53 protein-coding genes, 4 tRNA genes and 2 pseudogenes (2 of these 59 running past the window's edge) are annotated in these 57,671 nt (G+C 29.2%); 47 read left to right on the plus strand and 12 right to left on the minus strand.

Annotated features, from left to right (window positions below):
* A protein-coding gene (murJ, locus tag HV819_RS02390) for a murein biosynthesis integral membrane protein MurJ (protein WP_154539394.1) crosses the window boundary here: on the plus strand, positions 1 to 522 show its final stretch. The gene continues 1,005 nt to the left of window position 1, outside the view; 522 of the gene's 1,527 nt are visible here — the last part of the coding sequence; its start codon lies off the left edge, out of view; it ends in the stop codon at positions 520 to 522.
* Positions 523 to 641: 119 nt separating this feature from the next.
* On the opposite strand, the pseudogene HV819_RS11830 reads toward murJ, so the two are convergent.
* The 4 genes and pseudogenes from HV819_RS11830 to HV819_RS02415 form a co-directional block, all read right to left on the minus strand.
* A pseudogene (locus HV819_RS11830) lies at positions 642 to 902 on the minus strand (transposase); the annotation flags it as partial.
* A 286-nt stretch (positions 903 to 1,188) separates the two neighbouring features.
* A pseudogene (locus tag HV819_RS11930) lies at positions 1,189 to 1,281 on the minus strand (IS3 family transposase); the annotation flags it as partial.
* Positions 1,282 to 1,614: 333 nt separating this feature from the next.
* Positions 1,615 to 3,339, minus strand: a complete 1,725-nt coding sequence (locus tag HV819_RS02410; protein ID WP_154539390.1) for a VWA domain-containing protein — start codon at positions 3,337 to 3,339, stop codon at positions 1,615 to 1,617.
* Positions 3,332 to 4,243 carry an AAA family ATPase gene (locus tag HV819_RS02415; protein ID WP_176269427.1) on the minus strand — a complete coding sequence of 304 codons (912 nt, stop codon included), beginning with the start codon at positions 4,241 to 4,243 and terminating at the stop codon, positions 3,332 to 3,334. The genes HV819_RS02410 and HV819_RS02415 overlap by 8 nt, the downstream gene beginning before the upstream one ends.
* 101 nt (positions 4,244 to 4,344) lie before the next feature.
* Here HV819_RS02415 and HV819_RS02420 point away from each other — a divergent pair, with 101 nt between their 5' ends.
* Genes HV819_RS02420 through HV819_RS02430 form a run of 3 tightly spaced genes read left to right on the plus strand, consistent with a single transcriptional unit; the run spans position 4,345 to position 8,400 of the window.
* Entirely contained in the window at positions 4,345 to 4,788 is a 444-nt protein-coding gene (locus HV819_RS02420; RefSeq protein WP_154539386.1) for a MarR family winged helix-turn-helix transcriptional regulator, read from the plus strand.
* Positions 4,785 to 6,548, plus strand: coding sequence for an ABC transporter ATP-binding protein (locus tag HV819_RS02425; RefSeq protein ID WP_176269428.1), 1,764 nt, complete (start codon positions 4,785 to 4,787; stop codon positions 6,546 to 6,548). Before HV819_RS02420 ends, HV819_RS02425 begins: the two co-directional genes overlap by 4 nt.
* Complete coding sequence (locus HV819_RS02430; RefSeq protein ID WP_154539382.1) at positions 6,541 to 8,400, plus strand: ABC transporter ATP-binding protein; 1,860 nt, start codon at positions 6,541 to 6,543, stop codon at positions 8,398 to 8,400. Before HV819_RS02425 ends, HV819_RS02430 begins: the two co-directional genes overlap by 8 nt.
* A 44-nt stretch (positions 8,401 to 8,444) precedes the next feature.
* On the opposite strand, the gene HV819_RS02435 is transcribed toward HV819_RS02430, so the two are convergent.
* Positions 8,445 to 10,277: an acyltransferase family protein gene (locus HV819_RS02435; protein ID WP_176269429.1), complete on the minus strand. Its 1,833-nt coding sequence runs from the start codon at positions 10,275 to 10,277 to the stop codon at positions 8,445 to 8,447.
* Between the two features lie 352 nt (positions 10,278 to 10,629).
* Here HV819_RS02435 and HV819_RS02440 point away from each other — a divergent pair, with 352 nt between their 5' ends.
* The 8 genes from HV819_RS02440 to rlmH all read left to right on the plus strand — a co-directional run bounded on the left by HV819_RS02440 (position 10,630) and on the right by rlmH (position 18,816).
* A complete protein-coding gene (locus tag HV819_RS02440) occupies positions 10,630 to 11,799 on the plus strand; it encodes an ABC transporter substrate-binding protein (RefSeq protein ID WP_154539378.1) in 1,170 nt (389 codons plus the stop codon).
* A 54-nt stretch (positions 11,800 to 11,853) separates the two neighbouring features.
* Entirely contained in the window at positions 11,854 to 12,741 is an 888-nt protein-coding gene (locus HV819_RS02445; RefSeq protein WP_154539376.1) for a branched-chain amino acid ABC transporter permease, read from the plus strand.
* A gap of 1 nt (position 12,742) precedes the next feature.
* Positions 12,743 to 13,729 carry a branched-chain amino acid ABC transporter permease gene (locus tag HV819_RS02450; RefSeq protein WP_154539374.1) on the plus strand — a complete coding sequence of 329 codons (987 nt, stop codon included), beginning with the start codon at positions 12,743 to 12,745 and terminating at the stop codon, positions 13,727 to 13,729.
* Positions 13,719 to 14,510, plus strand: coding sequence for an ABC transporter ATP-binding protein (locus HV819_RS02455; protein WP_154539372.1), 792 nt, complete (start codon positions 13,719 to 13,721; stop codon positions 14,508 to 14,510). Before HV819_RS02450 ends, HV819_RS02455 begins: the two co-directional genes overlap by 11 nt.
* Entirely contained in the window at positions 14,503 to 15,210 is a 708-nt protein-coding gene (locus HV819_RS02460) for an ABC transporter ATP-binding protein (RefSeq protein WP_154539370.1), read from the plus strand. Before HV819_RS02455 ends, HV819_RS02460 begins: the two co-directional genes overlap by 8 nt.
* A gap of 149 nt (positions 15,211 to 15,359) precedes the next feature.
* Positions 15,360 to 17,612 carry a metallophosphoesterase family protein gene (locus HV819_RS02465; RefSeq protein ID WP_154539368.1) on the plus strand — a complete coding sequence of 751 codons (2,253 nt, stop codon included), beginning with the start codon at positions 15,360 to 15,362 and terminating at the stop codon, positions 17,610 to 17,612.
* 92 nt (positions 17,613 to 17,704) lie between these two features.
* Positions 17,705 to 18,337 carry a tRNA (guanosine(46)-N7)-methyltransferase TrmB gene (gene trmB / locus HV819_RS02470; protein ID WP_154539366.1) on the plus strand — a complete coding sequence of 211 codons (633 nt, stop codon included), beginning with the start codon at positions 17,705 to 17,707 and terminating at the stop codon, positions 18,335 to 18,337.
* Positions 18,334 to 18,816 carry a 23S rRNA (pseudouridine(1915)-N(3))-methyltransferase RlmH gene (gene rlmH / locus HV819_RS02475; protein WP_154539364.1) on the plus strand — a complete coding sequence of 161 codons (483 nt, stop codon included), beginning with the start codon at positions 18,334 to 18,336 and terminating at the stop codon, positions 18,814 to 18,816. Before trmB ends, rlmH begins: the two co-directional genes overlap by 4 nt.
* 51 nt (positions 18,817 to 18,867) lie before the next feature.
* On the opposite strand, the gene HV819_RS02480 is transcribed toward rlmH, so the two are convergent.
* On the minus strand, positions 18,868 to 19,248 hold the full coding sequence (locus HV819_RS02480; RefSeq protein ID WP_176269430.1) for a VOC family protein: 381 nt from the start codon (positions 19,246 to 19,248) through the stop codon (positions 18,868 to 18,870).
* A gap of 315 nt (positions 19,249 to 19,563) precedes the next feature.
* On the opposite strand from HV819_RS02480, the gene HV819_RS02485 reads away from it, so the two are divergent.
* The 7 genes from HV819_RS02485 (at position 19,564) to HV819_RS02515 (ending at position 23,638) form a co-directional block, all read left to right on the plus strand.
* A tRNA-Phe gene (locus HV819_RS02485) sits at positions 19,564 to 19,639 on the plus strand.
* 6 nt (positions 19,640 to 19,645) lie between these two features.
* Positions 19,646 to 19,720, plus strand: a tRNA-Gly gene (locus HV819_RS02490).
* Between the two features lie 3 nt (positions 19,721 to 19,723).
* A tRNA-Cys gene (locus HV819_RS02495) sits at positions 19,724 to 19,797 on the plus strand.
* Positions 19,798 to 19,850: 53 nt separating this feature from the next.
* Positions 19,851 to 20,522, plus strand: a complete 672-nt coding sequence (locus HV819_RS02500) for a DUF6873 family GME fold protein (RefSeq protein WP_154539360.1) — start codon at positions 19,851 to 19,853, stop codon at positions 20,520 to 20,522.
* 13 nt (positions 20,523 to 20,535) lie between these two features.
* Positions 20,536 to 21,837 carry a histidine--tRNA ligase gene (gene hisS / locus HV819_RS02505; protein ID WP_154539358.1) on the plus strand — a complete coding sequence of 434 codons (1,302 nt, stop codon included), beginning with the start codon at positions 20,536 to 20,538 and terminating at the stop codon, positions 21,835 to 21,837.
* A gap of 9 nt (positions 21,838 to 21,846) precedes the next feature.
* Positions 21,847 to 22,713, plus strand: a complete 867-nt coding sequence (locus tag HV819_RS02510) for a DegV family protein (RefSeq protein WP_154539356.1) — start codon at positions 21,847 to 21,849, stop codon at positions 22,711 to 22,713.
* 7 nt (positions 22,714 to 22,720) lie between these two features.
* Positions 22,721 to 23,638: a DMT family transporter gene (locus HV819_RS02515; protein ID WP_154539354.1), complete on the plus strand. Its 918-nt coding sequence runs from the start codon at positions 22,721 to 22,723 to the stop codon at positions 23,636 to 23,638.
* Positions 23,639 to 23,737: 99 nt separating this feature from the next.
* Here the strand turns inward: HV819_RS02515 and HV819_RS02520 are convergent, their stop codons facing one another.
* The gene (locus HV819_RS02520) at positions 23,738 to 24,442 is read right to left on the minus strand and encodes a hypothetical protein (protein WP_154539352.1); all 705 of its coding nucleotides are present in this window, start codon (positions 24,440 to 24,442) and stop codon (positions 23,738 to 23,740) included.
* A complete protein-coding gene (locus tag HV819_RS02525) occupies positions 24,439 to 24,915 on the minus strand; it encodes an aminoacyl-tRNA deacylase (protein ID WP_154539350.1) in 477 nt (158 codons plus the stop codon). Before HV819_RS02525 ends, HV819_RS02520 begins: the two co-directional genes overlap by 4 nt.
* 102 nt (positions 24,916 to 25,017) lie before the next feature.
* On the opposite strand from HV819_RS02525, the gene HV819_RS02530 reads away from it, so the two are divergent.
* Both HV819_RS02530 and HV819_RS02535 read left to right on the plus strand, forming a co-directional pair.
* Positions 25,018 to 25,791 (plus strand): MBL fold metallo-hydrolase, encoded by a 774-nt coding sequence (locus HV819_RS02530; RefSeq protein ID WP_154539348.1) that lies wholly within the window; start codon positions 25,018 to 25,020, stop codon positions 25,789 to 25,791.
* Positions 25,792 to 25,800: 9 nt separating this feature from the next.
* Positions 25,801 to 26,655, plus strand: coding sequence for a DegV family protein (locus tag HV819_RS02535; protein ID WP_154539346.1), 855 nt, complete (start codon positions 25,801 to 25,803; stop codon positions 26,653 to 26,655).
* Between the two features lie 52 nt (positions 26,656 to 26,707).
* On the opposite strand, the gene HV819_RS02540 is transcribed toward HV819_RS02535, so the two are convergent.
* Positions 26,708 to 27,067, minus strand: a complete 360-nt coding sequence (locus tag HV819_RS02540; RefSeq protein ID WP_154539344.1) for a desulfoferrodoxin family protein — start codon at positions 27,065 to 27,067, stop codon at positions 26,708 to 26,710.
* A gap of 115 nt (positions 27,068 to 27,182) precedes the next feature.
* Between HV819_RS02540 and HV819_RS02545 the strand changes: the two genes are divergently transcribed.
* The 8 genes from HV819_RS02545 to recQ all read left to right on the plus strand — a co-directional run bounded on the left by HV819_RS02545 (position 27,183) and on the right by recQ (position 36,007).
* On the plus strand, positions 27,183 to 28,307 hold the full coding sequence (locus tag HV819_RS02545; protein WP_154539343.1) for a THUMP domain-containing class I SAM-dependent RNA methyltransferase: 1,125 nt from the start codon (positions 27,183 to 27,185) through the stop codon (positions 28,305 to 28,307).
* Between the two features lie 49 nt (positions 28,308 to 28,356).
* The gene (locus HV819_RS02550; RefSeq protein WP_176269431.1) at positions 28,357 to 29,775 is read left to right on the plus strand and encodes a L,D-transpeptidase family protein; all 1,419 of its coding nucleotides are present in this window, start codon (positions 28,357 to 28,359) and stop codon (positions 29,773 to 29,775) included.
* Between the two features lie 76 nt (positions 29,776 to 29,851).
* Positions 29,852 to 30,679, plus strand: coding sequence for an energy-coupling factor transporter ATPase (locus tag HV819_RS02555; protein WP_154539341.1), 828 nt, complete (start codon positions 29,852 to 29,854; stop codon positions 30,677 to 30,679).
* A complete protein-coding gene (locus HV819_RS02560) occupies positions 30,676 to 31,533 on the plus strand; it encodes an energy-coupling factor transporter ATPase (RefSeq protein WP_154539340.1) in 858 nt (285 codons plus the stop codon). The genes HV819_RS02555 and HV819_RS02560 overlap by 4 nt, the downstream gene beginning before the upstream one ends.
* Positions 31,526 to 32,320, plus strand: a complete 795-nt coding sequence (locus HV819_RS02565) for an energy-coupling factor transporter transmembrane component T family protein (RefSeq protein ID WP_154539339.1) — start codon at positions 31,526 to 31,528, stop codon at positions 32,318 to 32,320. Before HV819_RS02560 ends, HV819_RS02565 begins: the two co-directional genes overlap by 8 nt.
* 1 nt (position 32,321) lies before the next feature.
* Entirely contained in the window at positions 32,322 to 33,092 is a 771-nt protein-coding gene (gene truA / locus HV819_RS02570; RefSeq protein ID WP_154539338.1) for a tRNA pseudouridine(38-40) synthase TruA, read from the plus strand.
* Positions 33,085 to 34,131 carry a DUF4097 family beta strand repeat-containing protein gene (locus HV819_RS02575; protein WP_154539337.1) on the plus strand — a complete coding sequence of 349 codons (1,047 nt, stop codon included), beginning with the start codon at positions 33,085 to 33,087 and terminating at the stop codon, positions 34,129 to 34,131. Before truA ends, HV819_RS02575 begins: the two co-directional genes overlap by 8 nt.
* 43 nt (positions 34,132 to 34,174) lie before the next feature.
* Positions 34,175 to 36,007, plus strand: a complete 1,833-nt coding sequence (gene recQ, locus HV819_RS02580) for a DNA helicase RecQ (protein WP_154539335.1) — start codon at positions 34,175 to 34,177, stop codon at positions 36,005 to 36,007.
* A gap of 281 nt (positions 36,008 to 36,288) precedes the next feature.
* Here recQ and asnA read toward each other — a convergent pair whose 3' ends face one another.
* On the minus strand, positions 36,289 to 37,302 hold the full coding sequence (gene asnA / locus HV819_RS02585; protein ID WP_154539333.1) for an aspartate--ammonia ligase: 1,014 nt from the start codon (positions 37,300 to 37,302) through the stop codon (positions 36,289 to 36,291).
* Between the two features lie 163 nt (positions 37,303 to 37,465).
* On the opposite strand from asnA, the gene HV819_RS02590 reads away from it, so the two are divergent.
* The 10 genes from HV819_RS02590 (at position 37,466) to HV819_RS02635 (ending at position 46,779) form a co-directional block, all read left to right on the plus strand.
* Positions 37,466 to 38,428: a substrate-binding domain-containing protein gene (locus HV819_RS02590; RefSeq protein WP_176269432.1), complete on the plus strand. Its 963-nt coding sequence runs from the start codon at positions 37,466 to 37,468 to the stop codon at positions 38,426 to 38,428.
* A 167-nt stretch (positions 38,429 to 38,595) separates the two neighbouring features.
* Positions 38,596 to 39,459 carry a substrate-binding domain-containing protein gene (locus HV819_RS02595; protein WP_176269433.1) on the plus strand — a complete coding sequence of 288 codons (864 nt, stop codon included), beginning with the start codon at positions 38,596 to 38,598 and terminating at the stop codon, positions 39,457 to 39,459.
* A complete protein-coding gene (pstC, locus tag HV819_RS02600; protein WP_154539327.1) occupies positions 39,456 to 40,316 on the plus strand; it encodes a phosphate ABC transporter permease subunit PstC in 861 nt (286 codons plus the stop codon). The genes HV819_RS02595 and pstC overlap by 4 nt, the downstream gene beginning before the upstream one ends.
* 9 nt (positions 40,317 to 40,325) lie before the next feature.
* A complete protein-coding gene (pstA, locus tag HV819_RS02605) occupies positions 40,326 to 41,126 on the plus strand; it encodes a phosphate ABC transporter permease PstA (RefSeq protein ID WP_176269434.1) in 801 nt (266 codons plus the stop codon).
* Positions 41,127 to 41,136: 10 nt separating this feature from the next.
* Entirely contained in the window at positions 41,137 to 41,994 is an 858-nt protein-coding gene (gene pstB, locus HV819_RS02610) for a phosphate ABC transporter ATP-binding protein PstB (RefSeq protein WP_176269435.1), read from the plus strand.
* Between the two features lies 1 nt (position 41,995).
* Positions 41,996 to 42,613: a phosphate signaling complex PhoU family protein gene (locus HV819_RS02615; RefSeq protein WP_176269436.1), complete on the plus strand. Its 618-nt coding sequence runs from the start codon at positions 41,996 to 41,998 to the stop codon at positions 42,611 to 42,613.
* The gene (locus HV819_RS02620; protein WP_176269437.1) at positions 42,610 to 43,269 is read left to right on the plus strand and encodes a response regulator transcription factor; all 660 of its coding nucleotides are present in this window, start codon (positions 42,610 to 42,612) and stop codon (positions 43,267 to 43,269) included. The genes HV819_RS02615 and HV819_RS02620 overlap by 4 nt, the downstream gene beginning before the upstream one ends.
* Entirely contained in the window at positions 43,266 to 44,888 is a 1,623-nt protein-coding gene (locus HV819_RS02625; RefSeq protein WP_176269438.1) for a sensor histidine kinase, read from the plus strand. Before HV819_RS02620 ends, HV819_RS02625 begins: the two co-directional genes overlap by 4 nt.
* A 63-nt stretch (positions 44,889 to 44,951) precedes the next feature.
* Positions 44,952 to 45,242, plus strand: coding sequence for a (2Fe-2S) ferredoxin domain-containing protein (locus tag HV819_RS02630; RefSeq protein ID WP_176269439.1), 291 nt, complete (start codon positions 44,952 to 44,954; stop codon positions 45,240 to 45,242).
* Positions 45,243 to 45,270: 28 nt separating this feature from the next.
* Positions 45,271 to 46,779 carry a 4Fe-4S dicluster domain-containing protein gene (locus HV819_RS02635; RefSeq protein ID WP_176269440.1) on the plus strand — a complete coding sequence of 503 codons (1,509 nt, stop codon included), beginning with the start codon at positions 45,271 to 45,273 and terminating at the stop codon, positions 46,777 to 46,779.
* A 171-nt stretch (positions 46,780 to 46,950) separates the two neighbouring features.
* Here the strand turns inward: HV819_RS02635 and HV819_RS02640 are convergent, their stop codons facing one another.
* On the minus strand, positions 46,951 to 48,174 hold the full coding sequence (locus tag HV819_RS02640) for an FprA family A-type flavoprotein (RefSeq protein WP_154539311.1): 1,224 nt from the start codon (positions 48,172 to 48,174) through the stop codon (positions 46,951 to 46,953).
* Between the two features lie 373 nt (positions 48,175 to 48,547).
* Here HV819_RS02640 and HV819_RS02645 point away from each other — a divergent pair, with 373 nt between their 5' ends.
* From HV819_RS02645 to HV819_RS02680, 8 genes are all read left to right on the plus strand, one after another.
* The gene (locus tag HV819_RS02645) at positions 48,548 to 50,473 is read left to right on the plus strand and encodes an acyl-CoA dehydrogenase family protein (protein ID WP_154539309.1); all 1,926 of its coding nucleotides are present in this window, start codon (positions 48,548 to 48,550) and stop codon (positions 50,471 to 50,473) included.
* 12 nt (positions 50,474 to 50,485) lie between these two features.
* Positions 50,486 to 51,727 (plus strand): FprA family A-type flavoprotein, encoded by a 1,242-nt coding sequence (locus tag HV819_RS02650; protein ID WP_154539307.1) that lies wholly within the window; start codon positions 50,486 to 50,488, stop codon positions 51,725 to 51,727.
* Positions 51,728 to 51,820: 93 nt separating this feature from the next.
* On the plus strand, positions 51,821 to 53,632 hold the full coding sequence (gene nadE, locus HV819_RS02655) for an NAD(+) synthase (protein ID WP_328700330.1): 1,812 nt from the start codon (positions 51,821 to 51,823) through the stop codon (positions 53,630 to 53,632).
* On the plus strand, positions 53,632 to 54,432 hold the full coding sequence (locus tag HV819_RS02660; protein ID WP_176269442.1) for a metallophosphoesterase: 801 nt from the start codon (positions 53,632 to 53,634) through the stop codon (positions 54,430 to 54,432). The genes nadE and HV819_RS02660 overlap by 1 nt, the downstream gene beginning before the upstream one ends.
* Positions 54,423 to 54,496 (plus strand) — tRNA-Arg (locus tag HV819_RS02665). The genes HV819_RS02660 and HV819_RS02665 overlap by 10 nt, the downstream gene beginning before the upstream one ends.
* A 651-nt stretch (positions 54,497 to 55,147) precedes the next feature.
* Positions 55,148 to 55,714: a minor capsid protein gene (locus HV819_RS02670; protein ID WP_328700335.1), complete on the plus strand. Its 567-nt coding sequence runs from the start codon at positions 55,148 to 55,150 to the stop codon at positions 55,712 to 55,714.
* Between the two features lie 432 nt (positions 55,715 to 56,146).
* Positions 56,147 to 56,281 carry a toxin-antitoxin system HicB family antitoxin gene (locus HV819_RS02675; RefSeq protein WP_154539297.1) on the plus strand — a complete coding sequence of 45 codons (135 nt, stop codon included), beginning with the start codon at positions 56,147 to 56,149 and terminating at the stop codon, positions 56,279 to 56,281.
* Positions 56,282 to 56,486: 205 nt separating this feature from the next.
* Positions 56,487 to 56,753 (plus strand): DUF6275 family protein, encoded by a 267-nt coding sequence (locus HV819_RS02680; protein ID WP_154539295.1) that lies wholly within the window; start codon positions 56,487 to 56,489, stop codon positions 56,751 to 56,753.
* 369 nt (positions 56,754 to 57,122) lie between these two features.
* On the opposite strand, the gene HV819_RS02685 is transcribed toward HV819_RS02680, so the two are convergent.
* On the minus strand, positions 57,123 to 57,671 hold the 3' portion of the coding sequence (locus HV819_RS02685) for a DUF542 domain-containing protein (RefSeq protein WP_154539293.1). 147 nt of this gene lie beyond the right edge of the window; only the last 549 of its 696 coding nucleotides appear in the window; its start codon lies beyond the right edge, outside the window; its stop codon occupies positions 57,123 to 57,125.

Consider the following 57,671-nt stretch of genomic DNA (forward strand, 5'->3'; position numbering starts at 1 on the left):
TTTGATGATGATTCAGTTATAAAAACAGCATCAATGCTTGTAATGTATGCACCATTTGTAATATTTCAGTCCTTATCTGATGTAATAGATAAGGGATTTTATGCAGTAGGAGATTCCAAGACTCCAGTTATAATTGTGGTTATTCAACAAATAATAAATGTTATATTTAACTACATTTTACTTAAGGTGTTTGGATTAGAAGGTCTTGCACTAGCTACAACATTTTCTGCAGGTCTTGGAGCCTTGATGATATTTTATAAGTTTAGAGATAATTTTGGGTCTATGAATTTTAAAACCAGCCTAAGATCATTAATAAAAATTGCAATATTATCTATAATGATGGGTCTTATTGCTCACTTTTTATATAAAAGCTTGAACCCTAAATTAGGCTATGTAATTAGTTTATTTATATCCATAATTATAGCTGGTATTTTTTATTTATTTACCATACTCTTGGCGAGAATTCCAGAGGTAATGAAGCTTGTAAACCATATTTACCATAGATTTTTAAAAAAGAAATAATAAAAAAAGACTGAAAAAAGGATTAAGGCGACCCAAAAAAGTTGTACTAAATACCAGATTGAGTTTTTACTTACTCTGGTATTTATTTACCTTTTCTACCCCTATGGGTAGAAAAATTTTCATGCTACATTCTTTTTTCTAAATTCTACTGGACTTAAATATCCTAATTTTTCTTTTATTCTTTTTTCGTTGTAATATTTAATATATTTTTCTATTGTTTCTTTTAATTGTTCATATGAATAGAATTTTCTACCATAATATATTTCTTGTTTTAAAATTCCAAAGAAGTTTTCCATTGGTGAGTTGTCTAAGCAATTGCCTTTTCTTGACATTGATTGAGTTATTCCATTTGACTCTAATTTGGTTGTGTATTGCTTTATCTAGAGCCTTTAATATTGGTTCTAGATTTGGATTTTTTGATATTTCGTAGATTAATATCTCGCTGTTGTACATGTCTAGATATGGATTTAGATAAAGTTTCTTTATTTGATATGTGCCTGATTTATCCTTTTCTAAATACTTGAATTCTGTTGTATCTGTTATTATTTGTGTATATGGTTTATTTGTTTTAAAAGATCTTTTTATTTTGTTTTCTGCTATCTTGCCTACAGTTCCTCTGTATAATGAATATTTTCTTGTTTTTTTGGAAAAGCTCTTTACTTGTATTTTTAGTTTTTGTACTAGTCTTTGTACTTTCTTTTTGTTTATGATTAATCCTAATCTTTTTAACATTGCTGTTATTCTTCTATATCCATAGTTTGGATTTTTTTCTGATTTCTAATATCTTTTTTTCTTCGTTCTTAGTTTGATTTTTTTAGGCATATTTGAAGGTCTTCCTCGTTTTTTGATTTTAGTCCTTCATAGCCTTGAGATTTGTACGCATTTACCCATTTCCTTACTATGCATTCTTGTGGTATTTTATATTTTTAGCTAATTGACTGTATCCTATTGTGTTTTTTAGATACTCTTTTACGACCATCACTTTAAATTCTGTACTGTATTTTGCCATTAAAAAACTGACCTCCTCTAGTTAGTTTTTTGGTCTAACTTTTGGGGGTCAGTTCAGATTAAATAATCCGTCTTTTCAGTCTTTTAATTTGTCATTATATTTTTCATATATATTGATACAACTTTTGAAAAATTTTCAAGTTTAGTAATTCTACAAAAATCAGTTCCATATATTAGTTTGGCATTTTCTATATCTTCATCTTCACCTGTAAAAACACCAAGGACACTTATCCTATCACTTTTAAGCTTTCTAATTTCTTTTGCAGTATCATCTACAGCCTTTTTTTCTATATATTGATCTTTTATCTTGGCATTTACATTATTTATATTGTGTTTTTCATCATTTGGTCTACCGTCTGAAAGAATTATAAGAATTTTTCTTACATTTTCATCCATATTTTCATTAATAAGTTTATGAATAGTCTTAAAGGCTAAACCATCTCTATTAGAACCTGATGCAAAAAAGTTAAATATTTTGTCATTTTTCCCTTTATCCTTATAGTCCCTATAAAGATTAAATACTGTGTAGTCTCTTAGGGTTGAAAAAGACATGATTCTTATAGGAATGTTGACTTTGTCCATAGCACTTGCAATTATATAAGCTTGATCTGCCACAACTTCTTGTCTTTTTATTTGGCTAGCTGATCCATCTATTAATAAATCAATTTGAAATTTAGGCTTAGGATCTTTATTATTTGAAAAAAAGATTTTAGAGTCATTTAAAATTTCTGCTTTCCAAACATTTATTGAATCAAGAAGTCCATAGTTTTTCCTATAAAGCTCATCTTCTTCATAGTTAGAAAGTGAATTTTCTATAGTTCTTTTAAGCTCATTTATAGCTCTATTATTTATAGATAGGTTTATTTCTATATATTTTTTATTTTTATCACTTTGTTTTTTTCTAATCTTTTGATTAAATCTAGCATTTGGACTGTCTGTGTATTCTCCATTTGTAAAGTATAGTTTTTTACCTTTATGGATTCCTTTAGCAAGTTCTCTTTCTAGAAGTTCTTGTCTTTTCTTACTTATAGAAAGTTTTCCATAAAAATCTTCTATGAAATTATCTTCTCTTTTATTTTTCTTATCATCCCCTTCAAATATAAAGATATCCTTATTAGTATCTTTCTTTTTTTCTTCAAAATATATATATCCATTAAATTCTGCAGATTGGATTTCAAATTGGTCATTTATATTTTTTTCAATCTCAGAATCATCTAAATCCTCTTTATCAAAATTTTTGGGTTTTTCTTCTTCAATCATTTGATCAAAGAGTTCATTATATTGTTCAAATCTTTCAAACAAAAAGTATTTTTTAAAAAGCACATCCAAATCTTTTATAATCTCAGGACTTTTGTAAGTATTTATTGAAAAAAGCTCTTTATAAAAATCTCTTACAATTTTTCCCTCTTTTATAGTCCTACCAAATACTTTTTCATAGTAGGCTTTTTCAATCTGTTCAAATACATTTTCAGTTTCTTTTTTATATCTATATTTATTGAGGATAAAATTAGCATAAGATTTTCTCAAATCTTCTATCACTAAATTTCTTTCTTTAAGCTTTCTAAAAGCTAAGTCATCTAATAAAAGTAGGCTAATATTTTTAAATTCTTCAAAAAATGGATTATCATTTTTAAGATAAGAGAAAAAGGATGAAAATAGGTCAAGTCTAAAATTTTTAAATTTGAAACCTTCTATTATATTTTTATAATTTTCATCCATTGGATAGTAATTTTTTGGAAAGATTGAATAATCACCAGCATAATCCCAAATAACGTTCATAGCCCTTAATTTTTCAAAAGTATCAGTCATTAAAGACGCTCTCATATATATTTTTTGGTAGTTTATTATCAATTGTATCTCTTACAATTTCTCTTTCAAATTCATCAAATGACTTGTTGATAAGCCCCATCTCTATGGCATCATAAGGGTTAAGACCAATTCTCATTGTTTCTATTGCTGAAATAAGGCCTCTTAAATCTACAGACTTAGTAGAAATTTCAGAATTTTCGCTTTTTTCTTGTAGAGATTCAAATATATCTATAAAAGTATTAAGGTATTTTTCTTTAAGTTTTGGGAATTTGTCTAATAGTAGAGATTTTAAATTCTCCCTAGTAATATTAGGCATATTTATTACCATAAATCTTGAAGCAAGAGCTTCATTTATCTCGCGTGTTCCAACATAACCATAGTTCATTGTTGCAATAAACCTTGTCTTGTCATGAAGTTGAATCTTATCATAACCAGGAATATCTATAATTCTCCTGTGATCAAGTGTTGCATGAAGAAGCGATATAGCTTCATTTTTTGCCATATTTATCTCATCTAAGACTCCAAAGCCGCCTTTCATTGCACATTCATATACTGGTCCTTTTCTAAACACTACTTTTCCATCTTTAAATGTATCAGCACCAATAAGAGAATTATAATCGGTATTTACATGAAAGGAAATATCCCGTGAAGGTCTGTTAAAAATATAGGAAAGATTTTGGGCAAGGATATTTTTACCTGTTGCTTTTGGACCTGATAAAAGAATATTTTCACCAGATAAGATTGCAGTTATTGCCTTATTTAATATATTTTTACCATAATATTTAAATTCAGGTTTTCTTATCCTTTCTTGATCTTTATCCTCTATATCATTGCTATCTCTAAAATCCATAATTTTTTCTATTAATTTATCATCTATATTTAATTCTTTTAAATAATTTATCATATTTCACCTCAAGTGCTATTATACAACAAAAATTCAACATGGCTATTGACAAAGTCCATTTTAGGACTATAGTAATATATATGATTATAGAAAGGATATAGATGGAAAATCAAAAATCACTTTATATTTTTAAGTTGTTTTCTCTAATTAGGAAAGTGCAGGGATTAAAAAGCCAAAGCTTCAAAGATATGAATGCTAATGGCATAAAGACTGCTATTTTTTTAACCCTAATTTATGAGAAAGGTGTAAGCCAATCTATGATTGTAGAAAAAATGGCTGTTGCCAAACAAACTATAAATAATATAATTATGGAATTATGTGAAAAAGAATATGTAAAAACAGTCACTGATGAAAGTGACAAGAGACTTAAAATTTTAGTTTTGACAGAAAAAGGAAAACAATATGCCAGAAATTATCTTAATCCACTTATCGAATTTAATGCAAAACTTTATGATAGGTTGGGGGAAGAAAAGATAAAGAAGATGGCAGATGACTTTTCTGAACTTGCTGAAATTTTAATGGAAGTAAATAGGGAGGTAATTTGAATAGTTTAAAGGAATTTTTTGTCAATTTCAAATATTTGATGCCTGCTGTTGGAGAGTATAAGAAAAATGCCAAGATCTCTATGGTTGCAACAACAATAGAGACAATTCTAGAGCTTATTGTACCTACCATAATGGCATTTATAATTGATATGGCAGTAAGTAAGTCGGATATAAAGATGACATTTATCTTAGGTGCAGTTATGATTTTAGTTTCACTATTTTGTATGTATGCAGGTATGGTTGCTACAAAACATGCTTCTGCAATATCTTCAGGGTTTGGTGCAAACCTAAGAAAGCTCGCATTTGGTAAAATCCAAGAATATGGTTTTGAGGATTTAGAAGAGTTCCAAACTTCATCTTTAATAACAAGGCTTACAAGTGATATACAACAAATTATATTTTCAGTATTTTTAGGAACAAGATTTATAATTAAGACTGTAGTTACAGGTATCGTTGCCGTAATTTTATCTGTAAATGTATCAGCTAAGCTATCATTATTATTCTTAGTTACCATGCCACTTTTAGTAATAGCCATATTTTTCACTATGTCGAAGGCTATACCTGGATTTAAACAATTTAGAAAAGAATTTGATAAGCTAAACCTTATTGTTCAAGAATCTTTAGCAAATATAAGAGTGGTAAAGTCATTTGTTAGAGATGATTTTGAGATTAAAAAACTTGCAAAACAAAACTTTACCATGTATAAGCTAATAGACAAGGCAAGTGGTGCAATGAGTTATGTTGGTCCAATTGCAAATATAATAATGTTTGGAACAATGGCATCTCTTGTGTGGTTTGGTGGTAATGAAATTATTAGTGGCAAAATCCAAGTAGGAGAGTTAATGAGTTTTATTATGTATGCTATGATGCTTTTAGCTGCCTTTATAGGAATCTCTATGGTTTTAATGCAAATGATGGCATCAAGTCCAGGAGTTGTCCGTGTAGCAGAGGTAATAGAACATGAGCCATATATGAAAAATCACGAAAAAATTGATGGACTTGAAGTTGAAAACGGCTCAATTGATTTTTCTAATGTATCATTTAAATATAAAGAAGATTCTGACAATTATGCCTTAGAAAATATAAATCTCCATATAAAAGAGGGAGAGTCCATAGGTATTTTAGGACCAACTGGTTCTGCAAAATCAAGTCTTGTCCAACTTATACCGAGACTTTATGATGTTAGTGAAGGGGTTGTTAAAGTTGGTGGAGTTAATGTTAAAAATTACGATATCAAAAAGCTTAGGAATGATGTAAATATAGTTTTACAAAAAAACACCCTATTCTCAGGAACGATTGAAGATAACATTAGGTGGGGCGATACTGAAGCTAGTTTTGAAGAAGTAGAAAAGGTTGCTAGAATTGCTTGCGCCCATGACTTTATAAAAGAAAGAGCTGATGGATATCAGTCAGTTTTAGGTCAAGGTGGAACAGGTGTTTCGGGTGGACAAAAACAAAGAATTTGTATAGCACGTGGACTTTTAAAAAAGCCAAAAGTTTTAATCTTAGATAACTCTACAAGTGCAGTAGACACAAAGACTGAAAGTCAAATAGTTGAAGGAATAAATTCTTATTCTGATAAACTTACAAAAATCATAATCTCTCAAAGAGTATCTTCATTTAGACACTGTGACAGGATTATGGTTATGAGAGAAGGTAGAATTGAGGCTATAGGTAGCCACGACGAACTTTATAAGGAAAGTGAATTTTATAGAAAAACCTACGATATGCAACAGAAGGGAAGTGATATAAATGAGTAATAAATTAAATTCCTCAAGAAATCAGAATTCTTTCAATGGTGGTATTGTAAGATTATTAAAATATCTTTTCAACTATAAGTGGCAAATGATAGTGGTAATTATATCTGTAATAATTTCTACCCTAACTCAAATTTTGGGTATGTCTTTACTTCAACCGACAATTGACGAGATGATTTTAAATTCAAATATTGATGGACTTAAGAAAAATGTTTTGATGATGGTTGGGCTATTCATAATATCTGCTATAACATCTCTTATTTTTTCAAGGTTAATGGTTAGGGTAAGTGAAAAAGCTATAAAAGATATAAGAAATGAACTTTTTGAGAAAATTCAAAGTCTTGAATTAGAATTTTTCGACCAAAATACTCATGGGGAAATAATGTCAAGGTTTACAAATGATACAGATATGTTAGGTCAATCTCTATCATCATCTATCCCAAATCTTCTTCAATCACTACTTTTATTTATAGGAACTTTTGCTATAATGTTTGTTATAAACTTTAAGCTTACAATCCTTACACTTTTGACCATAGGTCTTATGCTTTTTATATTAAAAAAGATAATAACAAAATCAACAAGACTATTTTCAAGAAATCAAGTTGAACTTGGAAAGATGAATGGTTTTATAGAAGAGACTCTTTCAGGTCAGAAAGTTGTAAAAGTGTTTAACTTTGAAGAAAATTTAAAAGATAGGTTCAATAAAACGGCTGATAGAGTAAGAGAGCTTATTTGGCAAGCTAATACTATAACGGGGAAGATAATGCCTTTTCTTAAAAATGGTATCAACATATCTTATGCCATAATATGTATGGTTGGAGCTGTTTTAACAATTCTTGGACAAATGACAGTAGGCACACTTGCTACATATCTAACATATGTAAGGCAATTACAAAATCCAATTGCAACAGTAAGTCAACAAGCGAATGTTATGGCTCAAGCTATTGCAGGAGCTAATCGTATATTTGAAATACTTGATATGGAAGCTGAAAGTGATGATGGAGATATAGACCTTGTTCATGCAACTATTGATAAAGATGGAAACTTTCATGAAGAAAATACCCTTACAGGAATCTACGCTTGGAAGAGGATAGTTAATGGAGAAATAAAATATAAAAGGCTTGAAGGAAAAATTGACTTTGAGCATGTAGACTTTTCATATGATGGTAAAAATAAGATATTAAAGGATGTAACTTTTTATGCAAATCCAGGTGAAAAAATAGCCTTTGTTGGTTCAACTGGTGCTGGAAAGACAACTATAACCAATGTTATAACAAGATTTTATGACATAGATAAGGGTTCTATAAAGGTAGATGATATAGATATTTATCAAATTAAAAAATCCGCCTTAAGAAAAGCTTTTGGGATGGTACTCCAAGATGTAAGCTTGTTTACAGATACTATTTATGAAAATATAAGGTATGGTAGACTTGATGCAAACGATGATGAGATAAAGGCTGCAGCTAGGATGAGTAAAGCTGATTCATTTATTTGTAGGCTTCCTCATGGTTATGATACAAAAATCCATGGAAATGGGTCATCCTTATCGGATGGTCAAAATCAACTAGTATCCATATCTAGAGCAGCTGTAGATGAGCCATCTATGTTAATTTTAGATGAGGCTACTTCATCAATAGACTCAGCAACAGAGCTTATAGTAACAGATGCCATGGATAATCTTATGACAGGTTCTACATCAATAGTTATAGCTCATAGGCTTTCAACAATAAAAAACTCTGATGTAATAATGGTAATGGATAATGGTAGAATTATAGAAAGAGGAAACCATGATTCTTTAATGGCTAAAAAAGGCACATATTATCAATTATACACAGGAAAGCTTGAACTTGATTAAAGATAATAAAAAATACACTTGTTTTCAAAAACAAGTGTATTTTTTTATTTACTATAAGCATTTAAAATTGCTCTTTCTATTAAGTTTCTGTATGCAATAGAACCTTCTACATTTGGATGAACAAAGTCTTTTGCAAACAATTCAGGTCTTTGTTTAGCATACTTATACCAATCAACCAAATATACATTATCATTTTCCTTACAAAATTTTTCAATATCTTTATTAATTGAACTTTCCCAAGATTGACTATGTACAGTATTTACAAAAAATAATTTTTTTTGCTCAGATATTTTCTTTAAATCAACCAAATTTTGATATTCAAGTTGACCATTAGAACCAAGCGCTATTAAAACTATATCGCCAAGACCAGTGCTGTTTTTTATATTGGTCAAAATTTTAGGACAATCTATCATATCTCTTCCAACTTCACCATCAAGGTAGAGATTTGGGTTAAATTCTCTTAGATATTTATCTATATTTATTAAAACAGAATCTCCTACTGCTGTTACAGACTTACTTTTTAGGAAAGATTTTTCATAATCAGTAAAATTAAAGTCATCGTATGATTTATTTTTTATTTTTTCATTATTAAGTTTATTATCAGTACTTAAATTAGATATATCATTAGAATTTACCTTAGACTTGTTTTTATTATAGTCCTTATTTTTTTTGCTAATTTCTTTTTTGTTTTTACTTATATTCTCCTCTAATTGTTTTATATCATTATCTTTAGGATTGTCTATAAAAAATGCAGATATATTTAAAAGAGCAAGTATTATTAAACTTACAAAAAAATAGGATTTTTTATTTTTTAGCTTTTCATAAATCTGATAAGTAAGCTCAGACAATACTATTACTATAATTACTTGCAAAATATAAAAATATATGACATTGACTCTTGAGGATGCAAGAAAATATGTTATAAAGGTATTTATTACATATTGCCATATATAGATATAATAAGATCTTAGTCCTATATAATATAGAAAACTTCTAAAAAAACCAAACTTTCTTTTGTTTATTACAATAATATTTGATGTTTCAAAGGAGAACAAGGTTCCAATTAAAATAGCCTGCAAAATTGTATAAGCTGGCATTATTAGCCTATAAGTATAGATGGAATTTCCATCTACTAGAAAATAAGCTATAAAGGTAAAAAATAGAATTGGACCTATAAAATAATAGAGGGTTTCTTTTTTATCTTTTAACAAAAGACTTAAGTTTATAAATTTATCTTTAAGAAGGTATACTATAGCACCTAAGAGAAACGCATAAATTCTAGTGTCTGTTCCATAATAAACCCTTGATATATTACCTTTATCATAAGAAAAATAAATCATTAAAAGCATACTACAAAGACTTAAAAATGAGAGTATGCATAATCTTTTGTTTTTACTAAACTTTCTAATCAAATAGCTTACCAAGGTAAAAATCACTATAAATTGAATTTGCATAGATATATACCAAAAGTGAGTAAACATTGAAAAGTATCCATTTTGCTTAAAATAGGATCCTCCTACTAGTATTTGATATATATTTTGGAATGAAAGAGCACTCGGTATGCTTGATTTTATAGAATCATGAAAAACAGTTTTCGAAAAAATTAAGGAAACTAATAATGATACTATCAAAACAAAGTACAAGGCTGGCATTAAGGATTTTAATCTTTTTTTGATATATCTTATGTAATCTTTTAACTCATTTCCTCTCAAACTTTCCAACTTAAGCATTATTAAAAATCCACTCAATACAAAAAAGCTATTCACTGCAATAAAACCGCCACTTAGTGAATGAACTCTGGTGTGGAAAATTGAAATTGCAATAATAAAAATAGCTCTTAGAAAAGTGAATGAATCAATATATTTAATTTTATTCATTATTTCCCCCATGTGTATCATTATAATATTTAGTTAGATAAATAGCAAGATATAGAGAGATATTGTAACACTTGTAACAAATTAGAATCAAATATTCAGTTTAAGTATAAATAATCAAAAAAACAAAAGTATATTCTATAATATATTATAAAAATTCATTGAATATAAGCTGTATATATTTAAATATTGAAACAAGAAGATAATATAAGTTATAAAATCCTAAAAATAAATGATTTATAGGAAAATATAAAAAAGATTTGACAGATATTCAAAATTATGCCATAATTATTATTATAAATTTTTATTTGTATTTATACTTATTAAAAGAATAAATATTATGGAGGAAGAAAAAATGGGAAAATCAAAAAAATTAATGGCATTGGCATTTGCATCGATATTTGCACTTGCGGGATGTTCAAGTGGATCAAATGATTCTAAAAGTACTAGTGAAGATTCTGATACTATAAAAATAGGGGCAATTATTCCTCAAACAGGACCCGTTTCTAATTATGGTAACTCATCAGAAAAGGGAGCTTTAATAGCGATAGACGAGATAAATGAAGCAGGGGGTATCAATGGTAAGAAAATAGAATGGAAATCTTACGATGATAAGGGAGAGATTACCGATGCGACTTCGGCTTATAATAAGCTAAAAGGTGATGGAGTTTCTGTAATAGTTGGAGCAATAACATCTAAACCAGCTCTTGCTGTTGCAGAAATTGCTAAAAAAGATGGTATACCAATGATTACACCAACAGGTACACAAGAAGATATAACTAAGGATAAGAAAAACATCTTTAGGACATGTTTTACAGATCCTTACCAAGGAAGACTTCTTGCAAAGTTTGCTTCAGAAAATCAAAAAGCTAAAAAGGTAGCTATTCTTAGAAATACATCATCAGATTATTCAAATGGGATAGCAGATGAGTTTAAAAAAGAGGCTGAGAAGCTTAATCTTGAAATTGTAGCAGATGAGTCTTATGGAGAAAATGATACAGACTTTAAAGCTCAACTTACAAAAATTGCAAGTGCAAAACCTGAAGTATTGTTGGTTCCTGATTACTATGAAAAGATTGCTCTTTTAGCACCTCAAGCAAGAGAAGCTGGTATTGACGCTAAATTTATAGGTGGCGATGGTTGGGATGGGGTTATAAGTGTTATGGATAAGTCTCAACTAAACTTAGTTGAAGGTTCATGTTTTTCAAACCACTTTGCCTTAGATAGTGAAGATGAAAGAACAAAAAAATTTGTTAGTAAATATAAAGAAAAAAACAACGAAGATCCATCATCATTCTCAGCACTTTCTTATGATACAATTTACTTAGTAAAACAAGCTATAGAAGAAGCACAATCTATCGAAAGTGACAAAGTTGTAGAAAAGCTTAAAAATATTGAATTTGATGGTATAACAGGTAAGTTCAAATTTGACGAAAATAATAACCCAATCAAATCAGCATCTATGATGGAAATAAAGGATGGGACTTATAAATTTAACTCAACAGTTAGCCCTGATGAAAACTAAATTTTGATAGGCTGTTGCATTTTTTGCAACAGCCCTTAATTTTAAGGAGAAAGTATGAATTTTTTAACCCAGTTATTTAATGGTCTACAATTAGGATCTATATATGCTCTTATAGCTTTAGGTTACACTATGGTTTACGGCGTTGCAAAGCTTATAAACTTCGCCCATGGGGATATCATAATGGTTGGAGCCTATACAATTTTTTTTGTAGTACAGACAAAATTATTTCAAAGTGGACTTCCACTTTATCTTTCAATAATTCCAGCGATTGTTGCATGTACATTATTGGGAGTTGTGATTGAAAGAATAGCTTATAAACCTTTGAGAAACTCATCTTCTATATCCATATTAATAACAGCTATAGGAGTTTCTTTATTTTTGGAGAATTTATTTGTAAAGTTCTTTACAGCCAATGCAAGACCTGTGGCATCACTTTTTAGTAAAGAAAGTATAAATTTACTTGGTATAAGATTATCATTTCAAACTGTATTTACTATAATAATTACAATAATATTAACTACTATATTGCAATTATTTGTATCAAAAACAAGTCTTGGTAAGAGTATGTTAGCTGTAAGTGAGGACTATAAGGCATCAAGTCTTGTAGGGATAAATGTAGATAACACTATGACAATGACCTTTGCAATAGGTTCAGCTCTTGCAGGTGTTGCAAGTCTTCTTTATGTAGCAAGTTATCCACAAATAACTCCTTTTATGGGATCAATGCTAGGAATTAAAGCTTTTACAGCCGCAGTAGTAGGAGGGATTGGTTCAATTCCTGGAGCGGTTATAGGTGGTTTTATATTAGGAATGATAGAAGTAATGACAAGAGCTTATCTATCAAGCTCCTATGCAGATGCTATTGTTTTTATGGTATTAATTGTAGTTCTTATAGTAAAACCAACAGGTATACTAGGATCTATGGAGAAAGAGAAGGTTTAATATGGATAAAAATAAGAAAATTTCGTATATAGCAACAACTCTTTTAATTTTACTTACATTTGTAATAATACAAGCTTTAATTATAGGAGGAGTTATAGACTCATATTGGCAAGCTATATTATTTTTCCTTTGTATAAATATAATACTTTCCATATCATTAAATATAACAGTGGGAAATCTTGGACAAATTACCCTTGGTCATGCAGGATTTATGTCAATAGGAGCCTATACAGCAGGTATATTTTTAAAAACTGAATTAGTAGGAGGAGTCGGTGGTTTTATAATATCGCTTCTTCTTGCAGGCCTTGTAGCCTTTTTATTCTCGCTTATAATTGGTATACCAGTATTAAGATTAAATGGTGATTATCTTGCCATAGTAACTCTCGCCTTTGGTGAAATAATAAGGGTTCTTGCAGAAAATTTAACTATAACTGGTGGTGCCCAAGGTATGACAGGAATTCCTACAATCGATAGCTTCGCCTTAGTATTTTTTGTAACAGTACTTTCTGTAGTTTTTATGTACTCTATAATGACATCTAGGTTTGGGAGGTCAGTATTAGCAATAAAAGATAACGAACTTGCAGCCGAAAGTTCTGGAGTTAATACTACAAGATATAAGACTTTTGCTTTTACTTTATCAGCACTTTTTGCGGGTGTTGCCGGAGCTATATATGCCCAAACTACTGGAGTTATAGCAGCTGGTGTATTTAATTATAATAAGAGCTTTGATATCTTAGTAATGGTAGTTTTGGGTGGTATGGGCTCTTTTACAGGCTCTATAATATCAACTATTGTACTTACTATAGTTCCAGAAATTCTAAGAGCCTTTGCTGATTGGAGAATGATAATTTACTCAGTAATACTTGTTTTAGTAATGATATTTAGACCACAAGGATTGATGGGAAGAGAAGAGTTTTCTATATCAAGGCTATTAGCTAAGATAAAAAGAAAAAAAGCTTTAAAGAAGGAGAAAGATGATGGAAAATAGAAAATCAATATTAAAGTGTGATAATATATCTATCTCTTTTGGAGGACTTAAAGCAGTAAATGGTTTTAACCTTGATGTAAAAGAAGGAGACCTTATAGGATTAATAGGACCAAATGGTGCAGGTAAGACCACAGTGTTTAATATGCTAAGTGGTGTTTATAGTCCTACCGAAGGGTCGATATTTTTAGATGGTGAAAGTGTGGGGGGACTTGGTGTATATAAGGTATCCCAAAAAGGAGTTTCTAGAACCTTTCAAAATATAAGGTTGTTTGATTATCTTTCAGTAATAGATAATGTAAAGCTTGCTATGAACCAAGATATGAGATATAACGTTATATCAGGTATGCTAAGACTTAAATCTTACTGGCAAGAAGAAAGAGAGGCTACAAAAAGAGCACTTGAGATCTTAAAAATCCTAGATTTACAATCCTATGCCAACGATAGTGCAGGCAACCTCCCATATGGAGCTCAAAGAAAGCTTGAAATAGCAAGGGCTATTGCAACAAATCCTAAACTTTTGCTCTTAGATGAACCAGCTGCAGGTATGAATGCTATAGAAACTGAAGCTTTAATGGATACTATAAGAATGATAAGAGATAAGTATAAACTTGCTATAGTTTTAATCGAACATGATATGAAACTTGTATTAGGAATATGTGAAAGACTACTGGTGTTAAATCATGGAATAGTAATCGCAGAAGGTAATCCTAGGGAAGTTGTTAAAAAAGAGGAAGTAGTAAGTGCCTATCTTGGTTCAGGTTATGGAGGAGATAATGCTTAAAGTAGAAAATTTAAATGTATATTATGGAAATATCCATGCTATAAAAGATGTATCTTTAAAGGTTAATAATGCAGAGGTTGTATCACTTATAGGTGCTAATGGTGCAGGAAAGACAACAACACTTCAAGCTATTTCTTCCCTATTAGATAAAAGAAGTGGAAAAGTAATTTTTGAAAATTCTGACATAACAAATGCCAAGGCTTATAAGGTTACAAGACTTGGTATAGCCCAAGTTCCTGAAGGAAGAAGGGTATTTTCAAATCTTTCTGTCCTTGATAATATAAATTTAGGCTCTGTTGCAACAAAAATATCAGATAAAGAAAAAAATGAAAAGATAGAGAGAATATATGAACTTTTTCCTGTTTTGGAGGATAGAAAAAATCAAAAAGCAGGTACCTTATCAGGAGGTGAGCAACAAATGCTTGCCATGGCGAGAGCTATAATGACAAATCCTAAACTTTTATTGTTAGATGAGCCTTCTATGGGTCTTTCACCCCTATACGTTGAAAAAATATTTGAAACTATAAAGATTTTAAAAGAAGAAGGCTCTACAATATTATTAGTTGAGCAAAATGCTAACCTTGCTCTCGACATATCAGACAGGGCCTATGTACTTGAAACTGGTAGGATAGTAAAAGAAGATAAGGCAGAAAACTTAAAAAACGACCCAAGCGTTAGAAGTGCATATTTGGGAATATAATTATAGGAGTCTTATTTTAGACTCTTATATTTTTTTCTTTAATTTAAACAAAATATCTTGATAATTCAAACAGAATAATTACACAATTATATAATAAACTTTACAAACTTGTTTTATAGTAATGATAGATAAGAAATAGGAGGTTATTTATGAAAAAAAATAAGTTAATCTTAGCTTTAATTATTGCAAGTACAAGTAGTATAGTTCTACCAACTTCAAATGTCCAAGCAGCTAATATTACAGATGTAGAAGGTCAAGAAACTAAAGAAGTTGTAGAAAAAAATATAGCTGATATTCCAAAAGATGATGAAGTTACATATCCAAAAAATGAAAAAGATACAAGAGAATCCGATGGAACAAATAAATTCAATAGGGCTACTGAAACTGAAAGGGAAACTTTTGGTGAAGATAAGAATGTAGTAAATATTGATAAAAATGTTAAGGCTAAACTAGATGAAACTAAGGGAGAATATGGTAAAAAGAATGGTGAATATGCTAATAATAAGCTTAAAGCCATAGATACTCCTGTTAAAAACGTAGTTATAAATCCAGGTGAAAATGAAAATAAAGTTGCAGTAACTTGGTTTGGCAAGTCAGAGATAAGGGATAGTTCAAGACTTTACTTTAATGGAAAAGAATACAAACCTGAAAGGGCAAGAAAGACAGGGGACTCTAATGGTTACTCTACTTATACAGTTCTTTTAGATATAAAACCAGGTGAAAATTATGAATATTATATAAAAAATGATAATTATAAAACTGAAAAGAAAACACTAAAAACTAAAGCTTTAGGAAATGATAATGAATTCTCCATGGTTTTAATTGGAGATCCACAAATAGGTTCTGGTGATAGTGTATGGGATTCTAAAGGACTTAATAAAAATACCCAAGCTAAGGTAGATCAAGATAAAATCGACTTTGCTAAGACAATAGAGATTGCAAGAAAGCTTGACCCACACTTTTTTTTATCAATGGGTGATAATGTTGAGATTGCAGGATATGAAGGAGAATATGATTACTTCTTTGATAATGACCTATTTAGAGAAAAAATATTCTCATCAGTAGTTGGAAATCATGAAACTTACATTGATAAGAATGATACAAGCTTACAAAATACTGTATTTTCTGATCATTTTTATCTTCCAAATGAATCAGAACTTGGATCAATTTCATATGAAAATGAAGATGGAACAAGAACATACATACCTGGAGATTATTGGTATAGCTATGGAGATACTCTTTTCTTAAATATAAATTCAAATGAAAGAGATTCAAATATCCATTCTAAATTTATTGAAAAAGCAATAAAAAATGCCGAAGAAAAAAGAGGTTCAAACTTCTCGTGGAAAGTTGTATCCTTCCATCATGCTCCATACTCCACAGCAACCCACACCTCAGATGATGACATACTTCAAAGAAGAAGTGAGCTAGTAAAAATATTTAATAATAACAATATAGATCTAGTATTGAATGGACATGATCATATTTATGTAAGAAGTGGTCATATGCTTGCAGGTGAACAGGCCCTAGATTTTGAAAAAGCTTATGGAACACACAAAAATGATCCTAATGCAGGTATTAAAGATAACTTCACAAAAACGTATAATAACTATATCTATGATAATGGTAAAGTAGTGGTTGATGGAATAAGTTTAGATTATGGTTCTAATGAAGTTACAGATCCTAGGGGAACACTGTTTTTAACAATGTCTGCATCAGCAGGAGCAAAATTTTACAATCCTATTGGAGAAGATCAATGGTTTGTTCAAAGATCTTTAGATGATAGAAGTCAATTATTCTCAAAACTTACTTTCTCTAAAAACCAGTTTAGACTTCTAACAATGGATACTGATGGTAATATAGTAGATTCATACACAATAAATAAAACTGACGAACATATTAAAAATCCTAATAATAAAGAAAAAACTAACTTTAGCAAGCTTGAAGCATATATAAGAAAAATTCAAGGAAAAAAGCTTTTACTTGATAAGGAGAATATAAGAGCATATAACTATGCAATTGAAAATGCAATCAAGGTATTAAATGATAAGAATGCAAGTCAAGAAGAAGTTGATAGTGCAATAGAAGTTCTTAACACAAGATTATCAGGTGTAGAATTTCTAAGAGAAGATAATAAAAATACAGACAATAAAGACTCAAAAGTGGATAAGAATGTAAAAGATTCTAAAGATAAATATTGCCAAAAAGATAAGGAAGTATCTATAAAAAAAGAAATAAAAGCTCAAAAGACAAAAGTAGAGAACTTTAAAAAAGACTCAGACTTTGAAAATAAAAATTTCATTAAATCTTCTAATGTAAAAACAGGTGTCACATCCCTATCTTCAATCTTAGGATTAATTTCAATATCAATACTTGGCTTATCTAAAAGTAAAAGAAAATAACATTTAAGTAAGAAGACCTCTAGCAGGTCTTTCTTTACTTGTTTTTTTATTTCTTTTTCTGTAAACTAGATATAGTTTAGAAAGGATATGAAATGAGACTAAGGTTTAAAGAAAACGCCATTCCAGAAATGAAAGAAAATCCACAAATATTTTTTGGTGGAGAAGATAAAAAGGGAAAGTGGCACGAAGAATTTAATAATAAAGAAGAAATTCATTTAGAAATTGGGGCAGGACGTGGTGATTTTATAAGTCAAATTGCGTTTAATAATAAAAATACCAACTTTATAGCCCTTGAAGTAAATACTAATGCCTTTGTAGTAGCAAGTAGAAAGATTAAAGAAAATGAGCTTAGAAATGTAAGAGGACTTATAGCAGATGCAGAAGACCTTGAAAAAATTTTTGAAAAAAATGAGATAGATAAGATATACCTTAATTTTTCAACCCCATGGCCTAAAACCCGACATCACAAAAGAAGACTAAGTCATAAAAGATTTTTAGATAGGTATAAAAATATAGTGAAAGACAAGGCTGTAATTGAGCTTAAGACTGATAATGAAGATTTTTTTCTTGCATCAATTAAATACTTTGAAGATTTTAGTATGACAATTTTAGAAGTTGATAGAGATTTAAGTGAGGAAAAAAGCATTTATATTAGTGAATATGAAAGAAAATTTAGAGATAAAGACATGCCTATTTTTTATGTGAAGGCAAGGTTCAATCTATGAATATAACTATAGTAAGCGTAGGCAAAATAAAAGAAAAATATTTTAAGGATGCTATAGATGAATACAAAAAAAGGCTAAGTCCCTTTACTAAGCTTAAAATCACAGAAGTTTCAGACGAAAAAGCTCCAGAAAATTTATCAGAAGCTGAGATTGAAATCGTTAAAGATAAAGAAGGAGAAAGAATATTAAAAAAGATAAATGATACTGACTTTGTCATAAGTCTTGAGATAGAAGGCAAAAGTATTTCGAGTGAGAAATTTTCTAATATGATAAAAGATGAGATGAACTTTGGTGGAGGTCGAGAACTAATTTTTGTGATAGGTGGTTCTAATGGTCTTTCTAAAAAGATAAGTGATAGGGCAAATTATAAATTGTCTTTTTCAAAAATGACCTTACCTCATAAACTTATGAGACTTGTTTTAATTGAGCAGATTTATAGGGCATTTAAAATAATAAACAATCAACCTTATCACAAATAAAACTAAACAAGCTATTGTAGTATGAAAAATTCATATTACAATAGCTTATTTTTATTCTTCTATAATTTCAATTGAAAAACCTTGTGGATCTTTAATAAAGTAAAACTTTGCTGATCCATCAGATAAGCTGCCTATTTTTTGGCTTACAATACCCATTTTTTTGTGTTTCTCGTAGGCTTTTTTAAAGTTTTTTACTCCAAAGGCCATATGTCCATAATATGAACCATGTTTATACTTACGTCCATCATGATTATAAGTTAATTCTAGCTCATATTTCTCATCTTCACTCGCCATATAAATTAGTGAAAATTCATCATCATCATCAAAATCCTTTCTACTTGTTATATGCATATTTAACGCATCTTCGTAGAATTTTATACTTTCTTTATCGTTATCTGTGTATATACATGTGTGTAAAGCTTTAAATTTCATATTACCTCCTAAGTATTATTACTATACCCAAATATAAAGGAAATTATAAGTTATCTAATTAAAATGAATATTTATATAGGTATTGCTATACTTTATTTAATTTTTAAAGTATAAATTAGCAAATAAAACGAATGAGAAATTCTTAAATTAATGGCTAGCTTTAATATACTTATCTTTTGCCAAAACAAACGGAAGTGGTATAATTAAAAATATATCAAGCAAAATTTTATATAATAGTATTACAAAAAAATAAAAACTCTTAAAAAATATTTGACAAGATTGCAAATAAAGCTTATACTATTAAAGTAATGTTTAGCCCAGATAGCTCAGTCGGTAGAGCAGGGGACTGAAAATCCCCGTGTCGGTGGTTCGATTCCGCCTCTGGGCACCAGTATATGCGGAAGTGGCTCAGTGGTAGAGTATCGCCTTGCCAAGGCGAGGGTCGCGGGTTCGAATCCCGTCTTCCGCTCCATAAGGCGCCATAGCCAAGTGGTAAGGCAGAGGTCTGCAACACCTTTATCCCCAGTTCAAATCTGGGTGGCGCCTCCACACAACAAGTCCTCGAAGAGGGCTTTTTTTGTATCTAAAATGAAAGGATATATATGTTAATTATTAGCCATAAGTCAAGAAAAGAATTTACAGATTATTTAGATTTTAAAAAAATCCCATATATAAAAACTATAGACAATCCTAATCTTGATGAAAGAATAGCAGATCATCCAGACCTGTCTTTGTGTAAGGTAGATGAAAATACTATTATTATAGATGCTAGTGTAAGCTCGTACTATAAGGATAAACTTCCTCATATTAGAATTATCAAAGGAGAAAAAGTGTCATATAAATATCCTAATGACTCTATATATAATGTAGTTTCCTTTAAAGAATTCTACATTCACAATAATTTTACTGAAAAAAATATAAGAAAATATTTTAAAAATAAAGACCACTTGTTTGTAAAACAAGGATACACTAGATGTTCTACAATTGTTTTAAATGACTCATTACTTACATCTGATTTAGGTATATATAAAAGACTTAAAGATAAGCTAAAAATTTATCTTTTAAATGAAGAAGAAATTGAGCTTGATGGATTTTCTAAAGGTTTTTTGGGAGGATGTTTTGGGCTTGTAGATGAAAAAATTGCCTTATTTAATGGAAATATAGAAAGATTGTCCTCATATGATATAATTAAAAGTATAATAGTTAAAGAAAAATTAGATTTATTATATCCAGACAGTAATTTATTAGATACTGGGTCATTAATTTGGATTTAGTAAGGAAGGAAATATGAATATAGTAAAACCACAAACAATAGCAGGAGTTATGGAACTTTTGCCAGAAGATCAAATAGTATTTGATAAAATCAAAAATACAATAGAAAAAACTTTTTTATCTTATCAATTTTTGCCAATTGATACACCAGCAATAGAAAAAAATGATATTTTATTTGCCAAGGGTGGTGGAGAAACTGAAAAACAAATATTTGCCATAGATTCATCAAAAAAAGATATGTCTTTAAGATTTGATCTTACAGTTCCTCTTGCAAGATACGTAGCAGAACACTTTTCTGAATTAAATTTTCCATTTAAAAGATATCAAATAGCAAAAGTTTATAGGGGTGAAAGAAATCAAAAGGGAAGATATAAGGAATTTTACCAATGTGACATAGATATAATTGGAAATAATTCTTTATCTATCCACAATGATGCTCTTATACCTAAGGTTATTTATGATATATTTCAAAAACTTAATTTTGATGGGATAACTTTTCATATAAACAATAGAAAATTATTGAATGGATTTTTTGAATCTCTTGATATAGAAGAAAAGGAAGAAGTTTTAAGGACAATTGATAAAAAAGCTAAGATTGGTGATGAAAAAACAAAAGAACTTTTAGATGAAATTGTTGGAAGTGAAAAAAGTGAAGAGATTTTAAAGCTTATTAACACAGATAAAGGCAATGAAGCAACTTTATCCTACCTTGAAAACTTAGATTTGAATGAAAATTATAAAAAGGGTTTGAAAGAGCTAAAGGAAGTATATAAGTATATGCTTAAATTTGGGATTGATGATAAGTCAATTCTTATAGACTTATCTATTACAAGAGGGCTTGATTATTATACATCTACAGTTTATGAGACATTTTTAGATGGATATGAATCAATAGGCTCAGTTTGCTCTGGTGGAAGATATGAAAATTTAGCTGAAAACTTTTCAAAACAAGCCCTTCCTGGAGTAGGATTATCAATAGGTCTTACTAGATTATTCTACCAATTTCAAGAACTTGGGCTTATTGAAAAATACAGGGAGAATTTTACAGATTCTCTTATTATACCAATGGATGAAAGCCTAAATTTCTATGCAATAGATATAGCAAATAAGTTAAAAGATGAAGGGTTTAAGATTGATATTTATCTTGAAGATGGCAAGTTTAAAAAGAAGATGAATTATGCAGATAAGATAAATGTCAAGAAAGTAATAATAATTGGTCAAGAAGAATATGAAAAGAAACTAGTTTCTATTAAAAATATGGAAAATGGTGAGCAAGTAAGTGTCGATATTAATAAAATATCAGAATATTTAAAATAGAGGAGTATTATGACCTATAAGATAATTACCGACAATTCAAGTGATATGAATGTTGAATTTTTCAAAAATTCTAATATTGTAACCATTCCTATGCAATCTAGTATGGGGGATAAGATTTATGAAATAACAGGAGATAAAATTGATCTTTTAAATAGTTTTTATGAGCATATGATAGAAGGAAATAGTGTTTCTACAAGTCAGGTCAATTTAAAGGCTTTTGAGAGTTGTTTTGAGGATATTCTAAAAGATGGGAAAGATGTTCTATATTTAGGTATATCTGATAAGCTATCTGGAACTTTTCAAAATGCACAAACAGCAAAAGAAAATTTAAAAGATAAGTATAAAGATAGAAGAATTGAAATCTGTAATCCTCGTCAAGCATCAACTGGCGGAGGTCTTATGATGGAAATTTTAGAAAAAAAACAAAAAGATGGTCAAAGTCTTGATGAACTTTTGGAATTTATAAAAGAAAATTCTAAATTTCTTGCATCCCAATTTGGTGTGGATAGTTTAAAATACCTATATAAGGGTGGAAGAATTAGTAAAACACAAGCGGGAATAGGAGATTTCTTAAGAGTAAAACCACTTATTCATATTGATGATGAAGGTGCGTTGGCTATATTAAAGCTTGAAAGAGGAAACAAAAAAGCTTTAAAGACTCTAATAAGTAATTTTAGGGATAATTGGAGAGATGATATATCTAATAAAGTTTTAATAGGTTATGCCTACTATGATGAAAATGCCAAAAAGTTAAAAGAACTTTTAGAACAAGAATTTCCAAATGCAGAAATTAAGCTTGCACCAATAGGTTCTCTTATAGGAAGTCATGTGGGTCCAGGTATGTATTCAATTTCATATTTTGCTAAAAAAAGATAGGAGATTCATGTTAAAAGATAAGAAAAATGCCATAATTTTTTCCTTGATTGCAATGTTATTGTGGGGAAGTGCAATTCCTTTAATAAAATCAACATATATTGAGCTTGGTGTAGAAAGTTTTGATACCTTTTCTAAAGTATATATAGCTGGAATAAGGTTTTTTATGGCGGGTATACTTGCCTTTTTATACGCAATTATATTAGGAAAAGAAAAAATATCTTTATCGAGAATAAATTTAAAGTTTGTTATTATACTTGCACTTTTTCAAACAAGCCTTCAATATTTTTTCTATTATATAGGACTTTCTAATACTACAGGTGTTAAGTCATCTATAATCCAAGCATCAAACTCATTTATGATTGTCTTGATATCACTTGTACTTGTTCCTGAAGATAAGTTATCCATAAATACAATTTTTGCCTTGATTATAGGAACATTGGGTATAGTTTTAGTAAATTCGAATAAGGGATTTGGTGGTGGATTTAAGATAACAGGTGAAGGTTTTATTTTTACATCAACGTTTATAAATGCCCTATGTTCAGTTTTAATAAGAAAATATTCAAAAGGTCAAAGTCCATACCTATTAAATGGCTTCGCTCTACTTATAGGCTCCTTGCCTTTGTTAATATTTGGTAAAATTCTACAAGTTAATGAACTCTATTTTACTCCTAAGGCTCTTATTATGTTATTATATGGTGCTTTTATAACGGCTACTTCATTTACTATATGGACAATAGTGCTACAAAACCATTCAGCGAATAAGTTTGGAGTATTTAAATTATTTATACCAATCTTTGGTTCAATCTTATCCGTTATAGTATTGGGTGAATCATTTACAATAAGACTATTTTTTGGACTGATTTTAGTACTTTTAGGTTCATTAGTATTAATAAAAGGAAAAACTAAGAAAAAAGTTATTGAATAATTAACTGGCCCCATAAATTGTTTTTTGATATGTAATCTTTTTATTGGATAGACCTAGTAAAAGGACCATATATAATTAGATACAATTTATGGGGTTATTTTATTGATTCTTATTAGATTTTTTTATTATTGGTCTTTTTAAATTGTTTGAAAGCTCATAAATAGGTCTTATTAATTCAAAATTTTTTTTATCCTTATATCTTACAATCTTCATTAAGTCGAGTGCCCAATTTATAAGATATTTTGATAGGTAGAAAGCATATATATCATTTGCAAGTATAGATCGTCTACCATTTATAACTATATCGTTTCTAATTTCTTTAAAGTAGTCTATAAGTACCCTTCTATTGTATTTATTAAATAGAACTTCAATTAATGCTATAAGGGATACTATATATTTATCTTCTATATAATTTATGGTAAAAACTATAGTATTATCAAAATTTAATACTATATCTTCATTTTTTTCATGTCCTTTATAAAATTCAAAATATTTATCCCTATCAAATCCTTCAAAAAAATTAGGATAAAGTCCATAGGTGAAATTTGAATGCTTAAGATATTCTTTAAAAAAAGAAAGGTCATTTGAATTATCAAATATAGTTATGAAAATTGGAGAAAGAATTACTAAAAGTCTTAAAATTTCATCATCTTTATCATTTTCTATAAGAAGTTTTATTCTATCAGATTCATTTGATTCACCAAATTTATAATAAGAAAGTTTTTTTAAATTTTTCCTTATTTCAAATGAATTCTTACCTTCATAAAAAAAAGCTTTCCCATCCTTAAATATTATTACTTTCATTGTCTAATATTTTCGAATTTTGCCTTAGTTACTTTTGCCAAATCTTTTGGATTAAGAACTATGGAAACACCAACTTTTCCACCTGATACAATCATTTTATCAAGCTCTTTTGCACTATCATCAATAAAGACAGGAAAGTTTTTTTTCATAGCAAGAGGACTTGTTTCTCCTCTTTGGTAGCCTACAGTTGACTTTAACTTCTTGGTTGGAAGGATTGATATGGATTTAACCCCAGCAATTTTAGCAGCCTTTTTCATATCAATTGAGTCATAACTTCTTACAAGATATATTATTACATATCCATCCTTAGAAAGACAGGCTATAGTCTTAAACATAATATCAAGGTCTTCATGAGCTTTTTCACCTGCATCCACAGCAGAGATAAATTCTCCATCTAAGTCGTATTCTATCTCTTCATATTCTATATTATTATTTTCTAATATTCTCATCGCATTTGTTTTAGTATTTGCCATAATTAACTCCTCATAATTTTATATTACTCTAATAATCCAAAAAATCATTTTTTATGATTCTAAATGGGTATAGATTAATTATAAGAAACTAGGAGATTATAAATGATTGAAAAAATTATAATAACATATATCTATCATTCATGTTATACTGTAGAGATAGGAGACTATTTTATTATATTTGACTATTACAAAGGAGTTTTAAATATACCAGAAGATAAAAAGGTTATCTTTGTAGCAAGTCATGGACATTCTGACCATTATACATCTGAAATACTTAAAATACCTAATATGGAAAAATATACCTATATTCTTTCAGAAGACATTGCTTACTTAGAAAGTGAAGACAATATTATATATATAAAGGATAGTAAGCTTGGTATAGACCAATTAAAATCACTTTATTCATCAAAAAATGTTCTTTTGATAGGAAAGGATAGGTATAAAGATATTAAGATAGGTAAGGAAAGCATTGGGATAAAAACATTTGGGTCAACCGATGTAGGAATATCTATTCTACTTTATGTAAGTGGAATATCTATATTTCATGCAGGAGATTTAAATTATTGGGCATGGAAAGATAATGATGACAAAACTGATAAGAAGGAGTATTATTCTTTTATCGAAGAAGTTGAAAAGATAAAAGAATGCTCAATAGATATAGCCTTTTTCCCAGTGGATTATAGACTTGAAGAAAATTATTACAAAGGACCAAAGATTTTTGCTAATAGCGTAAGTCCACAATTGATGTTTCCCCTTCATAGTGGAGATCATGAAACAATAAGTCAAAGATTTAAAAGAGAAGTAAAATTAGATTCTACTATTTTTAGGCCAATAATAGATAAGGGTCAAAAAATAATAGTAGATATAAAGGAATAAGAGGTAAAAATGGAAAAAATTGCAATTTTGGTCGATTCTGGATCTGATATCGACATAAAAAAAAGCGAAGAATTTGGCATTTATATGATGCCTTTTTATGTGAATTTAGATGGAAAATTTTATAAGGAACAATTTGAGCTAAGTCCAGATGATTTCTATAAGTGGATGGAAAAAAATGAAAAATTACCAAAAACTTCAATTCCATCACCTGGAGAATTAAAAGAAAAATTTGATCAGATAGTAAATGATGGATATGAAAAGTTAATTATTATAACAATTTCTAAAAACTTCACTGGTTTCTATAACTTATGTAAGCAAATGGACTATAATAAACTGGATATTAGGGTGATAGACTCAAAATCAGTGGCCTTAACTACAGGTCTTTTGGCTATATATGGTAAAAAGTTAATTGATGACTGCTTAGATATTGATGAAATTGTTGAAAAAATAGAAAAAAAGAAGCAAGAATCAAAAATATTTTTTACCTTAGATACCTTTAAATATATAATAGCTGGTGGTAGGGTGCCAAGAGCCTTTGGCAAGGTTGGAGAATTACTAAATATAAAACCTATAATCTTGTGTGACCCAAATGATGGGAAATATCATATAGTTAAAACATGTAGAGGTGAGAAAAAGGTTATAAAAGAAATGGAAAAATTAGCCAATGAATACTTGGGTAAGCTTGATAAATATTATATGATAATATCCAATGCAGGATATAAAAGAGGGCAAGAAATTTTAGAAGAGAAGCTTGAAAGTTTTAAAGAAAAATCAAGTCTATTTTTAACATCTAAGATAGCACCAAGTCTTGGGGTAAATACAGGACCAGGTCTATTTGGTTTTGGATTTTTGCCATTGGATTGATTAATAGTAATAAATAAAGACCTGGCATCGCCAGGTCTTTTGTAAAATTCACTTATTTAATTTCTAATGAGTTTTCCCATAAACCATGAATGTTGCAATAGCTTAGTGCAAAAAGTGTACCTTTTTTCTCGGATTTAAATTCACCTACTGCCTTTGGTACTGAGTAAACTTCGGATTCACCATGAGCTGAGAAATTATAATCTGCTACTTCTATAGGTAACTTGCTACCTTCTGGAATGAAAAATACTTTTATCCAAACTATATGGTGCTCTAGTGTATTAGGGTGTTCAATTTCTGTTCCTACAGCAGCAGAAACTTCATATTTACCTTCATCTAGTTCTTTGTATTCTAATTCTGGTACGTGTTTTTCGTTTTTCCAATCACCTGATTGTACTGTTTGTGTTAATAACATTTATTCCTCCTAAAGTTTTTATCTACATTTTTATTATTACCCTATTTTTATGAAAATTAACATTAGTTTTAATTTCTTTTTAAAATGAGCTCTTATTTGATATAATAAACTTATTATGGAAAAAATTTTAATTACAACAAGCTTTGGACTTGAAAGTTTGGTTAAAAGACAATTACAAGAGGAAAATTTCAAAAATATAAAAGTAGATAATGGAATGCTAACTATAAACGGAAGTCTAAAGGATATGGCATATCTTAACCTATCATTAAGAGAGGCTGATAGAGTCTATTTAGAAATAAAATCTTTTGAGGCAAAAACTTTTGATGAACTTTTTGAAAAAATGAAGGCTATTGATTGGTTTGATTATATAAGAGAAGATGATAATTTTATGGTCAATGCAAGAACATTTAAGTCAAAACTTCATTCAATACCATCTATTCAATCAATAGGGGAAAAAGCTGTGATTGAATCTTTACGAAGAAAGTATAAAATAGGAACTTTCAAAAAGACAAACGCTAGGGTAAAAATTGAACTAATGATTGAAAAAAATGTGGTATCAGTATGTTTTGATACATCTGGAGATGGACTTCATAAGAGGGGGTATAGAGAAGATTCTGTTAAGGCACCTTTAAGAGAAAATCTTGCAGCGGCCTTAGTTGATCTTTCATTTTATAAATATGATAGGTTTCTAGTGGATGGATTTTGTGGATCTGGAACTATTCTAATAGAGGCTGCAAGGAAAGAAAGAGGAATACTTCCTGGAATAGATAGGAATTTTGATTTTACTAAGTACCTATTTTTTAATACTGAAGAATTTGAAAAAATAAAAAAGGAAGCATATGAGCGAATAGATTTTTCTAAAAAGCTCAATATTTTAGGGTCTGATATTTCAAAAAGAGCAATAGAGCTTTCTAAAATTAATGCCTTAAATGCTGGAGTTGAAGAAGATATAACATTTATAAATAATAACTTTAAAGATATTAATCTGAGGGATAATTATGGAATCTTTATATCAAATCCACCCTATGGAGAAAGACTTTCAAGGTTTGATACAAAAGAAGTAAATAATCTTATAAATAATAAGTTTAAAAAACTTTCTACTTGGTCTTTGTTTATTATTTCATCAGATAAGAATATTGACAAAAATATAAAAAAAAGACTATCAAAGAAGAGAAAACTATATAATGGAGGTCAAAAAGTAGATCTTTATCAATATTTTGGAAAAAAAGCCCAGATTTAAATAGAAAAATGTAAATTTAAGGGTACTATAAATACAGCAATAATTGGAGGTGCTTATTATCACAAATGAAGATAAAAAGACAAGTATAAGACATAAAATCTTAGTTTTTGCTCTTATTGTACTTGGAATATATATTATAGGAGGAGTAATATTTAATTTTATTACCCTACCAAATACTTATGTTAACGGTAAAAATGTATCTTTTGCTTCAAAAGATACTGTAGTAGGAGATTCAGTTGATGATTTTGAAATTAATATTGAGGGAGAAGACGAAAGAAAATTAAACTTTAAATCCCAAGATGTAGATTATAAAGCTAATATTCCTAAGGAAGCAAGTCTTGATCAAAATCCCTTAAAGTGGCCTATAAGTTTTTTTACTAAAGAAAATTATAAATTTGATTATAATATAAATTATGATGATAATAAACTTGAAGAAATAATTAAATCATCAGAGCTTATGAACAATATAACCAAACCAAAAGATGCAGAAATAGCATATGATGGTCAAAAATTCATATTAAAAAAAGAAGTTTTAGGAAATGAAATTGATTATAATAAGCTAAAAAGTGCAGTGGTAGACGCCTTACAAACTAGAAATGCAAACATAAAACTTGATGATTCTTTTTATAATAGACCTAAAAGGCTTGCAAATGATTCTAATATTAAAAAAGAATTAAAAGATGCAAACGAAGTTTTGGCTTTGAGTTTTAAATTTAATATTAATGGTTTTGATAAGAAAATTGAGGGAGAAACTCTTGCTGGCATGATTGAGGATAAGGATGGAAAGCTAAGCCTTAATTATGAAAAAGTATATTCTTATGTAGAGAATATGGCCGAAGAAACTAATACCTATGGAAGAAATAGAAAGTTTAAGGCAACAGATATAGGAGAAATCACTGTAAATCCTGGAGTTTATGGATTCAAACTTAATATAGATGAAACTATAAATTCCCTTTATGATGCTTTTAACCAAAGGAAAAGCCAAGAAATTGAGCCAGTTTATGAAAGGTATGGATTAAAAAGACTTGAGGATGGAACAGATTTAGGAAATACCTATGTAGAAGTTGATCTTTCTAGACAGCATATGTGGTATTACAGAGATGGCGAATTATTATTATCAACTGATATAGTTACAGGAAGGTTATCAGAAAATGCTCTAACTAATGTAGGTGTAGGTTCAATTCTATCAAAAGAAAGAAAATCAACACTTAAGGGTACAGATTTTGATGGGTCAAAATATGAGACCCCAGTTGAATATTGGATGCCTATTGGTTGGGATGGTGAAGGATTCCACGATGCCCCATGGAGAGGAGCCTTTGGAGGTAATATTTATCAAAATAATGGTTCTCATGGTTGCTTAAATATGCCACCATCACAAGCACAAAAATTATTTGAACTAGTAGATGTAAATACACCGGTAGTAGTATATGAATCATCTACTTCATATTCGCCACAAATGGCATATTAAGGATTTAAAAAGTGCTATCTTAATGATAGTCACTTTTTATCTTTATATAAGAATATATAAGTGAAAGGAAGAAAAATTGATAAAGATTGAAAATTTAAATTTTTCTTATAAAAATGAATCTGATGAAAATATTGAATATACTCATGCTCTGAAGAGTTTATCACTTGAGATTAATGATGGGGAATTTGTTGCAATTCTTGGTCACAATGGATCTGGGAAATCAACCCTTGCAAAACTTTTAAATGGACAAATATTTCCTACAAGTGGTGATATATGGATAGCAGGTATGAATACAAAGGATGAGGATAAAATTTGGGATATAAGAGAAAAATGCTCTATGGTATTTCAAAATCCTGATAATCAAATGGTTGCAACAACTGTAGAACAAGAAGTTGCCTTTGGACCTGAGAATCTACAAGTTGAAAATCCAAAGCTAAGAGAAAGAGTAGACGAGGCTATAAAGCTTGTTGGTATGGAAGATTATGTTAAAAAATCACCATCAGAGCTTTCTGGAGGTCAAAAGCAAAGAGTTTCTATAGCAGGTGTAATCGCCATGTTATCTGATTGTATAATATTTGATGAGCCAACAGCTATGCTTGATCCACAAGGTAGGGCTGATGTAATGAATATAATAAAGACTTTAAATAAGGATATGAATAAAACTGTAGTTCATATTACCCATTACATGGAAGAGGCAGCTATGGCTGATAGGATAATAGTTTTAAATGAAGGTAGAAAGGCTCTTGAAGGAAGTGCTAGAGAAGTGTTTTCTAAAGTTGATGAAATGAAAGCTTTAGGACTTACAGTCCCTCAAGTTACAGAAATTGCTTTTAAACTTAGGAAAGATGGCTATAGATTTGATAAATTACCTTTAAATATAGAAGAATTTTTGGAGTTAATATGAATATAGAACTAAATAATGTTGACTATATCTACAATGAAGATACTAAAAATCCATCTTATGCCTTAAAAAATATAAATTTAACCATAAAAAAACATGAAATCATAGGTCTTATTGGTCAAACAGGTTCAGGAAAATCAACCCTTGTTCAACTTTTAAATGGACTTTTAATCCCAAGTAAGGGTGATGTTATTGTAGATGGAGTAAATACAAAGGAAAAAAATAAAAGAAGAGATATTAGATTTAAGGTAGGACTAGTTTTTCAATATCCTGAAAATCAATTATTTGAAGAAACTGTAGCAAAGGATATAGGATTTGGTCCTAGAAATATGGGACTAGATGATAAAGAAATAGATAAGAGAGTAAAATCATCTATGGAAGCTGTAGGTCTTGATTTTGAAAAAATAAGTGAGAAATCTCCATTTGAACTTTCAGGAGGTCAGCAAAGAAGAGTTGCTGTAAGTGGTATTATATCAATGAATCCTAAAGTATTAGTCCTAGATGAACTAACAGCAGGACTTGATCCTAAAGGAAGAGATGATATATTCGAAGAGATTTTAAAGCTTTATAACAATGATCCAGAGCTTACAATTGTTTTAGTTTCTCATTCAATGGAGGATGTGGCAAAGTATGTGGATAGGGTTATTGTAATGAATAAGGGAAAAGTATTTTCAGATAAGTCAACCTATGAAACATTTACAGAGACAGATTTATTATCAATAGGCCTTGATATACCACAAGTATCAAAATTTATGAAAGCTCTTAGAAAAAATGGTGCAAATGTTAGAGATGATATATATACTGTAGATGATGCAGTAATTGAGCTTAAAAGATATTTGGAGGCAAAAAATGAATAACATAGCAATAGGTCAATACCTACCATATGATACCTTTATTCATAGACTTGATCCAAGAGTTAAGCTTGTTTGTTCATTATTATTTATAATAACAATATTTTTTGTAGAAGACTTTATTGGATACATTCCATTTGTAATTATTCTAGCTTTAATGATTTGGGTTGGAAAAATACCTGTAAAATCTCTTGTAAAAAGTATTAAACCTTTGATTTGGATACTACTTATAACTGGACTTATTAATTTATTTACAACAGAAGGAAAAGAGCTTTTTACAATATTTTCTTTAACAGCAACATATGAAGGTCTTTATAAAACAGTATTTATGTTTATAAGGATTATAATGATTGTTGTATCCACATCAGTACTGACATTTACTACAAGTCCTATGGAATTAACTGATGGACTTGAAAAGTTATTTGGACCTTTAAAAAGATTTGGTTTTCCAGCTGGAGAGCTTGCTATGATGGTTTCTATTTCTTTAAGATTTATTCCAACTCTTTTTGAGGAAGCTCAAAGAATAAAAATGGCACAAATGGCAAGAGGAGCTGACTTTGAAAGTGGAAATATAGTAAATAGGGCAAAGAATATGATTCCTCTTTTAGTTCCATTATTTATAAATTCTTTCAAAAGAAGTGATGATCTTGCAACTGCTATGGAGGCAAGATTATATAGAATAGGACGAAGGCGAACTAGACTAAATGAAATCAAAATGTCAAATATAGATTATGTAGTTCTTATTTCTTTTATAGTATTTTGTGCTATTGTAATAGCTATATATTTCATATAATATGTCTATACAAAATATTTTACTAAGCATCCAATATGATGGAACAAATTTTTCTGGATTTCAAATTCAAGAAAACAAAAGAACTATACAAGAGTGCCTAGAAATTGCAGTAAGAAACGTAACAGGTGAAAAAAATAGGATAATTGCTGCAGGTAGAACTGATAGTGGAGTCCATGCAAATTTAATGTATGTAAATTTTTTAACTGCCACAGATATCCAGGCAGATAAGTTTCACTTCCACTTAAAAAAATTCTTACCAGATGATATTCTGGTCCTATCATCAAGAAAGGTAGATAAAAATTTCCATGCAAGATTCTCTGTAAAGACTAAAACCTATAAATATGTGATATCACTTGAAAAAGTTCTTCATCCTATTTATAGAAATTATATGGAAAATATAACTTATAAACTTAATTTTTCTTTATTAGAAAAAGGACTTTTAATATTAAAGGGTGAACACGATTTTAAAGCATTTTGTATTAATGAAAAAAATGATACAATAAATACAGTTAGAACTATTAAAGATTGCTACTTTAGAGTAGAAAATAATAAGCTATATTTATTTTTTATAGGTGAAAGTTTTCTTCATAATCAAGTTAGGATTATGGCAGGTAGTTTAATTGAGCTTTCTCGAGGTAAAATAAGCTTAGAAGATTTTAAAAATTATTTTAATGAAGAAAATACTAAAAGAGCTAATCCTACTCTGAAGGCAGGAGGCTTGTACCTTGATAATATAGACTATAAGTTTTTGATAGGAGACAGTGATGAGTAAAGAGAATAAAAAAGAAAAAAATAAATTCAAATTAGATAAAAAGCAAATTGGCTTGGGCTTATTTGCCTTACTTATACTAGCCTTAATATTTTTTTTAACTAGGAATATAAATTTTTCACGAGGCTCAGAAAAGTCTTCTGATGAGATAAGCGAAAACTCTTATAATTCATCAAAAATCATGAGAGTAGACTTAAATGATATCAAAGAAATCCAATTTGACCTTAAGACTTGTGATGTAAGGATAGAGGAATCTTCAACAAATCCTTATGTTGAATATACAAATTTATACAAGGGTGATTCGTCTTATGAAGTAGATGTAAACTTTAAGGATGGAAAATTAATAATTTCTTCAAATATAAAGGGAAAAGAACTTTATATGAAAAATAAAATCCAAATAGTCAGGATATTTCTACCTAAAGATAGTACTATAGAAAAGTTAAGTGGCAGTGTAGGAGCAGGCGATATTAAGATATCATCTTTAAATGTAAATGACATGGATCTCAAACTTGAAAGTGGTAATATAAGTTTTGAAAATTCTAAACTTGTAGGTTCAGTCACAAATAATGTAGGTTCTATATTAGTGAAAGAGTCTGAACTTAAAGATACGTTATTTAAAACATCTATTGGAAATATAAGACTAGAAGATTCTAAGCTTTTAAGCAATGAAAGTTTCACATCTGATAACGGAGATATAATAATAAAGACAAAAGATCCTATTGAATCATTTAATATAAAGGCAAAACTTAATATAGGAAATTTTGTTATCGGGAATGTATCTTATAGAAATATATTAGATGGGTATGTCTTAGATAATAAGAAAGACAAGACAATAGATTTAACAACTAAGGTGGGAGATATATTGTTTAACAAAGGTGAGGGAGATAAAATAGAAGATGAAGAATATTTCACATCCCCTAAGTCAAATAATAGTGACGAAAACTTTGAGACTCCAGTTGATAAATCAGAAATTAATAGTCCTATTAATAAAGATGAAAAAGATAAAAATGTGGAAAATAATGATAATAAAGAAAATAATTAAGTTTTATGCTTAATTATTTTTTTTACCTAAGAAAAGGTGGAGAATGGATATTTTAGAAAATTTAAAAAAGTATTTTGGATATGACTCTTTTAGAAAGGGACAAGAAGAGCTTATAAGAAATATCTTGAATGGGAAAGATTGTCTAGGGGTACTTCCAACAGGAGGTGGTAAGTCAATATGCTATCAACTACCAGCTTTAATGATGGAAGGATTAGCCTTAGTTATAAGCCCCTTGATTTCACTTATGAAAGATCAAGTTGATTCTTTAGTTGAAAATGGTATAAAGGCAGGATTAATAAATTCAAGTCTTGATATAGAGGATTATAGAAATACCCTAAGGAAAATTAAAAATGGAGAATTAAAAATCTTATATATATCTCCAGAAAGATTAGAAAATGATTTTTTTATCTCGTTTATTAAACAATGTAATATATCTTTTATAGCTTGTGATGAAGCCCATTGTATATCACAGTGGGGACATGATTTTAGACCATCATATAAACTCATTCCTAAAATTTATGATCAACTTGGAGGAAATCTTCAAATTACAGCATTTACTGCTACAGCTACCAAAAATGTAAGGGATGATATAATTGAAAATTTAAAACTTAAAGACCCCTTTGTAAAAATCACAGGATTTGATAGAGAAAATATACTATTTGAAGTGAAAAAACCTAATGATAAACTAAAATTTTTAGAAAATTACTTAAAAGACAAGGCTGATTTATCTGGAATAATTTATGCATCTACTAGGAAAAGAGTTGATAAGACCTATATGAAACTTAAAAATAAAGGATATAGGGTAACAAGATATCATGCAGGTCTTAGTGAAAATGAAAGGAAAAATAACCAAGAGGACTTTTTATATGATAGGAAGAATATAATAGTAGCAACAAATGCTTTTGGTATGGGTATTGATAAGTCCGATGTAAGATATGTTATACATATGAATATGCCAAAAGATATGGAGTCTTACTACCAAGAAGCTGGTAGGGCTGGAAGAGATGGGGAAAAGTCTGATGCAATTCTACTTTATTCTGGACAAGATATAATAGTTAATAAGTATCTTATATCACAATCACAAAATAAAGAGTATCAGTTTGTAAAGCTTAACAAACTACAAAGTATAATTTCCTATGTCAATACAAATATGTGTTTAAGGAAGTACATCCTAAATTATTTTGGTCAGGATGCTGAAGATTCATGTAATAATTGTTCAAATTGCTTAGACACTTATGAAAAATTAGATGTAACTATAGACAGTCAAAAAATCCTATCTTGTATATATAGGCTAGATCAAAGGTATGGAATGACTACTGTAGTAGACTGTCTTAAAGGATCTAGAAGTCAAATATCTAAAGAAAAAGGCTTAGACAAGATATCAACCTTTGCAATTATGAAAGACTCATCAAAAAAATATATCAAAGATTTAATAGGTGTTCTAGTTGCAGATGGGTATATAAGGGTATCAGGACTTGAATTTCCTATTTTAAAACTTACTGAAAAGTCTAAAGAGGTCTTGTTTGACAAGAAAAATATATTTATTAAAAACATAAAAGAGGATAAGTCAAAAATAAAATATTCCACAAATTATAGTAATTATGATTTATCCCTCTTTAATAGGCTTAAAAAACTCAGATTAAATTTATCCAAAAAAAGAAATATACCCCCATTTATAATCTTCTCTGATGCATCCTTAATAGATATGGCAAAAATAAAGCCACAAAATGATGAGGATTTTTTAAGAGTAAAAGGAGTAGGAGAAAAAAAACTTATCCAATATGGGGATATATTTATAAAAGAAATAAGCGAATACCAAAATGAAAATAGGTTAAATTTAAAAAATTCTCCTAAATTAAATGATATTAAAAGTTAGGCTTATACATGTACACATTTATCAGTTTTATTCAAAAAAGAGTATACATTAATTCGAAAAGCTAGGCTTCTTGATGAATAAAATTCAAAATAAAAGCACTATGAAGTATTTGTAAAGAAAAATTAAAAATTAAATTTCAATAGAAATAAAAAAGAAGAGTAAAATACTCTCACTACTATATTTAGAATAAAAAATACCAGAGATAGTAATAAACTAACTCTGGTATAAGGTTTAACTTTATTAGCTTACCTTAAATTTTTTTAAAAGATTTTGTATAGTGATTATAATAAAGTAATAGAATTTTTTCTTAATTCATCTAACATTTCTTTTGGCCAATATGAAACTTGCACTTCTCCAATATGAGCTTTTTGTAAAAAGAACATACATAGCCTTGATTGGCCAATTCCACCACCTATAGTTTGAGGTAATTTACCTTCTGCTAGCATCTTGTGGTAGTCAAGTTTCATCCTATCTTCACAATTTGAAATTTTTAATTGTTTTTTAAGGGTTTCTTTATTTACTCTTATTCCCATAGATGATAATTCAAGTTGTTCATCTAAAACTGGGTTATAAACTATTATATCTCCATTAAGTTCCCAATCATCATAGTCAGGAGCTCTCATATCATGTATTTTATTATTAGAAAGCTCTTTACCTATTTGCATTAAAAATATAGCCTTATATTTTTCACATGCAAGTTTTTCTCTTTCCATACTATCTTTTGCATCAGGAAACTCATCTAATAGCTCTTGTGAAGTAATAAACTTTATGTCATTTGGTAAAAGTTTTAATCTTTTTGGAATAAGCTTGCATAGATATTCATCTAGAGCCCTTAAAGTATTAAATATAGTTAATACTGTAGCTTTTAGATATTCGATATTTCTATCTTCTTCTTTAATGATTTTCTCCCAATCCCATTGGTCTACATAAAATGAGTGGGTATTATCAGGAATTTCACATCTTCGAATAGCATTCATATCAGTGTATAAGCCTTCATACATTGCAAAATTATATTCTTTTAGTGCATATCTCTTCCATTTAGCAAGTGAGTGGACAATCTCACATGACTTATTGTCAGCTTCAGGAAGGGTAAAGCTTACAGGAACTTCAACACCAGATAGGTTGTCATTTAATCCAGTTGAATTTTCTACAAATAAAGGCGCTGAAACTCTCTTTAAATTCAAATTGTTAGATAGATTTATTTGGAAAAAATCCTTTATTTCTTTAATTAATAATTGTGTCTTATATAAATTTTTATCACTTTGATAGTTTTCTGGTATTCTTAACTTAGACATATACTCTCCTATATTAAATTATTTACTATTAAATTATATTGTTTTTAACCTAAATTACAAGAAAAACTAATAATTAACATAAATTTTACAATTACCTTATCTAATCAAAATAAACTTTCCTTATTATCTATTGTGAAGTTACAAATATTTAAAGGAGTAAATAATGAAGATTAAAAATGCAAAAGTATTAGTAGCTGCTCTTTCTTTATCAATGATTTTGGTGGCTTGTAGAAATAGTGAAAAAAGCAATAAAACTAATGATACATCAAGTACTGAAACAACTGAATCGTCAAACACAGATAAGCTTACTTCTGAAAAAGGCAAAACATCTGAATCTAACCAAGAAGATTTTGATATTACTGTAGTATCAAGAGAAGATGGTTCTGGAACAAGAGGTGCATTTATAGAACTGGTAGGACTAGAGGCTAAAGAAGGTGGAGAAACAAAAGACCTTACTACTGATGAAGCTGTAGTTCAAAATTCAACTAATAGCGTTATGCAAACTGTATCCCAAGATCCATCAGCTATCGGATATGTATCATTAGGTTCTGTTAATGATAGTGTTCAAAAAGTTAAAGTAGATGGAGCTGAAGCTACAGAAAAAAACATTGAATCTGGAGAGTATACATTACAAAGACCCTTCAACCTAGCTTTTAAAGAAGATAAATTAGATGAACTTGGAAAAGACTTTCTAAACTTTGTATTAAGTGAAGATGCTCAAAATATAGCTAGTAAAGAAGGATATATTAAAGTAGAAACAAAAGACTATAAACCAAAAGAAGTTGAGGGAAATTTAACAATAGCTGGTTCTACATCAGTGACCCCTTTAATGGAAAAACTTGTTGAAAAGTACAAAGAAATTAATCCGAAAGCTAAGATTGAAATTCAATCTACTGGTTCATCTGCAGGGATAGAATCAACAATATCAGATGTAAGTCAAATAGCTATGGCATCTAGAGAGCTAAAAGATGATGAAAAAGAAAAATTAACTGTTGAAGTTATTGCTAAAGATGGTATTGCAGTTGTAGTAAATAAAAATGATACAAAAATCAATAATCTTACAAAAGATCAACTTAAAAAAATATTTGCAGGAGAAATTAAAAACACTTCTGAATTAAGTAAATAATTAAAGTAAAGGTGGGATTGTTGCAAAATTATGAATATTTAATTCATTTTGCAACAGCCCGTTTTTTTTGAAAATTTTAATAAATTTTACATAGATTTTACAAAAGATTCATCTATCTGATACAAGAATTTAATAATATTATCTATAGAAAAATATTAGGAGTATATATGATTAAAAGAATTGTATTAGGCTTGACCTTAATATTTTTTCTTAGCTCTTGTTCATCAACAAAGTCCAACGTTGATGAAGGTGATAATTTTGATATTACTGTAACAAGTAGGGAAGATGGGTCAGGAACAAGAAAAAGTTTTATAGAACAAATTGGACTAGTTAAAAAAGGGAAAAATGGAGAAGAAGAAGATATGACCACAGATAATTCAATGGTAGTAAACTCGACAAACGGAGCAATAAAAGCAGTATCAATTGATAAAACCGCTATAGCCTATGTTTCACTTACTGCCTTAGATGACTCTGTAAAGCCTGTAAAAATTGAAGGAGTAATCCCTAGTAAGAAGACTATTGAAAGTGGAGAATATAAACTTCAAAGACCTTTTTCCTTAGTTTATGACAAGGAAAATTTATCAGATGTAGCTAATGATTTCTTAGAATTTATAAAAAGTAAGGAAGTTAAGGATATTATTGAAAAAAATGGCTTGGTAGCACTTTCAACAGAAAAATCATATCAATCAAAAAACCTTGAAGGAAAATTAACTATAACTGGCTCTTCATCCTTAAGTTCTATTATGGAAAAACTTTCTGAAAAATATGAATCTTTAAATAAGGATGTTGACATAGAAGTTTTATCAAATGAATCCCTTACAGGACTTAAAAATGTAAAAGATAATGTTGTAGATTTAGCTATGGTTTCAAATAAGCTAAGCGATGAAAGTTTAAGCTTTGAAGTGTTTGCAATAGACGGTATAGCAATAATTGTTAACAAAGAAAATAACCTTATAAATGATTTAAGTATAAAAGAGCTTAGAGATATTTATAAGGGAGAGATAACTAATACAGGAGAGTTGAAAAAATGAAAAATACAAAAGAAAGAATAGGTGAGATTATATTTTTATTTTCTGCTATTATGGCTATTTTTCTAATAATTCTTATAACATTTTTTATATTTAGGTCTGGTATAAGTTTTATTAGCCAATATGGTTTGATTAATTTTATATCTGGAAGTAAATGGGCTCCAACTGCAAAACCACCTTATTTCGGTATTGGTCCTATGATTATAGGTTCAATTATTGTAACAATGCTATCAGCCTTAATAGCTATACCTTTTGGTCTATCTATTTCAGTGTTTATGGCTTATTATTCTAAAAAATCTTATGGATTTCTAAATGGACTTATAAATTTAATGGCAGCTATTCCATCAATTATTTATGGTTTTTTCGCAATGATGGTACTAGTACCGCTTATAGCAAAAACATTTAAAACTGGTGGGATGAATATGCTTACAGCTAGCTTACTTTTATCAATTATGATCTTGCCAACTATGATTAATATTTCTCAAAACTCCCTTGAGCAAGTTCCTAAAACATTTTATACAGGTTCTCTAGCCTTAGGAGCTACTAAAGAAGAAACAATAAGAAAGATTATGATTCCATATGCTAAAAGTGGTATTTACTCATCAATAATACTAGCTATAGGAAGATCTATTGGTGAAACCATGGCGGTTTATCTAGTAATTGGTAATCAACCAAGACTACCGGGATCTTTACTAGATGGTGTTAGAACTCTTACAACAAATATAGTTTTAGAGATGGGATATGCTTCAGGACTCCATAGAGAGTCACTAATTGCAACTGGTATGGTATTATTTATATTTATCTTAATTATAAACATAATATTCAATTTTATTAGAAATAAAGACCAAGCTAAGATGTAGGAGTAAAAAATGAAAAAATCATTTAAGATATTAATTTATACACTATCAATGTTGGGATTTGCAGCAGGTGGGATTATAATAGCCTATATACTTATAAATGGTATACCTAACATTTCACCTTCGCTATTTGAATTTGAATATACATCTGAAAATGTATCAATAGTTCCTTCACTAATTACAACATTTTTTACAATTGTAATAACCTTAGTAATTACACTACCAATAGGAATTTTTACAGCTATTTACTTATCTCAATATGCAAAAAATAAGTATTTAATAAAAGCTGTTAGATTTGCTACAGAAATATTATCATCAATTCCTTCAATAGTATATGGTTTATTTGGTTATTTATTTTTTGTAGATACCCTAAAACTAGGCTATTCACTTATAGCGGGATGTTTGACTGTAGCAATAATGATACTTCCAACAATAATTAGGACAACAGAAGAGGCTATACTAAATGTAAATCCACTTCAAGCACATGCTTCTCTTGCTCTTGGAGCAACTAAAATACAAACTATATTTAAAATAATCATTCCAGAGGCAATCAATGGTATACTTGGAGGAATATTTTTATCAACGGGTAGAATAGTTGGTGAGTCAGCCGCTCTAATATATACAATGGGTACAGTAGCAAAAACACCAATCTCACTTCTTGATTCAGCAAGGACAATGGCAGTACACATGTATGTTCTTTCAACAGAAGGTTTTCACGTTGAGCAAGCTTATGCAACTGCAGTATTGCTTTTAGTATTTGTCATAATTTTGAACTTTATATCAGGAAAGATTTCAAAGGCTATTGTAAAATAAGGAGATATTAATGGAAACAAATAAGATTAAAAACGAGGCTTTAAATAGCTTAGATAAAGATAAAAAAAGAATTAAAACTTTTTTTGGAGATGAAACTCATAAAACCCCAAAAAGAAAGACAGCTATAAATGTTAAAGACCTTGACTTATATTACGGAGATTTCCAAGCTCTTAAAAAAATAAATATGGAAATTAAAGAAAAAGGTATAACAGCTTTCATAGGTCCTAGTGGTTGTGGTAAGTCAACAACACTAAAATGTTTTAATAGAATGAATGATTTAGTTGATGATTGTAAAATTGAAGGTTTAATTGAAATAGATGGGAAGGATATAAATAAAAAGGATGTTGATGTTGTAAGATTAAGAAGAAATGTAGGTATGGTATTTCAAACACCTAACCCTTTTTCAAAATCTGTTTATGATAATATAATTTATGGGCCAAAAATAGATGGAATCAAGGATAAAGATGAGTTAGATTACATAGTAGAAAAATCTCTTAAGGCAGCAAGTGTTTGGGATGAGGTTAAAGATAAGCTAGATAGAAATGCACTCTCTTTTTCTGGTGGACAACAACAAAGGATTTGTATAGCAAGGACTTTATCAGTAAATCCAGAAATAGTTTTAATGGATGAACCAACAAGTGCACTTGATCCAATATCTACTGCTTCTATTGAGGAATTATTAGAAGACTTAAAAGAAAAATATACTATAGTAATTGTAACTCACAACATGCAACAAGCTGCAAGAATTTCTGATCAGACAGCGTTTTTTTTGACAGGTGAGGTTATAGAAATGAATGATACAAAGGAAATTTTTAATGACCCAAAAGACAAAAGAACTGAAGATTATATAACAGGAAGGTTTGGCTGATATGAGAACAAGGTATATAGAAGACTTAGCTAACATTAGAAAGATGGAAAAGAATGTATCAGAGCTAATTAAACTTTCTTATGATAGGTTTAAATTATATATAGAAAATGGACAAAAAAACAACCTTGAAGAAATAATTGATCTTGATCATGATATAAGACAATATGCAGCTGATATAGAGAGATTTTGTTATGACCTATTAGCCTTACAGCAACCAGTTGCAAGAGACTTAAGATTTTTACAAATGTCAATTAAACTTGCCTCTACTTATAAGAGAGTTTCTAATCACATAGCTCAAGCAGCAGCCATACTGTTGGAATTTCCTTTAAGAGATGAAGAAAAAGACTATGTTGATGCCTTTATTAAAAATCAAAAATTAATGAATGAAAATGGTATAAAAAGTTTTGAAAACAATGATAATGAGCTAGCCTTAAGGACAATTGAAGATGATGAAATAAACAATGAATTATTTGAGGATTGTATCCATTATTTAGTAAAATTAACCAAACAAGACCAAATCTCTCCAATGGAATTATCTGAAAAAGTTTTATTCTACAAGTATTTTGAAAGACTTGGAGATAGGCTTGCTAAAGTTGCAGATTACACTACAAGATTATGATATATGTGGTAGAAGATGACAAGGCTATAAGAAATTTAGTTATGTATGCCTTGTCAGAAAAAGGATATGATGTAAGAGGTTTTGAAAATGGTCTTGATGTAGTTGATCAGGTCAAAGATGATAAAGTAGATTTGTTGATACTTGATATAATGCTTCCTGGAAAAGATGGTATGGAGATTCTTGAACAAATAAGAGAATTTTCAGATATACCAATAATAATGCTTACAGCAAGAAATGATGAATATGAAAAAGTCCAAGGTCTTGAAAGTGGAGCAGATGATTATATAACCAAGCCTTTCTCAATTCTTGAATTGATATCAAGAGTTAAAGCGGTTTTAAGAAGAAGTGATAAAAAAGATAGGCAACATTTAAACTATGATAATATTGAAGTTAATATAAAAAAGAGAACAGTAAAAGTTGATGGAGAGAAAATTGAGCTTACCTACAAAGAATTTGAAATGCTTTTACTATTTTTATCAAATATAGGTAATGTTATCACGAGGGAAGACTTTTTGCTTAAAATATGGGGATATGATTATGAGGGAGAAACAAGAACAGTTGATGTTCATATAGCAAGTCTAAGAAATAAGCTAAAAAATGCTGGTTTACACATAAAAACAGTAAGAAACTTAGGATACAAACTTGGAGAAATATGAAAAAGATAATAAATAGAAATATTAATATAATTTTCACATCATTAATAATTCTATGCCTTGTTATCACTAATTTTCTTTCATATAAAGATAAAGTAAAGGCCCAAGAAGAATTTATAATGTCTTCTTTGGGCTTTCTTTCTTATAGAGAAATTAGTAGTAATGAGCTTAAAAAATTTAAAGAAAATTTTAATGATTTGGAAATACTTTTAAAAAATGAAGATGGTCAAATAATATATGACTCTGGTATTAATAAGATTAAAATAAAAAATTATGAATTTGAAAACAACAATATGGTAAAAAAGTCTAAGAAAAATTATTTCTCTTATAATACAAACCTTTATGCTATGAAAATTAATAACAAAATACTGGCTATAGGTTTTAAAAGTCAATCATTTATAAATTATTTGATTAGAAGAACTCACATATATTTATTAGCTATAGTTTTTATTTTATTTATAAATAAAATTCTAAGCAAGTCAATATATAGGGATTTGTTATTTCAATTTAAAGATTTATTTAAAAATAGCGAAACATTTGATGAATTTTCAAATAATCCTAAAGAGTTTTTACTTAAGGAAAAGAATAAAATAGAAAACTTAGAAGCTCAAAATGAATCACTCTTATCAAAAATCATGAATATAGAAAAAATCACATCTAATATGGAGGAAGGTTTTATATATTTTGATAAGAATGGGAAGATAATTATCATAAATGACCAAGCTAAAAACCTTTTAGGTGTGGGTGATGATGTAAAAATAGATAATTTAATAGATAATGATGATTACAAGCTTACTTTAAGACAAACTAAGCTTTTAAAAAAAGGTAAGGATATAGACCTAGACCTTGATGAGATTTCTGTAAAGCTATTTATAGATCCTATAGTTTATGAAGATATAGATTCATACATTATTTTAATTATTGATGATTCAAAAAATAAGAAAGCAGAAGTTATGAGAAGAGAGTTCACTGCAAATGTAACACATGAACTAAAATCACCATTAACTTCTATAAATGGATATGCAGAACTTATAGCAACAGGCCTTGCCAAAAATGATGATGTTAAAAAGTTTGGAAAAATAATTAATGAAGAAGGAAATAGGTTGTTAAATATAATTGATGATATTTTAAAATTATCTAAGCTCGATGAAGAAAATTTAGAAGAGGGCAGGACAATTATCAATGTAAAGGATATTGCTGATAAAGTTGTTATCAAATTTAAAAGAATTAGTGATAAGAAGAATATAGAAGTAATAAATGAAATAAATGATATATTTATAAGAACACATGAATCGCTTTTTACAGATCTAATAACAAATATATATGAGAATGCCATCAAGTATAATAAGGTTAATGGAAAAATATTTTTAAAATATCAAGTTTATAAAAGAAATACTAATTTAATTATAGAAGATACGGGTATAGGTATTAAAAGGGAAGATACTAAAAGAATATTTGAAAGGTTTTATGTAGCGGATAAGCAAAGAACAAGAACACTAAAGTCTACAGGTCTAGGATTATCTATTGTAAAACACATATGTGATTATCTAAACTATAATATAAAAGTAGAGAGTAAGTATGGATATGGAACTAGATTTGTTATTTCCATTCCTAATAATTGATTTTATTATTTCAATATATTTGATATAATTATGTCAAGTAATTATTAAATTTAAGGAGAATTTATGAAGATACAAGTTTGTGCAGGAGCAAGATGTACTATGTTAGGCTCTGACATAATTTTTAATAGACTTTCGGAGTTTGTTGAAGAATTTAATAAAAGAATTGAAAAGGATAATTTAGAAATAAGTGATACAAAAATAGAAATATCCATGATTCCCTGTTATGAGGAATGCAAAAAGAACAAGAAAAACGCACCTGTTGTATTAGTAGATGATAAGGTATTTACTAATGCTAAAACTGAAGTAATAATGGAATACATACTCGATACTGCTTTTGAAGCAAATTTTAATTAATATTTGTAAGAAAGATTGGATTAATTAGATGAAAGAAACATACATAAATATTTTAAATATTAGAAGAATGGCGTTTGAGCATATAGCTAAAATTGCCTTTGAAAATAGGTCATTATATGATATAGCTACAGAAGTTTTTGATATTCTTCCGGGCGAAGAGGCATCATATAGGGAAAATATCTTTAGAGAAAGAGCTGTTATGGGTGAAAGACTAAGGATGGGAGTAGGCCTTGATGCAAGAACTGCTGATAAGACAGGAGCTATTACAGATGGACTAGATGATGAAGATTATGATATAAGAAAGTATGAACCACCACTAGTTTCTGTTATAAAGATAGCCTGTGAATCATGTGCTGAAAACAAGGTAGAGGTAACCAATACTTGTAAGGCTTGTATTGCCCATCCATGTGTAAATGTATGCCCAAAAAATGCTATTACATATACATCAGATGGTTCTATTATAGACCAAGATAAGTGTATAAAATGTGGTAAATGTGTTCAAGCTTGTCCGTATAATGCTATAGCTCATACAAAAAGACCATGTGCTGAGTCATGTGGGGTTAAGGCAATAAAAAGTGATAGTCTTGGTAGGGCTGAAATAGATGAAGATAAGTGTGTAGCGTGTGGTAGGTGTATAACTGCTTGTCCATTTGGTGCTATATCTGATAAAACAGAGATCTATCAGTTGGCTAAGTCACTTTTAACTAATAAGCATGTTTATGCTATAGTTGCTCCATCCTTTGTTAGACAATTTGGACCTATGGCATCCACTATTCAAATAAAAGAAGCTATTAGACAACTTGGATTTAAAGATGTTATAGAAGTTGGGCTTGGTGCCGACCTTACAACATTAAATGAAGCTCATGAATATGTAGAAAGTGTCCCAGATAAAATACCATTTATGGGAACAAGTTGTTGTTATTCATGGAAACTAATGGTAAAGAAGAAATTCCCTGAAATAAATGATAAAATTTCAGAGTCTTCAACACCAATGATTTATTCAGGAAAACATATAAAGAAAATGGATCCTGAAGCAAAAGTTGCTTTTATAGGACCTTGTATATCTAAAAAACTCGAAGCAAGAAGACCAGAAGTTGCAGAAACTATAGACTATGTAATAACCTATGAAGAACTTATGGGAATGTTTCTAGCAAAAGATATAGATCCAGCTGAAATAGAGATTGATGAACAGTGGCAAGATGCATCAGAAACAGGAAGAAACTATGCTGTAAGTGGTGGGGTAGCAGAAGCTGTTAAAAAAAGAATTGCTGAAATTAACCCAGATCTAGATGTGAAAGTAGAAAAAGCAGAAGGATTAGCTGATTGTGTAAAGCTTGCACAAATGGCAAAACTAGGGAAAAAAGATGGGCTTCTTCTTGAAGGAATGGCGTGTGTAGGTGGATGTGTAGGAGGTCCTGGTACCTTGATATCAGAACTTAAGACATCAAAGGCTGTTAAACAATTTGCTAAAGAGTCAATCTATAAGTCACCATATGACAATAAAAATATTCCAGAAGAAGATAAACCAAAAGATTGATAATAAAAATGGGAATGTTGCAAAATGAATTAATTTTTGCAAATTTATTACAAGTCTATCTATGGCAATTGTTAGCAAGTATTCTTGTTCTCAATTGCCTAGAAAGTTACTTGTGATTTCATGCAAATTTTTAAATTCATTGTTGTGCAATGATCCCATTTTTAATTCTTATTAAATTTCTTGATTGTCTAGGTCTTCTTTTATAGCTTTAGCTAAATTTTCAATGTCTCTTTCTTGGTTTTCAGTCATGGAGGAATTTATAATAAAATCTTCTCCTATATATTTATGTTTACCACTTTCAAGAATGGACTTAGCTATATCTAATGATTTTCCACCCCAAGAATAGTTGTGGATAAATGAAATATGTCTGTTTTTATAACCTGTACCTACAAGTTCTCTTAAAAAAGCGTCCATTTTGTGATAAAGCTCAGCGTTATAATTCATAGCAACAAAAACTTGATTAGAATATTTGTGACTATCTGCAATTATATAAGAAAAATCAATATCTGATACATCTCTTAACCTGATATTTTCAACTCCGAGTTCATCAAGCTTAGATGCAAGTAGATCGCTTGCAAGCTCTGTATTTCCATACATAGATGAAAAAATAATATTAACACCCTTAGTTTCAGGTTTAAAGTTTGCCCATTTGTCATATTTATCCAAGATAAATGAAATAGAATCCTTATCTTCATAAACAGGTCCATGAAGTGGGAAAATAGCGTTTATTTTGAAACCTGATACTTTTTTTAATAAGTTTGTAACCATTTTTCCATGCTTGCCGACAATATTAATATAATATCTTCTATTCTCATCAAGCCAAGAATCATTATTAATATAGTATTTAGCTTGAATGTGTCCTTCTATGACATTAAAAGAACCAAAAGCATCAGCTGAGAAGAATAATCCTTCAGTAGTTTCATAAGTCATAAATACTTCTGGCCAATGTACCATAGGTGCAAATATAAATTTGAGATTTCTTTTGCCTATATTTAATTCATCCCCATCCCTTATCTCAATAAATCTACCATCAACAAACTTATCGTTTGGATAAAACTGTTTAAAAAATTTGATAGATTTAGCGTTTCCTACAAATTTACAATTAGGATAAGTTTTTAATATAAAGTCAATAGAACCACAATGGTCAGGTTCCATATGTTGAACAATTATGTAATCTAAATCTTCACCGTTAAGAACATAGTCAACATTTTCTAAGAAAGTTCTTAAGGCAGAAGAATCTACTCCATCCATAAGAACATTTTTTTCATCTTTTATAATATATGAATTGTATGATACACCATTAGGTAGAATGAACATATTTTCAAATCTTTTAAGTCCTCTATCATTGGTTCCAACCCAATAGATATTTTCATAAACTTTTTTTGTAAATTGCATATAACCTCCAATATTTTTACTACAGATATTATACCTTAAATAGGTTAAAAATAAATATCTTTTAACTATTATTAATAAAATCTTTATTAGCTAATTAAAATATTTTTAAAAATTAAAAAAACTTTTTCATAATATGAAAAATAAATTTTTAATATCTATTGTAGAGAAAAAATTTTGAATCTTATAAAAATGATTAAGAATCTAAATTTAGGATATATATTAAATGGGGTACTTGATAGTTGACAAATATCAAATATTTTTTATTAATATTCTTAAAACATATAAAAAATAAATATATTTGACAAAAAAACATTTTCAAGATAGAATGATACTGTAAAGAAAAATGGATATTATATTTTTTTAGGAGGAATATATGCGTTTTAAAACAACAGCAGAGCATGAAGCTTTACGTAAAAAAGTAAGAGAATTTGCTGAAGAAAAAATAAAGCCAATTGCTTTTGACTTAGACCAAAATAACGAATACCCAGATGATATTGTAAAAGAAATGGGTAAATTAGGATTTTTAGGAATTCCTTATCCTAAAGAATATGGTGGTCAAGGTCTTGATGTTATAAGCTATGCTATAACAGTAGAAGAATTATCTAGAGTAGACGGAGGTGTTGGTGTAATTTGTTCAGCACATACATCTTTAGGAACATGGCCAATTTTTGCTTTTGGTACAGAAAAACAAAAGAAAAAATATTTAATTCCACTTGCTAAAGGGGAAAAGATTGGAGCATTTGGTTTAACAGAAGAAAATGCTGGTAGTGATGCTGGTGGTACAGAAACAACAGCTGAACTTGATGGCGATAATTATATATTAAATGGTAAAAAAATCTTTATAACAAATGCGCCTAAGGCTGATACATATGTTGTATTTGCAGTAACAACACCTGGTATTGGAACTCATGGTATATCTGCATTCATAGTTGAAAAAGATTTCGAAGGATTTACTTTCTCAGACCACTATGATAAGTTGGGTATAAGATCATCAACAACTGCAGAACTTCATTTTGAGAATGTTAAAGTTCCTAAAGAAAACTTACTAGGTAAAGAAGGACAAGGATTTAAAATTGCTATGGCAACCCTTGATGGTGGTAGGATTGGTATAGCATCTCAAGCATTAGGTATAGGTCAAGGAGCTTATGAGTCAGCTCTAGGATATGCTAAGGAAAGAGAACAATTTGGTCTTCCAATAGCTCATCTTCAAGTAAATACCTTTAAACTTGCTGATATGGCAACATATCTAAAAGCTGCAAGACTTATGATTTATTCTGCAGCAGAACTAAAAGAAAATCACGAAAGATATTCAGCAGATGCAGCTATGGCAAAACAATTTGCATCAGATTTAGCTGAGAAAATAACATCAGAAGCTCTACAATTATACGGTGGTTCAGGATTTATCAAGGGTATAGATGTAGAAAGATTCTACAGAGATGCAAAGATTACACAAATTTATGAAGGTACAAATGAAATAATGAGAGTTGTAGTCGGAGCTCACACAGTAGGAAAAGCACCTAAGATGAAAGCGGCAGGTTCAAACAAGAAGTCTGGACCCATCGCAGGAGTTAGAAAACGTGAAATCTATGAAGGAGATCCTAAAGAAGCAGTTAAAAACCTTGTGGCAGCACTTAAAAAGGACGGATATGACTTCACTGTAGGCATTGATCCTTATACACCTGTTCAAGAAGCTGAAAGAATAGTAGTAGCTGGACGTGGTATAGGTGATAAAAAGAATATGAAACTTATAGAAGATTTAGCATATCAAGCAGGAGCAGCTATTTCATCATCTAGACCAGTCGCAGAAACATTAAAATATGTTGATCTTGATAGATATGTAGGTATGAGTGGTCAAACATTTAAAGGAAACTTATATATAGGTGTAGGTGTATCTGGGGCAGGACAACACTTAAAAGGAATTAAAAATGCTTCAACAATAGTTGCAATAAATAACTCTAAGAATGCACCAATCTTCTTAAACTGTGACTATGGTATAGTAGGTGATGCTATGGAAATTCTTCCACTATTAATTAAAGAACTTGACAATGGTGAAGAAAAGAAACCAGCACCACCAATGAAGAAAATGAAAAGATCTAAACCAAGAAAAATGGCACCTACAAACCCAATCTATGTAGATACAGGTTCTGGATACGAATACAATCCTGAAGAAGGAGATCCAGAAAATGGAATAGAACCAGGAACACCATTTGATAAATTACCAGATAATTGGGTATCTCCAGTTTCAGGTGAAGCCAAAGATCAATTTATTAAAATGGATGTACCAGAAGATAGAAAGTAGTTGGAGGAATATATGTATACAGTTAGAAAAGTTACAGACGACTTATATTATGTAGGTGGAGACGATAGAAGACTAGCTCTATTTGAAAATATTTTTCCTATAGATGGTGTATCTTATAACTCATACCTATTAATGGATGAAAAAACAGTATTAATTGACTCAATAGATTGGGCTGTTACTAGAGAATATATCATAAATATATCTAGAGTTTTAGGAGATCGTGATCTTGACTATATGATAATCCAACATATGGAACCAGACCATTGTTCTGCTATAGAATTAATTCTTCACTATTATCCAAATGTTAAAATAATTGCTAGTGAAAAAGCTGTATTATTTATGAGACAATTTGGATACCATATAGATGATAGATATATAGAAGTTAAAGAAGGGGATTCAATCTCATTTGGTAAGCATGAATATACATTTGTAGAAGCACCAATGGTTCACTGGCCAGAAGTTTTAATGACATATGACCTAACAGATAAGGTATTATTTTCAGCAGATGCTTTTGGATCTTTTAAATCAAATGATGGAAGACTTTTCGCAGACGAAGTTAATTGGGATAGAGATTGGTTAGATGAAGGTAGAAGATACTATACAAACATAGTTGGTAAATATGGTACCTTTGTTCAAGCAGTACTTAAAAAAGCTGCAACACTTGATATTAAATATATTTGTCCACTTCATGGTTTAGTATGGAGAAAAGACTTTGGATACATTCTTGATAAATATGATAAATGGTCAAGCTATCAACCTGAAGAAGAGGGTGTACTAATAGCTTATGCATCTATGTATGGAAATACAGAATATGCTGCACAAGCTCTAGCGTCAAAATTATGCGATAGAGGAATGACAAATATTTCCTTAAGAGATGTATCAAATACAGATGTTTCATATTTGATAGCTGATGCATTTAAATATTCAAATATAGTACTTGCTTCAGTAACATATAACCTTGGTATCTATCCAAAGATGAAAGACTTTATCCATGATATGGCAGCACTAAATATCCAAAATAGGGCAGTATCACTAATGGATAACGGTACATGGGCACCAACAGCAGCTGATAAGATGGAAAAATTCTTAGATGAAGAAATGAAATTAATAGACGTTCTTCCAGAACAAGTTAATATAGTTTCATCACTTAAATCTAATAAAGAAGCTGATATGGATGCATTAGTTGATGGTATATTTGAATCTATGAAGAAAAGAAGAGAAGAAATCCAAAAAGCTAAAGAACAAAAGAAATAAAAATAAAAACAAAATTGCCACAGGAAACTGTGGCAGTTTTTTTCTAAAAAGATATAATTAGAAAGTAAAGACTTTTTATGAGAGGTTTTATTGATGGATTATTTAAAATTAAGAGCAAGTAACTTTGAAATAAAAATAGGAGATATATCCTATAATAAAGAAATAATAAAAAAAGCTATAATAGCGGCTGAAAAAGAAGGGGTAAATATCCTACTTTTCCCAGAGTTATCCTTAATAGGAGCAAGCCTTTATGATGGGTATAAAAATGAAGAAATTATAAAAAAATCCAAGGATGCTTTGATAGACTTAAAGAGATTTTCTAAAGATTATGACCTAATATTTAGTATAGGTCTTGTAATAAAAGATGGCTATGATCTTTTTAATACAGTCTTACTTATTAAATCTGGAGATATCTTGGGAGCATTTACTAAAGATAAGTTAAAAGATTATGAAAAAAATGTCTTTTCTACTAAAAAAATAGACCATATTAACGTAGAAGATGATTTTGTTGTAATTTTCAATCAAAAATCAATAAATATAGATGGTCTGAATATAGCACTTTCTATTGGGGAGAATGAGTATAAGGAAATCGCTGATTCTCTTATTTCAAAAAGTGAAGATAAAATTGATATAGTCCTAAATCCAGCATCATATATTAGATATGCAGGCTCTTTTAATGATGTTAAGAATAAAATAGAATTTTTATCCCAAAATACACTTTATTTATCAGCAAATTCAGGTTTGGGAGAAAGCTCAACAGACTTTGTATATGAAGGATTAAATATTATAGCAAATGATGGAAAAATCAAAAACTATAAGAGAAACGAAAGTGTGGATATAGTAAAGGGATTTGACCTTAACAAAAAAGAATTTCTAGATGGGCATCACTTTAATAATTTAGTAAATGATTTAGAATATTATGATAAATTTCCATATCTTCCAAAAGATTGTGATAAGAAAATGTATGTAGAAGATGTATTTGACATAGTTTCATCAGCTCTTATACAAAGAATGAAGGCTATAGGGTGTGAAAATGTAATTTTAGGATTAAGTGGTGGTCTTGACTCAACCATGACACTTTTATTTATAGTCCATGCTTTTAAAAAGGTGAATTTACCTTTTGAAAATATTCATCTTTATACCATGCCTGCTTTCGGTACAAGCAAGAGAACAAAATCAAACGCTTATAAACTATCCGAAGCTTTGGGCATAAAACTTAATGAAATAGTTATAAAAGATTCTTTAAATCTTCATTTAAAAGATATAGGACATGATGGCATCACTAAAGATATTGCATATGAAAATTCTCAAGCTCGAGAAAGAACCCAAATTCTTTTTGATATAGGTAATATGAAAAATGCATTGGTAATTGGGACAGGAGATAAGTCAGAAATCTCTCAAGGTTTTGCAACCTACAATGGTGATCATATGTCATCTTATACCCTAAACTCATCACTTACAAAAACTGAACTAAGATATATAGTTTCATACCTTGTAGAAGTTACAGAAAATGAAGATTTAAGGCAAGTATTAAATGATATTCTAAAAACCCCTATATCACCGGAACTTAAAAGCAATGATGATGGAAACATAAGCCAAAAGACAGAAGATATAATAGGACCTTATGAACTTATAGACTTTTTCACATATGAATTTTTAAATAATATTAGCGCAAAAGAAATTTATAAAAAAGCAAGTGTAGCATTTAAAGAAGAATATAGCAAAGAAACTATTAAAAAGTGGCTAATATCCTTTTATAAGAGGCTTACAAATAGTCAATTCAAAAGGTCAGTATCTGTTGATGGACCAGCTATAACTAAGATATCTTTTTCTCCTAGGACTGGATTTATGTTACCATCAGATATGAGTTCTAAAATATTTGTAGAAAGCTTAGAAACTATATAATGAGAAACTTAATATTAATATTATTTTTGATTTTACTATTAGCTCTTGGTCTTTACCTATACATATATTATCAATGTAGGTGGGCTAAAGAAGTTAAGGTAAATTTATTAAGTGATAAAGTAGATAAGAAGATAAAAATCACTCAGGTAAGCGACTTTCATTCCAATGTATTAAAAAATATGGATGATTTCAAGAATAAGATATTAAAATTTAATCCAGATATTATTATTCTAACAGGAGATATAAATGATTATGGAGTAAAAGAAAAATTTGATAAGGCAGTTGATTTTCTAAAGGAAATATCAAGCCTCGGTATAAAAACATATTATATTACTGGTAATCATGAAGAAGCAGGACCTATGCTTGATGAGTTTATCAGTGAAATTGGGATGTTAAATATTGATTATCTGAAAAATGAAGGGGAGATTTTAAAACTTAAAGATAATTTAGTATATGTATATGGTATTACTTATTACAATTATGATTTTAGTAAATATGAACCTGAAGATAATAGTTTAAATATAATATTGAGCCATTACTCAAAAAATGTAAGAGATAATATAGATGATAGTATGGACTTTGTATTTTCAGGTCATACCCATGGTGGTCAGGTTAGAATTCCTTTTATAGGGGCCTTATTTGCTCCGGGAGAAGGAGTTTTTCCGAAATTTGATAAGGGAGTAAAGAGATATAAAAATACGACAATATATATTGATTCAGGGCTAGGAAATACCCTCATGAATTTAAGGTTTTTAAATAGGATACAATTTTCAAATATTACTATTAATAAGCGTCAGTAGTTTAATGGTAAAACAAAAGTGTCCGAAGCTTAAGATGGGGGTTCGATTCCTCTCTGGCGTGCCATTATTTATAAGATAGCTTATTTTTAGTATTTACAAGCTATCTTATTTTTTGTTCTTATGTTAGCATGAATTTTTGAAACTTTTCGGCGTTTTTTTCTTCTTATGCCTTGATTATATGAATATAGATATTCTCGCTGTACTGTGACCTAGTTGATATTGTAAATTTTTGATACTATCCATACTTCAAAGAACAAAGATACGTTAGTGTGTCTTAAAGAGTGGAGTTTTATTTTTATTGATTTGTATTTTTTGATTATTCTTTCAAATCTTTTTTTTGAACTGTTTAGTATTTTAAGTCACCTGATTGAGTAATACAGATGTATTCTTTTATATTTAATATTCTTGATTCTAATTGTGTTAGATGTCATTATCTTAAATGATTTGCTTATTGAAATAGTTTTATATGAACTTTTGGTTTTAGGACTTGCTATGACCTTTTTGCTTTGGATAGATTTTTGTTTACTATAAGGTTTTTTAAAAAAAGTCTATGTCTTGTACTTTAGGGTAGGATTTCTTCTTTTCTTAGTCAAGTATATATTATATAGACTAAAGAGGAATAGAAAGAAGGACAAGCCTTATTGTTAGTCAAGATTATTACAATGCCCATTTTTCTGATAGGGTTTGGCGAGATACGAGGGAATTATCAAGACGAATTGAAAGAAATCTTGAATCTATAGTAATTCAAGGTAAGAATCCGCGAGAGTTTGCTAGAAAATTAAGAGATTTAGTTAGCAAGGATATTAAAAATATCACAAGTGCTACTGAAAGGTTAGCTTATACAGAAAGCGGCAGGGTATGGATACAAACACAAATTGAAGCCTATAAAGATGGCGGTTATGAGTATTTGGAAATAATGACCGAGCCTACAGCTTGTAGGCATTGTAGTCCTCATAATGGGGATATTGTTAAAATCTCTGAGGCTGTTGAGGGAGATAATATACCTTTATGGCATCCTAGGTGCAGGTGTACTACTGTTGCTTATTTTGATGATAAAATAGATGATAAAGATATTTTAAAAGATGAAATTGAAAAGTATTATGATAGCGTTGAAGATGAACCTTCACTAAATAATATTTTTTCTCAAGACAAATATTATTTAGGAAATTTACCTAATAAGATAAATAAATTAATTCCTGTAGATTTTAATGATATTTATGTTTCCAAACACGATATAATAAGAATAATAAAAAGGCATGGTAATGAATTAGCTAAACATTAGTTTAACAACCTTTTTGAATCTATAGATAAGCCAGATTTAATTACAGAAAGTAGAGATAAGTCAAAAGATAGAATATTATTTTATAAAAAACTAGATAATAAACATTACTCTGAAATGGGAATAGTTAAAAAAACAGAAGGATATGTGATACACTATATGAAAACTAGAAATAGAAGTGTGAGAAGTCAAACTAGAAGGTTTAAAACTTTTTACAAATCAGATAGTTAGTAGTATAATAAAATTAATCATAGAGGTTAAGAAATCTGCCGATAACGCTATTTTATAGAAATGTGGGAGAGGAGGCAGTCCCACCTATGTTTAAAGCACATTCGAGTTAGGATGTGCTTTTTTAGTACGAATTTATCTATTATTTAATTTTTTTCTTGACGCACTACTAAAACAGTAGTATTATTGTAGTGCGAGGAGGGATTAATGGCAGATAAAGTGTTAAATTTTAAAATACCTGAAGAATTGCACAAAAAAATTAAAGAAGAAGCTGATAAAAAGAGCTTATCAATGGCTGCATTAGTAAGGTTAATATTAATTGAATATTTTAAAAACAAGTAAAGAAAAAGACTAACCACCATCTCCACCATAAGGTTTCACGGACAGTGATTAGTCTTTATTTACAATAAATATACCATAAAAAATTAAAAAAATCAACAAGACACATGGTGCGACCCGAAGGAAATTCCTTTTAAGGGGGTCACATATGTGCCTTGTTTTATTTATATTATATCATCGTTTTAGAAATTAATCAAAGGAGAAAGATATGGATAGTTACAAGTTTCAAAAAGCATGTAAGGAATGGCTTATAAAATATTATTCTGAAAAGTTTGGTAAAAGTTTAGAGATTGAAGATATTTTTGTGGTTTGGTCTTGTAAGACTTTGCAAAATAATAAAGTGTTGATTTCTACCACCTTGTTTGATGGTGTGTATGTTGAGTGTACTTATAATGGAGATAAACAAGAAACTTATTTTGATATTTATAAAAAGCAAGAAAACATATTAGTTAGTAATGGAGAACTAATAGGATAAAATAATTAGTTAATCAAGGCGGTTTGTACCGTCTTTTTTATTGTCCAAGCTTTAATGACGTTAAACTTTAAGGATAGTTAAGCATTATAACTTTAAATTATGGAGATAATTATGGCAGAAGAGGTAAGATAAATTGATAGGAAGTACACTATATATATTGTTGTGAGTGTTTTACAAGTATTATTATAACTTTGGCTATTTGAGAAGTTTTGTGTGTCAGCTCCCCCCCCTGATTGAAGTGTACCCTCTTTACTGGACAAACCAGTAAGGAGGGTATATATCAGATAGCTTGTGAGCTGATACACAAAATTTTACACAGTCTCATTTCATTAGGTCTAACTTTATAGTCACCTTAGATTGCAACAGCTTTTATATGAGACTTTCTCTTCTTATTTCTTTAAAAAGTATAGAGTTTTCTTTGAATATATGAAGGTAAATATCTTCTGTTAGCTCTTTTAGTTTTGAGAAAGCACGTTTGTAAGTGTTACAGGCATCTTTTGGTGGGGTGAAATTTTTTGTGACTTTTTTTAGATTTCCTATTAAGTCTCCCATATCTTCGTGTTCTTTTTCTAGGTCATATATATGTGAAAGTATATTTTCACAATCTAGATTTTCAAATTTAGGAAAGGTAATTTTTTCTTCTTTTGCAAGGTGAGCTTTTAGGTGTCCCTTTATTTGTAAGAATATAGTATAGGTCTCTTTTAGCTCATATCCATGATTTTTATAATGAACTAGAAGAATCTTACTTAAAAGTTTGTCGATATCTTCAAGCATCTCTCTTTCTATGTCATGGTGGTAACTTTCTATATGACTTATCTTATCTTTGGTATTTTTATCTTTAAATTCATCAATACTTAAGTTTTTGATACTTTTATTTTCTTTTATAAATTCTTTAAGTTCACTTAGTATTTTATCTTG

The sequence above is a fragment of the Anaerococcus faecalis genome (assembly GCF_013371425.1).
In the GTDB taxonomy this organism is placed as follows: Bacteria; Bacillota; Clostridia; order Tissierellales; family Peptoniphilaceae; genus Anaerococcus; species Anaerococcus porci.

What these genes read in the sequence shown, in the direction of transcription:
- HV819_RS02410 (WP_154539390.1), bottom strand. Translation starts at nt 3,339, where the DNA reads ATGACTGATACTTTTGAAAAATTAAGGGCTATGAACGTTATTTGGGAT.
- HV819_RS02415 (WP_176269427.1), bottom strand. Translation starts at nt 4,243, where the DNA reads ATGATAAATTATTTAAAAGAATTAAATATAGATGATAAATTAATAGAA.
- HV819_RS02420 (WP_154539386.1), top strand. Translation starts at nt 4,345, where the DNA reads ATGGAAAATCAAAAATCACTTTATATTTTTAAGTTGTTTTCTCTAATT.
- HV819_RS02430 (WP_154539382.1), top strand. Translation starts at nt 6,541, where the DNA reads ATGAGTAATAAATTAAATTCCTCAAGAAATCAGAATTCTTTCAATGGT.
- HV819_RS02435 (WP_176269429.1), bottom strand. Translation starts at nt 10,277, where the DNA reads ATGAATAAAATTAAATATATTGATTCATTCACTTTTCTAAGAGCTATT.
- HV819_RS02440 (WP_154539378.1), top strand. Translation starts at nt 10,630, where the DNA reads ATGGGAAAATCAAAAAAATTAATGGCATTGGCATTTGCATCGATATTT.
- HV819_RS02445 (WP_154539376.1), top strand. Translation starts at nt 11,854, where the DNA reads ATGAATTTTTTAACCCAGTTATTTAATGGTCTACAATTAGGATCTATA.
- HV819_RS02450 (WP_154539374.1), top strand. Translation starts at nt 12,743, where the DNA reads ATGGATAAAAATAAGAAAATTTCGTATATAGCAACAACTCTTTTAATT.
- HV819_RS02455 (WP_154539372.1), top strand. Translation starts at nt 13,719, where the DNA reads ATGGAAAATAGAAAATCAATATTAAAGTGTGATAATATATCTATCTCT.
- HV819_RS02460 (WP_154539370.1), top strand. Translation starts at nt 14,503, where the DNA reads ATGCTTAAAGTAGAAAATTTAAATGTATATTATGGAAATATCCATGCT.
- HV819_RS02465 (WP_154539368.1), top strand. Translation starts at nt 15,360, where the DNA reads ATGAAAAAAAATAAGTTAATCTTAGCTTTAATTATTGCAAGTACAAGT.
- trmB (WP_154539366.1), top strand. Translation starts at nt 17,705, where the DNA reads ATGAGACTAAGGTTTAAAGAAAACGCCATTCCAGAAATGAAAGAAAAT.
- rlmH (WP_154539364.1), top strand. Translation starts at nt 18,334, where the DNA reads ATGAATATAACTATAGTAAGCGTAGGCAAAATAAAAGAAAAATATTTT.
- HV819_RS02480 (WP_176269430.1), bottom strand. Translation starts at nt 19,248, where the DNA reads ATGAAATTTAAAGCTTTACACACATGTATATACACAGATAACGATAAA.
- HV819_RS02500 (WP_154539360.1), top strand. Translation starts at nt 19,851, where the DNA reads ATGTTAATTATTAGCCATAAGTCAAGAAAAGAATTTACAGATTATTTA.
- hisS (WP_154539358.1), top strand. Translation starts at nt 20,536, where the DNA reads ATGAATATAGTAAAACCACAAACAATAGCAGGAGTTATGGAACTTTTG.
- HV819_RS02510 (WP_154539356.1), top strand. Translation starts at nt 21,847, where the DNA reads ATGACCTATAAGATAATTACCGACAATTCAAGTGATATGAATGTTGAA.
- HV819_RS02515 (WP_154539354.1), top strand. Translation starts at nt 22,721, where the DNA reads ATGTTAAAAGATAAGAAAAATGCCATAATTTTTTCCTTGATTGCAATG.
- HV819_RS02520 (WP_154539352.1), bottom strand. Translation starts at nt 24,442, where the DNA reads ATGAAAGTAATAATATTTAAGGATGGGAAAGCTTTTTTTTATGAAGGT.
- HV819_RS02525 (WP_154539350.1), bottom strand. Translation starts at nt 24,915, where the DNA reads ATGGCAAATACTAAAACAAATGCGATGAGAATATTAGAAAATAATAAT.
- HV819_RS02530 (WP_154539348.1), top strand. Translation starts at nt 25,018, where the DNA reads ATGATTGAAAAAATTATAATAACATATATCTATCATTCATGTTATACT.
- HV819_RS02535 (WP_154539346.1), top strand. Translation starts at nt 25,801, where the DNA reads ATGGAAAAAATTGCAATTTTGGTCGATTCTGGATCTGATATCGACATA.
- HV819_RS02540 (WP_154539344.1), bottom strand. Translation starts at nt 27,067, where the DNA reads ATGTTATTAACACAAACAGTACAATCAGGTGATTGGAAAAACGAAAAA.
- HV819_RS02545 (WP_154539343.1), top strand. Translation starts at nt 27,183, where the DNA reads ATGGAAAAAATTTTAATTACAACAAGCTTTGGACTTGAAAGTTTGGTT.
- HV819_RS02560 (WP_154539340.1), top strand. Translation starts at nt 30,676, where the DNA reads ATGAATATAGAACTAAATAATGTTGACTATATCTACAATGAAGATACT.
- HV819_RS02565 (WP_154539339.1), top strand. Translation starts at nt 31,526, where the DNA reads ATGAATAACATAGCAATAGGTCAATACCTACCATATGATACCTTTATT.
- truA (WP_154539338.1), top strand. Translation starts at nt 32,322, where the DNA reads ATGTCTATACAAAATATTTTACTAAGCATCCAATATGATGGAACAAAT.
- HV819_RS02575 (WP_154539337.1), top strand. Translation starts at nt 33,085, where the DNA reads ATGAGTAAAGAGAATAAAAAAGAAAAAAATAAATTCAAATTAGATAAA.
- recQ (WP_154539335.1), top strand. Translation starts at nt 34,175, where the DNA reads ATGGATATTTTAGAAAATTTAAAAAAGTATTTTGGATATGACTCTTTT.
- asnA (WP_154539333.1), bottom strand. Translation starts at nt 37,302, where the DNA reads ATGTCTAAGTTAAGAATACCAGAAAACTATCAAAGTGATAAAAATTTA.
- HV819_RS02590 (WP_176269432.1), top strand. Translation starts at nt 37,466, where the DNA reads ATGAAGATTAAAAATGCAAAAGTATTAGTAGCTGCTCTTTCTTTATCA.
- HV819_RS02595 (WP_176269433.1), top strand. Translation starts at nt 38,596, where the DNA reads ATGATTAAAAGAATTGTATTAGGCTTGACCTTAATATTTTTTCTTAGC.
- pstC (WP_154539327.1), top strand. Translation starts at nt 39,456, where the DNA reads ATGAAAAATACAAAAGAAAGAATAGGTGAGATTATATTTTTATTTTCT.
- pstA (WP_176269434.1), top strand. Translation starts at nt 40,326, where the DNA reads ATGAAAAAATCATTTAAGATATTAATTTATACACTATCAATGTTGGGA.
- pstB (WP_176269435.1), top strand. Translation starts at nt 41,137, where the DNA reads ATGGAAACAAATAAGATTAAAAACGAGGCTTTAAATAGCTTAGATAAA.
- HV819_RS02615 (WP_176269436.1), top strand. Translation starts at nt 41,996, where the DNA reads ATGAGAACAAGGTATATAGAAGACTTAGCTAACATTAGAAAGATGGAA.
- HV819_RS02620 (WP_176269437.1), top strand. Translation starts at nt 42,610, where the DNA reads ATGATATATGTGGTAGAAGATGACAAGGCTATAAGAAATTTAGTTATG.
- HV819_RS02625 (WP_176269438.1), top strand. Translation starts at nt 43,266, where the DNA reads ATGAAAAAGATAATAAATAGAAATATTAATATAATTTTCACATCATTA.
- HV819_RS02630 (WP_176269439.1), top strand. Translation starts at nt 44,952, where the DNA reads ATGAAGATACAAGTTTGTGCAGGAGCAAGATGTACTATGTTAGGCTCT.
- HV819_RS02635 (WP_176269440.1), top strand. Translation starts at nt 45,271, where the DNA reads ATGAAAGAAACATACATAAATATTTTAAATATTAGAAGAATGGCGTTT.
- HV819_RS02640 (WP_154539311.1), bottom strand. Translation starts at nt 48,174, where the DNA reads ATGCAATTTACAAAAAAAGTTTATGAAAATATCTATTGGGTTGGAACC.
- HV819_RS02645 (WP_154539309.1), top strand. Translation starts at nt 48,548, where the DNA reads ATGCGTTTTAAAACAACAGCAGAGCATGAAGCTTTACGTAAAAAAGTA.
- HV819_RS02650 (WP_154539307.1), top strand. Translation starts at nt 50,486, where the DNA reads ATGTATACAGTTAGAAAAGTTACAGACGACTTATATTATGTAGGTGGA.
- nadE (WP_328700330.1), top strand. Translation starts at nt 51,821, where the DNA reads ATGGATTATTTAAAATTAAGAGCAAGTAACTTTGAAATAAAAATAGGA.
- HV819_RS02660 (WP_176269442.1), top strand. Translation starts at nt 53,632, where the DNA reads ATGAGAAACTTAATATTAATATTATTTTTGATTTTACTATTAGCTCTT.
- HV819_RS02675 (WP_154539297.1), top strand. Translation starts at nt 56,147, where the DNA reads ATGGCAGATAAAGTGTTAAATTTTAAAATACCTGAAGAATTGCACAAA.
- HV819_RS02680 (WP_154539295.1), top strand. Translation starts at nt 56,487, where the DNA reads ATGGATAGTTACAAGTTTCAAAAAGCATGTAAGGAATGGCTTATAAAA.